Source organism: Bradyrhizobium sp. ORS 285, from assembly GCF_900176205.1.
Classification (GTDB): domain Bacteria; phylum Pseudomonadota; class Alphaproteobacteria; order Rhizobiales; family Xanthobacteraceae; genus Bradyrhizobium.
Genome location: NZ_LT859959.1, coordinates 4,817,765 through 4,875,435 on the forward strand (window position 1 = coordinate 4,817,765; position 57,671 = coordinate 4,875,435).

Sequence of the window (57,671 nt, forward strand, 5' to 3'; positions counted from 1 at the left end):
TTTCTATCCTGATCCGGCGATCCAGGCGCTGGATCCGCGCTTCGAGAAATACTGGCTCAAGCTGTCCGCCGTGGAACGCCTGGCGACGGGCCTGCGCTGGGCCGAGGGGCCGGTGTGGTTCGGCGACGGGCGCTATCTGCTCTGCAGCGACATTCCCAACCAGCGCATCCTGAAATGGGAAGAGGAAACCGGCGCGGTGTCGGTGTTCCGCAAGCCCTCCAATTTCGCCAATGGCAACACCAGGGATCGGCAGGGCCGGCTCGTCAGCTGCGAGCATGGCGGCCGCCGCGTCACCCGCACCGAATATGACGGCTCCATCACGGTGCTGATGGACGCGTTCGACGGCAAGCGGCTGAATTCGCCGAACGACGTCGTCGTCAAATCCGACGGTTCGATCTGGTTCACCGATCCAACCTTCGGCCTGCTCGGCAATTACGAGGGCTACAAGGCCGAGCCGGAGATCGACACCCACGTGTACCGGATCGACGGCGCCAGCGGCCAGGCGAGCATCGTCGCGGACGGCGTGCTGGGGCCGAACGGGCTGTGCTTCTCGCCCGATGAATCCATCCTCTACATCGTCGAATCTCGCGGCGTGCCGACGCGCAAGATCCTCGCTTATGACGTCTCTGCCGATGGGACCAAGCTCACCAACAAGCGCGTCCACATCGATGCCGGTCCGGGCACGCCGGACGGCATGCGCTGCGACGTCGACGGCAATCTCTGGTGCGGCTGGGGCATGGGCTCGCCCGAGCTCGACGGCGTCATGGTGTTCGCACCCGACGGCGCGCCGATCGGACGTATCGCCCTGCCCGAGCGCTGCGCCAATGTCTGTTTCGGCGGCCTCAAGCGCAACCGCCTGTTCATGGCCGCCAGCCAGTCGATCTACGCGCTCTACGTGAATACGCAGGGCGCGCTGGGCGGTTGACATCCCGCTTTGTAGGGTGGGCAAAGGCGCGGAGCGCCGTGCCCACCGTTCTTGTTCGTGGCGTAGATCGTGGGCACGCTTCGCTTTGCCCACCCTACGCATCCTCACCGATCAAGCCGCGTTGTAGCCCGCGACGGCCTTGACCTCGAGGTATTCCTCGAGACCGAACCGGCCCCATTCGCGGCCGTTGCCGGACTGCTTGTAGCCGCCGAACGGCGCGGTGCGGTCGTTCGGGACGCCCTGCAGATTGACGTTGCCGGCGCGGATCTTGCGGCCGATTTCGCGGGCCTTCTCGATCGTCGGCGCGGTGACGTAGCCGGCCAGACCATAGGGCGTGTCGTTGGCGATCTTGACCGCCTCGTCCTCGTCCTTGGCGCCGATGATCACCAGCACCGGCCCGAAAATCTCCTCGCGCGAGATCGTCATCTCGGGCTTGACGTCGGCGAAGATCGTCGGACGCACATAGAAGCCCTTGTTGACGCCCTCGGGCAGGCCCGGACCGCCGGCGACGAGGGTGGCGCCCTCCTCGATGCCCTTGTTGATGAGCGCCTGGATCTTGTCCCACTGGCCGCGATTGACCACCGGACCGATCGTGGTGCCCTCGCCGCGGGGATCGCCCGCCCTAGTCTTGTCGGCGACGCCCTTGGCGATCGCAGCCACTTCCTTCATCCGTGCGGCCGGCACGATCATGCGCGACGGCGCGTTGCAGGACTGGCCGGAATTGTTGAACATGTGCATGACGCCGCCGGTCACCGCCTTGGTCAGGTCGGAGCCTTCCAGGATCACGTTCGGCGACTTGCCGCCGAGTTCCTGGCTGACGCGCTTCACGGTCGGCGCGGCGCGCTTGGCGACGTCGATGCCGGCGCGGGTCGAGCCGGTGAACGAGATCATGTCGATGTCGGGGTGCTCGCTCATGGCGGCGCCGACCTCCGGCCCCAAGCCGTTGATCAGGTTGAACACGCCCTTCGGCACGCCGGCTTCATGCAGAATCTCGGCGAAGATCAGCGCCGAGGTCGGGGTGAACTCCGACGGCTTGAGGATCATAGTGCAGCCCGCGGCCAGCGCCGGCGCGACCTTGCAGGCGATCTGGTTGAGCGGCCAATTCCACGGCGTGATCATGCCGACGACGCCGACCGGCTCGCGCACCACCACCGACGACGGCAAGGTCTCCTCGAACTCGTACTTCTTCAGCACGTCGAGCGTCGACATCAGATGGCCGAGGCCGGCGCCGGCCTGCAGCTTTTCCGCCATCGGCAGCGGCGCGCCCATCTCGTCGGAGACGGCGGCGCCGATCTCCTTCATGCGGCCCTTGTAGATCGCAATGATCTTCTCGAGCAGCGCAACGCGCTCCTCGCGCGAGGTCTGCGAGAAGGTCTCGAAGGCGCGCTTGGCGGCGGCGACGGCCTTGTCGACATCCGCCTTGGAGCCCAGCGCAACCTCATACATCGCCTCTTCGGTCGCAGGATTGACGACCGGGGTGGACTTCTTGACGACCGGATCGACCCAGGCGCCGTCGATGTAGAATTGCAGGCGATTGACCATCGGAAAACCTCTTCAGGTGGAAGCATATGGGGGAGCGGCTGCGCGCGGACCGGCATCCTGGCACGCGCGATCCGCGGGATGAACCCGCCACATGCGGGGACCGGGGTTGCGTCCCGCGGATATAGGAGCAACGCCGCGACCGGCGCAAGCCGACGGGCCTGCGTTTCGTCGCCGCTCCATTTTGCGCCGCAGCAAGCGCGGCTCCCCTCTTTTTCCGTCCACCGGCCATCATTCCGGATGGCAGAATTCCCGTCGCCGAAGATTCATTTCCAAGATGTGAACTGCTTCACATCGCGGCGCGATCGCCCTGGCTAATCTCCTCGTCATAGACATGACGGCATCTCGAAAGGACGCCGGAGACGATTTCAGAACCGATACTTTCGTCCGTTCTTATTGCGTGACCTTTCAGCACGTAGACATTTGATCCAAGTTGCGACGCCGTCTCCTTCACCCCAGGTGAGGGAGGCGGCGTCCTCGTTTTCGGCCTGCCCTTACACCGCCATCTTGCGATGCCGCACCGGCGCGCCGGTGAGGCTTTCGGCGGCGTCGATGATCGCGTTCGCGTCCATGCCGTTGTGGCGATAGAGATCGTCGATCGTGCCGGTCTGGCCGAACTTCTCCACGCCCAGCGCCTCGACGCGATGGCCGCGCACGGAGCCGAGCCAGCCGAGTGTCGCCGGATGACCGTCGATGACGGTGACGATGCCGCAATCGCGCGGCAGCGGCGCCAGCAACTGCTCGATATGGCTGAGATGCTGCACGCCGCGGCGATGCCGCCGCAGGCTGCGCGCGGCGGTCCAGCCGGCATGCAGGCGGTCCGCCGAGGTGATCGCGAGCAGGCCGACGTCGCGGCGGGACTCGCCGATCAGGCCGGTCGCCTCGATCGCTTCCGGCGCGACCGTCCCGGTATAGGCGATGATCACCTCCGCGTTCGGTCCCGGCTTGCGCAGCCAATAGGCGCCGGCGGCGATGTCGGCTTCCATCTCCGGCGTCATGATGCGCTGCGGCTGGTCGACCGGACGCGTCGACAGTCGCAAGTAGACCGAGCCGCCCTCGCCCGGCGCGGCCTGCATGTGGGCAAAGCCCCATTTCATGATCGCGGCGAGCTCGTCGACGAAGGCCGGCTCGAACGAGGAGAGCCCGTCCTGCGCCATGCCGATCAGCGGCGTCGCGATCGACTGATGCGCGCCGCCCTCCGGCGCGAGCGTGACGCCCGACGGCGTCGCGACCACCATGAAGCGCGCATCCTGATAGCAGGCGTAGTTCAGCGCATCGAGGCCGCGCTCGATGAAGGGATCGTACAAGGTCACGATCGGCAGCAGCCGCGCGCCGTTGATCGAATGCGACAGGCCGAGCGCGGAGGCCATGATGAACAGGTTCATCTCGGCGATGCCCAGCTCGATGTGCTGGCCCTTCGGCGACGCCGCCCAATTGAAGGTCGAGGGGATCTTCTCGCTGCGGAACAAATCCGCCTTCTCGGCATGCGCGAACAGCCCGCGGCGGTTGACCCAGGCGCCGAGATTGGTCGAGACGGTGACGTCGGGTGACGAGGTCACGATGCGCGAGGCCATCGCGGTGTCGCTGCGCGCGAGATCGTTGAGGATCAGGCCAAAGCCCTGCTGTGTCGACATCTGCGCCGCCGCGGTGAAGGTCAGCCTGGGCACGTCGAACACGGCGTCATCGAGCCGGCGGCCGTCGCGGTTGAACGGCACGGACTTGAGGAACGACTCCAGCGTTGCCGCGTCCTGCGTCAGGCCCTCGAACTTGTCCCACTCATGACCTGGGCGGATGTTCTGCTGCGCGCGCCAGGTCTCCATCTGCGCGACCGTCATCAGGCCGGCGTGATTGTCCTTGTGGCCCTGGAACGGCAGGCCGACGCCCTTGATGGTGTAGGCGATGAAGCAGACCGGACGATCGTGATCGATGGACTCGAACGCCTCCAGCATGCTCGCCATGTCGTGGCCGCCGAGATTGGACATCAGCGCCAGCAGTTCGTCGTCGCTGCGCTTGTCGAGCAGCCGCGTCACGTCGCCCTGGTCGCCGATCTCGTCCTGGATGTGCTTGCGGAAGGCCGCGCCGCCCTGGAAGCACAGCGCCGCGTAGAGCGCGTTGGGGCAGTTGTCGATCCAGCGGCGCAGCGCCTCGCCGCCGGGCTCCGCGAACGCCTCGCGCATCAGTCGGCCGTATTTGACGATCACCACGTCCCAGCCGAAATTGCGGAACATGGTCTCGAACTTCTCCCAGAGTCCTTCGCGCACCACGGCATCCAGACTCTGGCGGTTGTAGTCGACGATCCACCAGGTGTTGCGCAGGCCGTGCTTCCAGCCTTCTGCCAAGGCCTCGAAGATGTTGCCCTCGTCCATCTCGGCGTCGCCGACCAGCGCGATCATGCGGCCCTCGCGGCGGTCCTTCATCCAGCCATGCGCCTTGACGTAGTCCTGCACCAGCGAGGAGAACAGCGTCTGGGCGACACCGAGGCCGACCGAGCCTGTCGAGAAGTCGACGTCGTCGACATCCTTGGTGCGCGACGGATAGGACTGCGCGCCCTTGAAGCCGCGAAAATTCTCCAGCTTCTCCTTCGTCTGCCGGCCGAACAGATACTGGATCGCGTGAAACACCGGGCTTGCATGCGGCTTCACCGCGACGCGATCCTCCGGGCGCAGAACCGAGAAGTACAGCGCCGACATGATGGTCGCGAGCGAGGCGGAGGAGGCCTGGTGGCCGCCGACCTTGAGGCCGTCGGTGTTCGGCCGGATGTGGTTGGCGTGGTGGATGGTCCAGGACGACAGCCACAGCGCCTTGCGGGTCAGCGCGTTCAGGATGTCGAGACGGTCTGACGATGCGGAAGGCGTCGATGCGGAAAGCCTGGCCATGGCGCGCTGCTCCCAGGGGCGTTCGGTGGATTCGTTGACTCTAGTCCCGCCGAGGTGACCATAATTCTCAAATTTTCGCGCATGGACGGCTGATATTAGGATAATTTCCCACCGTATCGCCCATTTCCGGGACCCTATCCCAATGCCAGACCTCGACGCCATCGACCGCAAGATCCTCGGCCACCTTCAGGCCGACGGCCGGATCACCATGCAGGAGCTCGCCGACAAGGTCGGCCTGTCGGTGTCGCCCTGCCACCGCCGCGTCAAGCTGCTGGAGGAGCGCGGCGTCATCACCCGCTATCTCGCGACGGTGGACCAGAAGGCGCTGGGGCTGCACGTCTCGGTGTTCATCTCGATCAAGCTGGCGCGGCAGAAGGAGGAGGATCTGAAGCGGTTCGAAAAGGCGATCTCGGCCTGGCCCGAGGTGCTGGAGTGCTATCTGATGACCGGCAATCGCGACTATCTGCTGCGGGTGGTGGCGGCAGATCTGTCGTCGTATGAGGCGTTTTTGAAGACCAAGCTGACCAGGCTGGACGGCATCGCCTCGATCGAGAGCAGCTTTGCACTGAGCCAGGTGAAGTACTCGATCGCACTGCCCGTGTGAGGCGCGCCAGCGCAACACCCACCGCCGTCGTCCCTGCGAACGCCGGGACCCATACTCCGCGGCGGGTGTAGTGGAGAATGACTGGGCCGACATCTCGCGCAACAACTTCCCCCTGGGGGTATGGGTCCCGGCGTTCGCCGGGACGACACTGGAGTGCTGGGCGAGAGCTTTCGTCACTACCGGCACAGAGGGTCCATCGTCACAGGCGTCCGCCTTCCCGCGACGCGTTGCGTCCGAGCTATGCTTTATCTCTTCACGCTCCTCAAACAAAGGGCGCAGGGAAGGCCGGGCGCTGGCCGCGCCCGTGGCCCGCCTGCGGAAAAGAATGCAGGCGGCAGGTACCACAGGTCTGGCCGAGAACGCCCGGCCTTCCCCGCGCGATGGTTTTAACGGCTGCTTCGCAGTCTCCCCGGTGCGCCGGGCTTTCTGGCCACCGTTGCCCGCGCGGCGCTGGAAGCGCCGGCGCAAGCGTGACACCAGCGTCGGGGTGTCAGGACCGTGCGACTTGACCGTGCGTGCATCATTGTTCGTCGGCGCGAATGATCACGCTGCAACGACACACGCCCACCGCATTCCGCTGCCGACGTCCGTGACGACCGCGATACGTCCCCTCCGACGCAACGGAACGAGCGGGAGAGTAATGCTGATTTTACGAAGTCGGCAAGCGGAATATTTTTCAGCGCAGGGCTGGACAGGATTTGCGCAGACGACCTGATTTGCCCGTCGGGCGTCGCGACCAGCGATGTGCCAGTTAGTTACTCCGTCATGCCCGGGGCTTGTCCCGGGCATCCACGTGGTTCTCAGCATGCCGACCGACGTGGATGGCCGGGACAAGCCCGGCCATGACGGCGCGGAGGGAGACGAGCGAAATTACGATCCTCAAATAGGATCGCCCGGCCGCGTGCTCTCCGTTGGGCTGGTGCGCGTGGCTGCCCCTCACCCCAACCCTCTCCCCGTGAAGAACGGGGAGAGGGAGCGCAGCGAGAGTGCCGCGGAGACACTGGCCCACTTCCACAGTGGAGGTGCGAAACGCCGTCTCGAACCATGAGGCGACGAATGGGGGCGCATGCACACCGCCTCGATCGCGCCTGCGATGCGTCACAGCCGAGGTCGTCATTGATCCAGATCAAACGGCTTCGACAAACCGCGCAAGACCCCGATCAAATCCTTGATGTTCCTCGGTTTGATCCAGATCAAACGGCCGCAGGCCGACCGCAGCATGGCCCAGGGACGTCCATATTGGCCGTCAAAAAGCGCCACATCTCGCCGTCAGATTCTGCGGTACAGCATGCGCTGATGACGCGAACTAACAGGGCCTGACGGACTGACAGGTCCGACCTGACGTCGTCACACCAGCGCGCACGTACAGAGAAACCAGCGTCCTGGAAAGCAATGCAGAACAACAGCGCTCAACGTTCGGCCCAACACGACTACACATCGCACCAACGACAGGCCCGGCCGCTCACGCATGTGGCGGTCAACGTGGCTCCCGCCCGCTATCAGCCGGCGGCGCAGCCGGGCAGCCGCAGCACCGGTCGCGCCGAACGGCGGTTCTGGCTGACGATGCAGACGGTCATGCTGGTCGTCGGCGTTCTCCTGGTGAACCTCTTGCTGTTCTTCCCGCCGCTCGGCATCGCGCTGATGTGGAATCTGCTGATCCCGATCGCGCCGGCGCTGGTGACGATCTCGCCGGGCCTCTGGCGCAACATCTGCCCGATGGCGACGTTTCATCTCTTGCCGAACAAGATGGGCATCTCGCAGAACATCCGCATGCCCGAGTGGGGCGCGGCGACGCTCGCGGTGATCGGCGTGACCCTGCTGTTCATCGTCGTGCCGATGCGGCGCATCGGGCTCAATGTCGACGGCCCGCTGACGGCGCTGATGCTGCTGTCCGCCGCGTTCATGGCGTTCGCGATGGGCTCGGTATTCGAGATGCGCTCGGGCTGGTGCACCTCGCTGTGTCCCATTCATCCCGTCGAGAGGCTCTACGGCACCAATCCCGCCCTGACTTTCAAGAACGCCCGCTGCAATATCTGCGAAGCGTGCAGCAACCCCTGCCCCGATTCGACGCCGGAGCTGACGCCGACCGCGGGCGTGCCGACGAAGGTGCAGCAATTCCTCGGCAACTTCCTGATCGGCAGCTTCCCGGGCTTCGTCTGGGGCTGGTTTCAGGTGCCGGACTATCCGCCGGAGCAGGTCGGCCAGGCCGAGATCATCACCGCCTATGCCTGGCCGTTCATCGCCGCGATCATCAGCTATGCCGTGTTCAAGGTTGGCGAGCACGTGCTGCGCTACAAGCCGGCCCAACGCACCAAGATGCACCGCATCTTCGCTGCCGCCGCGATCAGCACCTACTACTGGTACCGCCTGCCCGGCCCGGCGTCCTTGCTGCCTGACTGGTTTCCCCTGGTGTCGCATCTCGTCACGACGCCGTTCTTCTTTTGGTTCCTGGTGCTGCGCAATCCGAAGGTGAGCTGGCTGAAGCGGCCCGTCATGGCGTCGAACTACTGGTCGAGCCGGTTCGAGAGCACGGCCAACAAGAACCTGATCCGCGTCTCGCCCGGCAAGGCGTGATCGCCGCGGCACATAACGTCCCACAGTCACAGCGTATTCGATCGAGGAGCAGACCATGTCGAACTTCAGGACCGTCACCGTCAAGGGCCGCCAGTTCCGCGTCCGCGCGGGTGACGTGCTGCTCGATGGCGCGCTCGCCAACGGCGTCGAGATCCCGTTCGACTGCCGCGCCGGCACCTGCGGCACCTGCATGGTTCACGTCGCCAAGGGACAGACGGTATGCGGCGAGACGCATACGCAGGGCATGATCTATGCGTGCCAGGCGCGCGTGGTCTCCGACCTCGATGTCGACGTGGAGGACGTGCCGGAGATCGACATCAGCAAGGCGCGCCTCGTGGGCCTGCGCGAGGTCGCGCCGGACATCATGGAGCTGATGATCGCGCCCGAGAAGAGCATCAGCTACCTACCGGGCCAGTACTTCAAGTTCACCTTCGCCGGCTATCCGGCGCGCGCCTATAGCCCGACCGCCTCGTTCGATGGCCGCATCGGCGGCCGCGTCATCCATCTCAACATCAAGAAGGTGCGCGGCGGCCGCGTCACGCAGGCGCTCGGCAGCGGCATCCGCCCCGGGCACCGGCTGCGCATCCAGGGGCCGTATGGGCACGCCTTTCTACGGCCGGGTGGCACCGGCCGGCTCGTTCTCGCCGGCAGCGGCACCGGCTTCGCGCCGATCTGGGCGATCGCCGCGATGGCGCTGCGCGAGAATCGCAGCCGCCCGATGGTGATCATCGCCGGCGCCAAAAAGCTGCCGCAGCTCTACATGACGCCGATCCTCGCGCAGCTCGCGCGGCTTCCGAACGTCGCGATCGTCCCGACCGTCGAGGAAGGGCCGATCAATCACCCCTCGATCCGCACCGGCCGCATCGAGCCGCACATGCCGACGCTGACCGCCTCCGACGTCGTCTACGCCTGCGGCTCGCCGCGCATGGTCACTGCGCTGGCCGGCATGGTCGAGAAGGCCGGCGCGACGTTCTATGCCGACCCGTTCGACTCCGCGCCGCACGAGGCGCCCTCCGGCATCATCGGGCGCATCAAGACATTGGTGGCACGCCGGCCGGCGGAGCCGGAGCCGAGCCGCGACAGCGGCAAGGGCCACGACGCGTCCCTCGATCCGTTCGCGCGGGCGCTGTCGCTGGTGCCGAAGGATCCGATCGAGGACGACATGGTCCTGCCGCGCACCGCAGAGCCGCGCCGCAGCACGAGCGCCGAACGCGACCACGCGCTGTCGCTGGTCCGCGAGCGCGCGCTGGGCGAGGCCGGGCAATTGCAGGAGCGCCCCCGCCGCGCCGCGGGGCAGATGGCGTCGGGGCATGTGTGAGACGTGACTTTGTCTGCGCTGATGAGAACTCCGCGCCAGCATCGCCTACGACAAGACATTGCGTTCGAGATACGTCGAAGACGTAATAGCCGAGCTCTTGCCGAACAGCGGTGTGCTCCCTCTCCCCGTTCTTCACGGGGAGAGGGTTGGGGTGAGGGGCAGCGACACCCACCGACCGTGCGGAAAGCCCCCCTCACCCGGATTGCATCTTCGATGCAATCCGACCTCTCCCCGCCTTAGCGAAGCTTCGCTTCGCCCTGGCGGGGAGAGGTGAAGACCGAGCGCGCCGCGAGAGATGTGAATGCCATCGCCCGCGAGGAAGAAGTACTCTAGATCAGCTTCCGCCGCGCCAAGCTCCGCATCAGCGCGCCGACGCCGAACGTCCACGGCTCGCATTCGTCGCTGTTGCGCATGCGGTTGACGAGGCGGCCAAGTTGCGGAGCTGAGATGGTGACGATGTCGTCGCGCTTGTGCGTAAAACCCTGCCCCGGCGCGTCGCGGTCCTTCACGGGGGCGAACATCGTGCCGAGGAACAGTGCGAAGCCGTCGGGATATTGATGCACGGCGCCGATGGTCTGGGCGACGAGATCGGTCGGATCGCGGCTGATCTTCGAGATCGACGAATGGCCGTCGAGCGCGAAGCCATCGCTGCCGGTCACGTTCAGCGCCACGTCCATCTTGCGCACATCATCCAGCGTGAAGCTCTTGTCGAACAGGCGCAGCAAGGGGCCGATGGCGCAGGAGGCGTTGTTGTCCTTGGCCTTGGACAGGAGCAGCGCCGAGCGGCCCTCGAAATCGCGCAGATTGACGTCGTTGCCGAGCGTGGCACCGACGATGGCGCCGCGGCTCGAGACGATCAGCACGACCTCGGGCTCCGGATTGTTCCAGGTCGATTTCGGATGCAGGCCGGCATCCATGCCGGTGCCGACCGACGACAAGGTCGGCGCCTTGGTGAAGACCTCGGCGTCAGGGCCGATGCCGACCTCGAGATACTGGCTCCAGGCGTTCTGCTCGATCAGCACCTGCTTCAAGTGCATCGCCTGGTCCGAGCCCGGCTTGAGCTTGGAGAAATCGTCGCCGACCAGGCGCACCACTTCCTTCCGGATCGCCTCGGCCGAGGCCGGATTGCCGCGCGCGCGCTCCTCGATGACGCGCTCCAGCATCGAGATCGCGAAGGTGACGCCGGCGGCCTTCAGCACCTGCAGGTCGACCGGGGCCAGCAGCCAAGGCTTCGCGGGATTACGGCGGTCGGGCGGCGTGTTGGCGAGGATGGCGGCGAGGTCGCCGATGCGCTCGCCTTTCATCGCATTCAGCGCCGCGGCGGGATCGTCGTGCTCGCACAGCGCGGTGACGGTCGGGAAGGCGGAGGTGACGTCGAACACGCCGTCCTCCCGCACGGCGACCACGGCCGGGCCGTCGACCTCGGGGCGCCAGACGCGGCCGACCAGCGTTCCGTTGGTGCCGTCGTCGGGCAGGACGGATTCGGGTGTGAGGTTGATCATGGCGCGTGCTCCCTGCTGTTCTTCAGGGGCACCGGTAGCATTGGTCTGAGCCGGCTCCAAGCCGCTCAGTCTCATTCCATTACGGGACTCGTCGCGGTCACGGATTCGGCGAGCTTTCGCCGGCGACCTGCAGGAGTTGCGAGCGGCGGACGCGCTCGCGGTGGGCGGTGTAGAGGCCGCTGGAGACGATGAAGGCGGCGCCGACGATGGTCCAGACATCCGGCAATTCGCCGAACACCAGGAAGCCGAGAATGCTGACCCACAAGAGCTGCGTGTAGGAGAACGGCGCCAGCACCGAGGCATCGGCATAGCGGAACGCCAGCACGACAATCCACTGCCCCATTGTCGAGGCGACGCCGACCAGCACGCCGAAGCCGATGTCCTGCCAGGACGGCGTGACCCAGACGAACGGCACCATCGCCGAGAGCAGGCAGACGCCGGCGATCGACGAATAGGTCATGATGGTGATGGCGTGCTCGCGGCCGCTCATCATGCGCGTCATGATCAGGGTGCAGGCCCAGGCGAAGGCGGAGGCGATCGGAAACAAAGCGGCGAGATGGAAGGCGCCGGTGCCGGGGCGGAGGATGACGAGCACGCCGAACAGCCCGACGGCGGTCGCGATCCAGCGGCGCAGGCCGACCTTCTCGCTGAGGAAGATGATCGACAGCGCGGTCACGAACAGCGGCGCCACGAAGCCGGTGGCCGAGGCCTCCGCGATCGGCAGATAGCGCAGGCCGGAGATGAACATGATCGACGAGCCGAGCAGCGCGACCCCGCGCAGCAAATGGAACTTCACCCGCTCGGTGCGCATCGCAAACAGCGGCGAGCCCGGGATCATCGCCGGCACCATGATCATCGCGAACACGACGAAGCGGATCCAGGTGATCTCGATCGAGGGCAGCGTCTTCGACAGATACTTCGCCGTGACGTCCGAGGTGCCGAGGAACACGGTCGAGAGCAGGATCAGCGCGATGCCGCGGAATGGGCGATCGGCCCGCGCGGGGGCGCGCTTCCGCGCGGCGGTCGGCTTCTCCTGCACGTGTGTCGGCAAATCGTCCAGTCGCGCGGCGGCTGCCGCACTCGGAGGCGGGGTCACGGTCGAACTCGAAAGGTTGAGAAGCGGAACGATTCGGTGAGAGGCGACAAAACGCCAATCACGCCGCCGCGACAACCCGTCGAAAGCGGGCAGCATCTATGCGCTGGCCACGCGCCGGAGTAGCAAAAATCCGTAATACTCCGTGATGCTGCGCTACAGCATCGGCAAGCCGCGCGGCTTCGGCCCGCGCGGAAAGGCGCGATCGATCGCCGCGATGTCGGCCGCGGTCAGCTCGATGTCGCCGGCGGCGGCGTTCTCCTCGGCGTGCTCCGGCCGCGAGGCCTTGGGGATGGCGAGCAGCGACGAGGCGCGGGTGAGGTAAGCGAGCGCGATCTGGCGCGGCGTGGCGTTGTGCTGCTCGGCGATGCGCTGCAGCACCTCGCCACCGGGACTGCGGCGCTCGGGGAAATCATCGTGACCGAACGGCGAATAGGCAACCACGGCGACGCCGTGCTGGCCGCACCACGGGATGACCGCATGCTCGATGGCCCGCTCTTGCAGGTGATAGAGCACCTGGTTGCAGGCGATCTTGCCGGGGCCTGCGACATCGAGCAGTTCGTCGAGATCGTCGACGTCGAAATTGCTGACGCCCCAGGACGCGATCTTGCCCGCGGCTTTCAGCTCCTCGAATGCAGCCACGGTTTCTTCGAGCGGATACGAGCCGGGCCAATGCAGCAGGTAACAATCGAGGCGGTCGGTCTTCAGCCGCTTCAGCGAGCGCTCGCAGGCGGTGATGGTGCCGCGGCGGGAGGCGTTGCTGGGCAGCACTTTTGAGACCAGGAACACCTCGTCGCGCCGGCCGGCGATGGCTTCGGCGATCACGAGCTCCGCCTCGCCATACATCTCGGCGGTGTCGATATGCGTCATGCCGCGGTCGAGCCCGCGCTGCAACGTGGCGATGGCGCGCTTGCGATCGGCGTGGTCGAGATACCAGGTGCCCTGCCCGATGACGGACACGCCGGCGCCGCCAGTTCCGAATGTCTTGTGCTTCATGGGGCGAGCATAGAGGATGGCGGCGGTGGCGTCGATTGGCCACCGCCGTCATTGCGAGCGCAGCGAAGCAATCCAGGATGGTGGGCGGGACTCTGGATTGCTTCGCTGCGCTCGCAATGACGACGTTGAGCTAGCTCGCCACTTTCACCGACACGTCGGCCTGCGCCGGCATCTGTGCGATCAAGCGCTTCATCTCGGGGATGCAGGAGCCGCAATTGGTGCCGGCCTTGAGCTCGGCGCCGATGGCGGCGGGCGTGCGGGCTCCCGCGGCGATGGCGTCGCAGATGGTGTCGCGGCCGACGCCGAAGCAGGCGCAGACGATCGGGCCGCCACTGGCGCCATCCGGCGCACGTCCCGACAGCAGCACGCGGCGCTGCTCGTCGTCGAGGCGGTCGGCGGCGAACATCGTCTTCACGACGTTCCAGTCGCCAGCGTCATGGCCGGGGCCGACGAACACGGAGGTCGCGATGCGATCGCCGTCGAAGCATGCGGCGCGATAGACGCCGCCGCCGACATCCATGTAGTCGGCGACATCGTCAGTGGCGAGGGCCTTGAACCAGCCGGGCCAGCGCATGAGGTCGCCATTGTCGGCGAACAGATAGCCGAAGCCGCCGGGCACCGTCGCGCGCACCCACCACAGGTTCGACGGCAGCGTCAGTTCGGTGCGCGACAGGATGAAGCCGCGGAACACATACTCGTAAGGCGAGATCGCGGCCGGTGTCGCCTTGGCCTCCGGCTGGCCGGAGAACGGATCGGTGTGCGAGGCGACCAGCGCACCGACGCGGCCATGCGAGGAGTTGGTCGCATTCCAGTGGATCGGCGCGAACAGCATGCCGCGCTGCTGGCGCTCGCTGACGACGACCTTGAGAATGCACTGGCCGTGCTCGGTGGTGACCTTGGCGAAGCCGTCATGCATCAGGCCGTAGCGCAGCGCGTCGTCCGGATGCACCTCGACGAACGGCTCCGGCAGATGCGATCCGAGACGCGGGCTGAGGCCGGTGCGGGTCATCGTGTGCCACTGGTCGCGGATGCGGCCGGTATTGAGACGTAGCGGACGCGCGGCCGTGGTCTCGCTGCGCAGCGCCGGCACCTCCGGCGCGACGAAGCGGGCCTTGCGGTCGTTGGTGTAGAAGGCGCCGTCGGCGAAGAAGCGCGGCTCGGGCGGCCTGCCGGCGCGCACCGGCCACTGCACCGGGGCCATCGTGTCGTATTCATCATCCGACAGCGTGGCCAAGCCGCCAATGTCGAAGTCGCGCGTGCCGTCGTTCTCGAATGCCGACAGCGCGGCATGTTCGCGGAACACGTCGGCGGCGGAGGTGTAGTTGAACGCGGCGGCGTGGCCGAGCCGCTTGCCGACCTCGCTCAGGATCCACCAGTCTGGCTTGGCCTCGCCGGCCGGCGGCATGAAGGCGCGCTGGCGCGAGATGCGCCGCTCGGAATTGGTCACGGTGCCCGACTTCTCGCCCCAGGCCTGCGCCGGCAACAGAACATGCGCGCCGACATCCACGGTGTCGTTGGAGCGGACGTTCTCGGAGACGACGAACAATTCGAGCTTCTTCAGCGCCGTGCGCACCAGATCCGCATCCGGCAGCGACACCGCCGGATTGGTGCCGATCACCCACAGCGCCTTGATCTGGCCGCGCGCGATCGCCTCGAACATCTGCACCGCCTTCAAGCCCTCGTGGGTGGCGATGTCGGACGCCTTCCAGAAGCGTCTGATACGATCGATGTCCGCCGGCGTGAAGTTCATGTGCGCGGCGAGCTGATTGGCGAGACCGCCGACCTCGCGGCCGCCCATCGCATTGGGCTGGCCGGTCAGCGAGAACGGGCCCATGCCGGGCTTGCCGATGCGCGCGGTGGCGAGATGGCAGTTGAGGATCGCATTGACCTTGTCGGTGCCCTGCGCCGACTGGTTCACCCCTTGCGAGTACAAGGTGACGACCTTGGGCGTGTCGCGGAACAGCTTGAAGAAGGCGGCGACATCGGCCTCGGACAGGCCGGTGGCAAGCGCGGTCGCAGCGGCGCTGCCGGCGAGATTGCGGGCCCGCGCCAGCGTCTCGTCGAAGCCAGACGTGTGGCGCGCAATGTAGTTGCTGTCCAGCGCGCCGCTGTCGGCGAGATGCACCAGCAAGCCGGAGAACAGTGCCGAATCGGTGCCGGGCTTCAGGCCAAGGAAGAGGTCGGCCTCGCTCGAGGTATCGGTGCGGCGCGGGTCGATGACGACGAACTTGGCGCCACGGGTCTGCTTGTTCGCCAGCATGCGCTGGTACAGCACGGGATGGCACCAGGCGGCATTGCTGCCGACGAACACCAGCAGATCGGCCTGGTCGAGATCCTCATAGGTGCCAGGCACGGTGTCGGCGCCGAAGGCGCGGCGATGGCCGGCGACCGAGGAGGCCATGCACAGCCGCGAATTGGTGTCGACATTGGCCGAGCCGAGAAAACCCTTCATCAGCTTGTTGGCGACGTAATAGTCCTCGGTCAGCATCTGGCCGGAGAGATAGAACGCCACCGCGTCCTCGCCGTCGCGCGCGACGATGTGCTTCAGCCGGGTCGCGACATGGTCGAGCGCGTCGCTCCAGGCCACCCGCTCCATACCGTGCTTGCAGCGGACCATCGGATAGAGCAGCCGGTTCTCCAGCCCGAGCGTCTCGCCGAGCGCCGAGCCCTTCGAGCAGAGCCGGCCGAGATTGGCGGGATGGACCGGATCGCCGGAGATCGCCGCTCCGCCGCTGCCGTCAGGCGTGGCGAGCACGCCGCAGCCGACGCCGCAATAAGGACAGGCGGTTCGCACCGTACGCAGTTTCGGATCAACACTCGTCATCGTGCGAGGCCCCCTCTCACGCCGCCTTCGGCCGCGTCCCCACGCGGCCGAACATCATCTCGGTCCGGATCGATACGATCGGTTCCTGCTTGCGGATCAGGTCGCGATACCAGAGCGCATCCTGCGTATCGCCGATCAGCACCGCGCCGGTCAGCCGCCCATCAGCGATCACCAGCTTCTTGTAGATGCCGCGCCTGACATCGTTGAGCACGATCGCCTCGCTGCCCTCGGCACCGATGAAATCGCCGGCGGAGAACACCGCAACGCCGGACACTTTGAGGTTGGTCGAGACGACGCTGCCCTGATAGGCCGCCTTGCGGCCGGCGAGATGCCGCGCCAGGACCCGCGCCTGTTCATAGGCAGGCTCCACCAGGCCGTAGCAGGTGCCGCGATGCTCGGCGCATTCGCCGAGCGCGAAGATTCCCGACGCCGAGGTCTGCATGACGTCGTCGACGACGATGCCGCGATTGACGGCAAGCCCCGCCTCCTTGGCGAGCGCGATGTTAGGCTTGATGCCGGCCGCGAAGATCACGGCGTCGGCGGCGATGCGCCGCCCATCGGCGAGCTCGACGCTTTCGACACGGGCGTCACCATGGATCGCCGCCGTGCTCGCCTGCAGCAGGACTTCGATGCCCTTGCGCTCGACCAACACTTTCAGCAGCGAGGCCGCAGGCGCATCGAGCTGCCGCTCCATCAGGCGGTCCATCAGATGCAGCAGGGTCACCTGAGCGCCGGCGCGCGCCAAGCCATAGGCGGCCTCCAGGCCAAGCAGCCCGCCGCCGACCACGACGACGCGCGCCTTCTTCGCGGCCAGGCTCAGCAGCACGTCGGTATCGCGGCTGTCGCGGAACGTGTGAACGCCCGGCAGGTCGCTGCCGGGCACGGGCAACCGTAGCGGCAGCGAGCCGGTGGCGAGGACCAGGCGCGAGAAGGCGACGTTCTCATCATTCTCGATCTGCAACTCGCGCCGGCCGACGTCGATGCCGGTGACGCGCGCGCCATACTTCAACGTCACGCCGCGCTCCCGCCACCAACTGGCCGGCTTGAGCTCGATCTCGTGCGAGGCCGCCTCGCCGGCCAGCACCGACGACAGCAGCACACGGTTATAGGCGAGCCGCGGCTCCTCGCCGATCACCGCGATGGCGTAGCGGCCGAGTGCCGTCTGCGACAGCTCCTCGACCAGCTTCGCAGCGGCCATGCCGTTGCCGACGATGACGAGCGGCTCACTCAACTGACCTACTCCGCCGCCTGCGCCTTGCCATAGGCTTCCGAAATCATGAAACCCGACAACGTGCCGTAAGCCGCTGTCCAGGCGTCGGCGACGTCGGGCGTCCACGCCTCACCCAGCCCCTTCTCGAGCGTCCAAAGCAGCGCAGCGCCGACCACCGGATAGTGCTCGGGCTTGGCGCCATAATTTACATGCCGCTTGGCCAGCGCGCTCGCCGCCGGCAGGATCGCCGGCAGGTCCGACAGTCCGTTCACGACGACCGTCAGTGTCGCCATCAGCTTCTTGCGCTGCTCGGTGAGATCATCGGGGAACATCGCGCGCACCTGCGGCGCCACTTCAAACAGGCGGTCGTAGAAGATCGCCGCAGCCTGATCGGAGATCGGTGCGACCTTGGCAAAACTATCCTGAACCAGTGTGATCTGAGACGGCGTCATGGGAAATCCTTTTGATGAAACGAGAACCCGTTGGTCGCCGGAGGCGGAGAGTGGTTCGATCCACTCTCCGCCTTCGTCTCTGTCAGGCCGCCTCGACGAAGCGGTGCCGCTCATAGAGGAATTCGAGCACGCGCTGGCGGCATTTCACGTAGGTCGGGTTGGTCGCGAGCTCGAGCCGCTTGCGCGGCCGCGGCAGCGCGACCTCGAGCACCTCGCCGATATGCGCGCTCGGGCCGTTGGTCATCATCACGATGCGGTCCGACAGCAGCACGGCCTCGTCGACATCGTGGGTGATCATCAGGATGGTGTTGCCGAGCTTCTGATGCAGCGCCATCACCGAATCCTGCAGATGCGCGCGCGTCAGCGCGTCGAGGGCACCGAACGGCTCGTCGAGCAGCAGCACCTTCGGCTCCATCGCCAGCGCGCGGGCGATGCCGACGCGCTGCTTCATGCCGCCGGAGATCTCGTTCGGGCGCTTGTCCTTGGCGTGGGTCATCTGCACGAGGTTGAGATTGTGCAGTGTCCAGGCATCGCGCTCGGCGCGGGTCTTGGTCTTGGCGAACACCTTGTCGACGCCGAGGCGCACGTTCTCATAGACCGTGAGCCAGGGCAGCAGGCTGTGGTTCTGGAACACAACGGCGCGGTCCGGACCGGGCGAGTTGACCTCGCGCTCCTCCAGCAGCACGCCGCCAGTGGTCGCGGTGGTGAGGCCCGCGACGATGTTGAGCATCGTCGACTTGCCGCAGCCGGAATGGCCGATGATCGAGACGTATTCGCCCTTCTCGATCGTCAGATTGATGTCCTTCAGCACCTCGGTGGTCGCAGCGCCGCGGGTGAAGACCTTGTCGACGTGGTCGAGCTTCAGATAGGCCATGATGCTGTCCCTCTCAGTTCGTCGCGGTGCCGCGGGTGACGATCTTGCCGACAACGGCGATCAGCCGGTCGAGCACGAAGCCGATGATGCCGACATAGAACAGCGCCAGAATGATCTCGCTGATATGCGAGGAATTCCACGCGTCCCAGATGAAGAAGCCGATGCCGACGCCGCCGATCAGCATCTCCGCCGCGACGATCGCCAACCAGGACAGGCCGATGCCGATGCGCAAGCCGGTGAAGATGTAGGGCGCGGCCGCCGGGATCATGATCTTGGCGAAGAACTCCAGCGGATTGAGCTGCACGACGGCGGCGACGTTGCGGTAGTCCTGCGGGATGTTGCGGATGCCGACCGCGGTGTTGATGATGATCGGCCACACCGAGGTGATGAAGATGACGAAGATCGCCGAGGGCTGACCGTCGCGGAACGCGGCGAGCGACAGCGGCAGCCAGGCGAGCGGCGGGATCGTGCGCAGCACCTGGAAGATCGGATCGAGACCGCGCATCGCCCAGACCGACTGCCCGATCAGGGTGCCCAGCGCCACACCGACGACCGCGGCGATGGCGTAGCCGATCGCGACGCGGCGGAGACTGGCTTCGAGATGCCAGAACAGGCCCTTGTCGATGCCGCCATGATCGAAGAACGGATCGAGGATCAGCTCGCGAGTATCAGTGAACACGCGCGACGGCGGCGGCAGTGCCGAGCCGGCGCGCCGGCAGAGCAGCTCCCAGACGATCAGGAACAGCGCCAGCACGATCAGCGGCGGCACCACGCGCACCGCGGCCTCGCGGGCCATCTTCACATAACGCTCGGCCTTCGGCGGCTGCTTCGGCGTCATCGTCACCACCGACGCCGTGGTGGATGCTGACGCAGGCGAAACGACCTTGGGCACGCTGTCATTGGTCAACGCGGGCATGGACATCGGAAGCCTTTCTCCGTGCAATGAGAGGAGCCGCGCGCTGTGAGCCGCGCGCGGGCGAAGGTTCTGATCAGGCGTCGACGCGCTTGATCGACAGCGACTTCAGGTACGCGGCGGGATCCTCGGGATCGAACACCTTGCCGTCGAAGAACGTCTCCTTGCCGCGCGACTTGGAGGTCGGGATCTCCGCCACTGGGACGTTCATCTCCTTGGCCGCCTCGCGCCAGATGTCCTCGCGGTTGACCTTGGCGATCAGCGACTTCGCGTCGAAGCCCGCCTCGTATTTGCCCCAGCGGATATCCTCGGTGATGAACCAGAGGTCGTGGCTCTGGAACGGATAGGAGGCGAAGTCGCGCCAGTACTTCATGATGTGAGGCGAGTTCTCGACCACCTTGCCGGTGCCGTAGTCGAACTTGCCGGCCGTGCGTCCGGCGACATCCTCGACCGGACAGTTCATCCACTGCCGCTTCGCCATGATGGTCGCAAGCTCCTGCTTGTTCTCCATCTTGTCCGCCCACTGCTGCGCCTCCATGACCGCCATGGTCAGCGCCTTCGCGGCCTTCGGATATTTGTCGACGAAGGCGGCGCGCATTGCGAAGGACTTTTCGGGATGCTTGTTCCAGATCTCGCCTGTCGTCACCGCGGTGTAGCCGATGCCCTGGTTGACGAGCTGCGCATTCCACGGCTCGCCGACGCAGAAGCAGTCCATGGTGCCGACCTTCATGTTGGCCACCATCTGCGGCGGCGGCACCACGATGGTCTCGATGTCCTTGTCCGGATCGATACCGCCGGCGGCGAGCCAGTAGCGGATCCACAGGTCGTGGGTGCCGCCGGGGAAGGTCATCGCCGCCTTCACCGACTTGCCGGAAGCCTTCTTCTTCTCGAGCGCCGCCTTGAACGGCGCGGTGTCGAGGCTGAGCTTGAGGTCGGCATATTCCTTGGCGACCGAGATGCACTGCGCATCGAGATTGAGCCGCGCCAGGATGTACATCGGCGTCGGCTGATTGTTCTGCGTCACCTTGCCCGACGAGATCAGATACGGCATCGGGGTCAGGATATGCGCGCCGTCGATGCCGTTGCCTTCGGAGCCCAGCACGAGGTTGTCGCGCGTCGTGCCCCACGAGGCCTGCTTCTGCACGTCGACATCGGGCATGCCGTATTTGGCGAAGATGCCCTTGTCCTTGGCGACGAACAGCGGACCGGCATCGCTGAGCGCGATGAAGCCGAGCTTGGCGCTCGTCACTTCCGGCCCGGCGCCTTGCGCGAAGGCGCCACCCGGCAGGTTCAGCTTCGCGGCCGCAAGCAGCGCTGCGGTGCCGGCACCGGCCTTCAGGAGCTGACGGCGGCTGAGGCCAGAGGAGCGTGCAGGATGGGCGGTCTTCGTCATGAGTGCAGTCGTCCTTGTCTGAAAAGCGCTCGGTGGATGGAAGGCCCGTCCAGGCACCGCGTGGTCGCGCACAGGGGCGCGTTCCGAGGAGAGCCTCGGAGGGGGCAGCGTCGGATGTCGGATGGGGTTTGCGCAGACGGCATCGATGGCGTCGAAGCCATCTATTCAAGCTTCATGCCAAGGAGCGAGGAAAGCAGAAGCCTCGACTAATCAAGAGGCTAGGCAAATCGGCAGGACGCTTTGGAGGCTCGCGGCCGCTCGTAAAATTTGCGATTCGCCCACTTCCTGTGCGTTGCACAAGAAGTGGGCGGAGCGTTCAGACCCTACTCCGCTGCCTCGCTCTTGGTATCCGACAGCATCGGCTTCGGAGCGATCCCGGCGCCGGGCTTCATGCGGAATTCGTAAGTCATCAGGTGCCAGGGCGCCGCCGCAAGCTTGCCATCGGGCATCACCGGATCGGTGCGCTGTTCGACCTGCGCGATCAGTTCATCCTTCACGCCGAACACCACGTCACTGTCGAGATAGGCGTCGCCGCCGATGAAGACATGGGTGACGAGCGGCTCATGACCCTTGGCGTCGACCAGGAAGTGCACATGGGCCGGCCGCATCGGATGACGCCCGCTGCCCACGATCATCTGCCCCACAGGACCATCGGTCGGGATCGGATAGCTGCAGGGCAGGATGGTGCGGAAGAAGAAGCGTCCCTCGGCATCGGTGATGAAGCGCGCCCGCGACGACGGGCCGTCCGAGGCATAATCGGGCCGCTGCGAGTCGTAGAAGCCTTCATCGTCAGCATGCCAGACATCGACCGACGCGCCCGCCAAAGGCGCGCCGGAGAGATTGGTGACGCGGGTCTGCACGAACATCTTCTCGCCCTTCAGGTCCGCGGAAATGTCCGTGCCATGAGGCGTCACCTTGTGCTCGCCGACATAGAACGGGCCGAGCACGGTGGTCTCCGTCGCTCCTGCCCGGTCGCGGTGATTGATGGCATCGACCAGCATCGACACGCCGAGCACGTCGGACAGCAGGATGAACTCCTGCCGGCTCGCGGTGCAGGTCTGGCCGGTGCGGGTGAGGAAGTCGATCGCAGTGGCCCATTCGTCGAATGTCAAATTCGTCCGGCGCACATAGTCGTGCAGCGACCTGACGAGCTCCTGCAGCAGAACCTTCGTACGCGCGTCCGGCGTGCCGTCGAAGCTGGCGGCGACAGCGTTCGTGAGCTCGCCTTCGTTGAATTGTGTCATGGCCAATCCTCCCTGCGCAAAGGGTACACGAGGCATCCCTGGCCTGCCATTGGAAGTGGGGCGTTTTTCGGCTATCACCCGGCTCAAATGGCCGTGCGCATGATGCTCGCGCGAGTCCTCGAAAAACCAGATCACAGCGGAGACGTCCCGATGCTCGCCCCGACACCTGCCTCGCCCGAAACCGTCGGCATGTCGAAAGCCGCGCTCGCGCGCATCGATGCGCATCTGCAGCAGCGCTATGTCGACGCCGGCCGTTTTCCGGGCGCCCAGCTGATGGTCTATCGCCGCGGCAAGATCGTGCATCAGAGCTCGCTCGGCTATGCCGATGTCGAGCGCAAGGTGCCGGTGACGGACCAGACGATCTACCGCATCTATTCGATGACCAAGCCGATCACCTCCGTCGCCTTCATGATGCTGGTCGAGGAAGGCAAGGTCGCATTGGACGAGCCGGTCGCGAAATACATTCCTGAGTGGAAGAATCTCGGCGTGTTCGTCGCCGGCACGGCGCCGGCCTTCATCAGCCGGCCGCCGACGCGGCCGATGCTGATCGTCGACCTGCTGCGCCACACGTCGGGACTGACCTACGGCTTCCAGCAGCGCTCCAACGTCGATGCCGCCTATCGCGACGTCAAGATCGGCGCGGTCGAGAAGGCCGGCACGCTGCAATCGATGATCGATGACCTCGCGAAGATTCCGCTGGAGTTCTCGCCGGGCGAGGCCTGGAACTACTCGGTCTCGACCGACGTCGTCGGCTATCTCGTCGGCAAGATTGCCGACAAGCCATTCGAGCAGTTCCTGAAGGAGCGCATCTTCGAGCCGCTCGGGATGACAGATACCGATTTCCACGTCCCGGCGGCCAAGGCGCACCGGCTGGCGGCGTGCTACTCGGCCGATCCCGCCGGCATGATGTCGTTCCATGCCGCCGACCGTAAGGGCGGCCTGACCTTGCAGGACGATCCCGCCACCAGCACGTTCCTCAGCCCGCCCGACTTCATCTCCGGCGGCGGCGGCCTGTGCGCGACGACGGCAGACTATCTCACCTTCTGCCGGGCGCTGATCAATGGCGGCGAGCTCGGCGGCGTCCGGCTGCTCGGGCCGAAGACGTTGAAGCTGATGACCTCGAACCATCTGCCGGGCGGCGTCGACCTGCCGGCGCTGTCGCGCTCGATGTTTGCGGAAGCGGCGTATAACGGCATCGGCTTCGGGCTCGGCTTCTCGGTGACGATGGACCCGGCCAAGACGCTGATCGCCGGCAGCGCCGGCGAGTACGCCTGGGGCGGCGCGGCCTCGACCGCGTTCTGGATCGACCCGGCTGAAGAGCTGATCACGATCTTCATGACCCAGGTGCTGCCGTCCAGCGCCTACCCGATCCGCCGCGAGCTGCGCTCGATGGTGTATGCCGCGATCAGCGAGAGCAACGTCTAGGAGTTGCTGTGGCGCGAAAGCCGCTACAGGAACCGAGGGATCGTCACGCATTGAGCTTGGCGCGCACGTGCCGGGCTCCTATGCTGACAAGGATGTGAACGGCCGGTAACGCAAAGCAATTGCGGATGCGGCCGCCGCAGCCTGATATCCGCTCGCTGCAGACGTTCACCTCCGCGCCCTTGCATCTGTCCTTCCCCGGCGCCGGACGGCGATCGCCAACGCCACCAACGGGGCCTACGTGCCGAAGCTTTCCCTGCCTGTCCGGCTTGCGCTTCTGGTCGCAGGGACCACGCTGCCGCTCATCCTGTTCGCGGGCGGGATCGTCTTCCACAACTACATGCAGGACCGCAACGAGGCGCGGCAGCGGGTGCTCGACACCGTGCGCAGCATCCGCCTGACGCTCGATGCGGAGATGCAGCGCATGACCGGCGGCATCCAGGTCCTGGCCCTCACCGATGCGTTGAAGACCGGCGATTTCGAGCGCTTCCGTCCGATTGCGATGGGCTTTCTCGAGCAGTACGGCAAGGACGGCACGATCCTCGTTGCCGATCGCGAGGGACACCAGCTGTTCTCCTCGGCGACCACGGATACGGCTCACCTGCCGCTGCGCAGCAACCGCGAGATCACCCAGCGGGTGTTCGAGACGCGGCAGCCGCAATATTCCGACCTGTTCTACGGCATCGTGAAGAAGAGCCTGATCGTCACCGTCGAGGTGCCGGTGTTTCGCGACGGCCAGGTCATCTACGACATCTCGTTCAGCCCACCGATCGCGATGTTTCAGACCATCCTGGAAAAGCAGCTGCCGAGTGCGGACTGGACGTTGTCGCTACTGGACCGCCAGGCCACGGTGTTTGCGCGCGTCCCCAATCCGGCAGCGACGATCGGCAAGAAGGCGTCGCCGACGGTGATCGATCACATGATGAGCGAGCACGAGGCGACGCTGTCGAGCCTCTCGCTCGAAGGCGTGCCGCTGCTGTCGAGCTTCACCCATTCCACGCTGACCGGCTGGATCATCGGCGCCGGGATCAGCGAGACCTCGCTGGTGGCGCCGCTGTGGCGCAACCTCGCCATCACCAGCCTGATCGGCGGCATCATGCTGGCGATTGGCCTTGCCTTCGCGGTTCGGATGGCGACGACGATCGCGCGCGCCGAGATGTTGCATGACCTGCTGATCGAGGAGCTCAACCATCGCGTCAAGAACACGCTGGCGATCCTGCAGGCGATTGCAGTTCAGACCTTCCGCAGCGCCAGCCGGCACGAGCGCGAGAAGTTCGAGGGGCGGCTCGGCGCGCTGGCGGAAGCGCACAACCTGCTCAGCAAGGAGAAATGGCAGGGCTCTGAGCTCGAGGACGTCATCGGCCGCGTGCTCAAGCCCTACCGGCTGAACAATCCGGAGCGCATCCGTATCTCCGGTCCGAAGGCCGCGCTGTCGCCGCGGCTCGCGGTCGTGCTGTCGATGATCGTGCATGAGATCGCGACCAACGCGGCCAAGTACGGCGCACTATCCAACGACACCGGCACGGTCGATCTATCCTGGGAATTCACTCCGGCGGATGCGGTCAAGAAGCTGCCGGCGCGGCTGCGGCTGGTGTGGCAGGAGACCGGCGGCCCGGTGGTGTCGGCGCCGATCCAGCGCGGCTTCGGCTCGCGACTGATCGAGCGCAGCGCACGCGACCAGCTCGGCGGCGAAGCCACCGTCGACTTCCTGCCGCCCGGCGTCGTCTACACCATCAGCTGCAAGCTCGACGATTGAGCCGCATCTGGACGCTTAGCCGAACCTCTGCAGCGCCGGGAAGGTCTCGAGCAGCCAGATGCTGAAGGTCGACACCGCGCCGGTGAGAAAGCCGATACCCGTCACGATCATCAACACGCCCATCGCCCGCTCGACATTCACGAGATGGCCCCGCATCCGCATGAACAGCGCGGAGAACTGCTCGATCATAAAGGCGGCGACCAGGAAAGGGATGCCGAGGCCGGCGGAGTAGACCGCCAGCAGCCCGGCGCCCTTGGCGACCGTCGACTCCGCGGCGGCGATCGAGAGGATCGCTGCCAGGATCGGGCCGATGCACGGCGTCCAGCCGAACGCGAAGGCGAGCCCCATGACATAGGCGCCCCACAGACCGACCGGCTTCGGAATCGGCAGCCGCCCCTCGCGCATCAGGAAAGCGATCCGGGTCAGTCCGAGGAAGTGCAGGCCCATGACGATGATGACGATGCCGGCGAGGATCGACAATTGCTCGGACCAGGCGCGGATCAGGACGCCGATCAGCGAGGCGCTGGCGCCGAGCATCACGAACACGGTCGAGAAGCCGAGCACGAACAGCCCGGCCGAGATCATCACCGCGCGGCGCGACGCCGCGGGCGGCTCCTCGCTCTCGATATGCTCGATCGTGGCGCCGGTGAGATACACCAGATAAGGCGGAACCAGCGGCAGGACGCAGGGCGACAGGAAGCTCACCAGGCCGGCGATGAAGGCCGCCGGAATCGATACGTTCTGAATCATGCAAGTCCCGCGATACGCCCCATGAGCATCCTGACGCCGGGGGCACGACGGCTTCATGCCGCCGATGCGGGGAATACGCAACAGAGGCGCCGAAGTTACGGCGGTCGGCGGCGGGCTGTTGGCGTCAGCGAAGCGCCGGGATTGCGAGGGAGGGCCGTCAGGTTGGAGTGATCAGACCGCGCGCTCGACCCGAGTCTATAAGAATCGCCCGATACGGTCGCGGTTGCCGGGGACGATGCCGGTGGAAAAGATCGGCTCACCGTCTGACGGGCCGCCGCGTGCCCCTCACAGCGCGATCACGGCATATCACGAATGCGCCAAATGCACCTTTGTGCACATAACGAACTATGCTACTTCACCACTCGCAGCAGCGGCTGACGGCGCTGGCCCGGCTGCAGCTTCGGATCGCGCAGCTTGTCCGGGTTGTCAGATTGGACCATCTCATCGCACAGCGACTTCAGATCGTCTTCGCTCAAGCGGTTCAGCTTCATGCGCAGATCGAGGATCGCCACCGAAATCAAATGCGCCGATTCGCGGTTGCCGGTCGCGACGAGAGTCGCACGGCATTGCTCCAGGGACGCGAGCACTGCAAGCATTTGGTCATCTGAATGGGCCACGGGCGTCGTTCCGTTCTAGCGTGCGGCGAGATGGAGCCGAGCAAATCCCGACTCGCGGATGGCTTTCCAATACGTCATCTGTTGCTCCCCGTCCGCGCTCCCCATGCGGCTTTGCCGCGCGCCTCGTCCGAAGCCGTCCCACCGGCCTCTGCGCGCGTAACCACACGAGGACGCAGCGTCGATCACCGGGATTCGATGAGTCAGCGCCACCATCCGTTCATCAAGATAGCATGACGCATGGTCATCTTCGAATACCATTTCGCTGTGGTCGACGCAAAAACCATCGCTGTCCGGGACGATTCGCGCTAAGCGTGTCCCTGGCATACATGGTGTGTACCCCTGCGCATCTGCAGGTGGTACAACCATGCTGCAAATGTGAGAGGTCGAAAGACTCATCTCGCGCGTCAATGTCTCAACCAATCCATGGCGCAAACGCCGCCATGTTCCGTAGTTCATCGGTGTCACTCTAGCAGGCGGAGAGAGCTTGTATGCGCGTTGCGGCGGAACGGGGCGTTCCTCAGGAGGAACGCAAGGAGGCAGTTGCCCCCCAGGTGACCCCTCAGGTGACCCTGGCGCCGGCCGCGCATGACGATTCGTCTGCAGCACCGAGTACCCGCGGGGACCAGGGCCGCGATGATGCCGCGACCGGTCCCGCTCCGGGCAAGGCGCCCGCGCGCTCCGCTGCGACTCGCGCCGCGCCGGCCAAGGGAGCGCTCAGCAAATCGGCGCTGGCCAGTCTCACCGATTGGGATGCTGCGCGGATCTTCCTCGAGGTCGTCAGGGCCGGCAGCTTCCGCTCCGCCGCCGAACGCCTGACGCTCTCGATCAATGCGGTCCGGCGGCGCATCGATGATTTCGAGCGGCAGATCGGCGCGACGCTGTTCACGCGCGACGTTCATGGCGCGCGGCTGACCGACGAAGGCGCGCTGGTGGTCTCCGCAGTCGAACGCATGGAAGCCGCTTCCTTTGAGCTGCTGCGCGCCGGCGACGGACTTGCCGGCGCAGCCTCCGGCGAGGTCCGCGTCGCCGTCACCGAGGGCCTCGGCACGTTCTGGCTCGCGCCACGTCTGGTGGAATTCCAGCAGAGCTTTCCGAACGTGATGGTCGACCTGTACTGCGCGATGCGCTCGGCCGACGTGTCGCGTCACGAGGCCGACGTCGCCATCCATCTGTCACGGCCGGCGGCGCTCGACGTCAAGCTGGTCCGGCTCGGCCGCATGCACCTGATGTGTTTTGCCAGCGAGAAATATCTCGAAACGTATGGCACACCGAAGACGATTGACGAGCTGGTGAAACACCGGTTGGTTCTGCAAGTCGCAGATGAAGCGGCGGCCAATGCAGCTTTCGCGACCATCTTCCCCGGCTATGAGCAGCGTGACCTGATCGCGATGACCACGAATGTCTCCAGTGCCAATTATTGGGCCGTCGCCCACGGCGCCGGTATTGGAGTATTCCCAACCTACGCGAGCGCCTTGGGCGGGAAGATCGTCCCCCTGGAGGTCGACCTGAAGTGGTCCTACGACATCTGGTTGTCCTACCACGCCACCACCGGGCGCATCCCTAGGGTGCGCCACATGATCGACTGGCTTGTGGAGGCTTTTAACCCTGGCAAATACCCGTGGTTTAAAGACGAATTCATTCATCCACAGCAACTTAAAACAGTATATATGGGTGAACCCCTGACCCATCTATTCGGGGGATTTCCGACGGAAGGACGGTAAAATCAGTATGAATAAATCAGCGGCAAAGAAAATGAAGCAGCGCAGCGCCGGCAAGCCCGACATCGAGCTTGGCAAGCGCATTCGCCTGCGGCGTGTGGAGCAGAAGATCTCTCAGGCAGAGCTCGGCGAAAAGCTCGGCGTGAGCTTCCAGCAGGTCCAGAAGTACGAGAAGGGTGTCAACCGGGTCGGCGCTGCGCGTCTGCAGCAGATCGCCACCGCGCTCGACGTGCCCGTGACGTTCTTCTATGACGGCGACAACAAGGCCCGTGAGGTCGAGAGCCTCCTGTTCCTGGACTCCGCCTTCAGCCTGCGGTTGCTGCGTGCCTACAGCAAGATCAAGGACCAGACGGTGCAACGTCAGCTGGTGTCCCTGATGGAATCGATCGCTGCCAACGAAGAGTAAGCGAGGCCGTCTGACAGGCCTCCTCGTGATGGATATGGGCCATCTTCGCTCGAGGGCGCAACTTGGGGGCGCCAGGCGCTCAGCCGGCTCGGGCGAGTTCACGGCATCGGCCTGCTAGGCCGATCGACCGATGCCCCGGCCTTTCGAGTCCGCCCAGCAATGGCTGCGCGGTCCGAGGCGTCGTCACCTCTGATCAGCCCCATCTGCCGTCATAGGAAGTGGCGGCATGCCGGCGCGTCGCCTGCGCGTCTCATATGCCTTGATCTGCGTTGACGCCCCACCCGGCACGGTGAAGCATGGGCCGAGAGCCCCGTCGTCCCGGATGTCCCGCATGCCCCCATCGTCCGCCGCCTTCGCCGAGGGCAAGATCCTCGTCTCCGTCGACGACCGCGTCGGCATCGTCACTTTCAACAATCCGGACAAGCGCAATGCGATGTCGCTGGAGATGTGGGAGGGCCTGGGCCAGGCGCTCACCGCCTTCCGCGATGATCCCGAAATCCGCGTCGTGGTGCTGACCGGCGCCGGCGGCAAGGCGTTCGTGTCCGGCGCCGACATCAGCCAGTTCGAGCAGAGCCGTCACAACGCCGCAGCGTCAGAGGCCTATGCCGAGCGCAGCGCCGCCCAGCGCGCCCTGCTCGCGACCTACCCCAAGCCCACGATCGCCTGCATCCGCGGCTTCTGCCTCGGCGGCGGCTTGCAGATCGCCATGCTCACCGACATGCGCTTTGCCTCGGAGGACAGCCAGTTCGGCATTCCCGCCGCCAAGCTCGGCATCGCCTATGGCTATGACGGGCTGCGCAACCTGGTGTCGCTGGTCGGGCCCTCGCAGGCGCGCCTGCTGCTCTATACGGGGATGCGGATCGACGCCGCCGAGGCGCTGCGGATCGGACTGGTCGACCGGACCATGCCGGTGGATGAGCTGATGCCTGCCACGATCGACATCGCCCGCACCATCGCCGGCAATGCGCCCCTGGCGGTGCAGGCCGCCAAGATCACCATCGCCGAGGTCCTGAAGGACGAGAGCCGCCGCGACATGGAGGCGATCAAGCGGATCGGCGACGCCTGCATGGATTCGGAGGATTTCCGCGAAGGCCGGCGCGCCTTCATGGAGAAGCGCAAGCCGAGCTTCACGGGACGTTAATTAGAGCATGATCCGGAAAAGTGGAAACCGGTTTTCCGAAAAGATCATGCTCAAACAAATAGATAAGATCATGATGCGTTTCCGCCGAAACGCATCATGATCTAGAGCGCCTCGAGCACGGCCTTGGTCACGTCGATCGTGCCGGCCTGGCCGCCGAACTCGAACGGCTTGAGGCCGGAAGCGTAGACCTCGTCGACCGCCTGCTCGATCCGCTGTGCCGCCTCGGCGGCGCCTTCGATGCCATGGGTGTCCGCCAGCCAGTCGAGCATCATCGCCGCCGACAGGATCATCGCCGTCGGGTTGGCCTTGCCCTGCCCCATGATATCAGGCGCGGTGCCGTGGCAGGGCTGAAAGACGGCGTGACGATCGCCGATGTCGGCCGAGGGCGCCATGCCCATGCCGCCGACGAGGCCGGCGGCGAGATCCGACAGGATGTCGCCGAACATGTTCTCGGTGACCAGCACGTCGAAATCCCACGGACGCTTCACCAGCATCAGCGCGCAGGCGTCGATGTAGAGCCGCTCCGTCTTCACGTCAGGATGAAGCTCGGCGACCTCGTCGAAGATCTTGCGAAAGTAGGCGAAGGCCTTGAACACATTGGCCTTGTCGACGCAGCCTAAAGTGCCTGGGCGGCCGCGCGCGCGGCGCCGTTCGGCGAGCTTGAAGGAGAAGTTGAAGAGCCGCTCGGAGGTCCTGCGGGTGATGACGAGGGTCTCGCGCGCCTCTTCATGTGTCACCACACCTTTGCCCATCGAGGCGAACAGGCCCTCGGTCGACTCGCGGATGACGACGAAATCGATGCCGCGCTCCGTGGCGCCGACGATCGGGCTCGGCACGCCCGGGATCAGCCGCGCCGGCCGCACGCCGGCATAGAGATCGAAATGGAAGCGCAGCTCGATCTGCGGCGCGACCTCGGTGTTGTCGGGATAGCGCACCGACGGCAAGCCGCAGGCGCCGAGCAGGATGGCGTCGGCCTCCTCGCACAGCCGGATGGTGGACTCGGCGATCGAGACGCCGGTCGCGAGATAATTGTTGGCGCCGGCCTGCGCCTCGGTGAAGCGGAACGACAGGCCGGCCTTGGCCTCGACCTTACGCAACACTTCAAGAGCCGGTGCCATGACCTCCGGTCCGATGCCGTCGCCGGGAAGAACTGCGATGTGGAGTGCGTTGGTGGAGGGCATGAGGCGGCGCTTTCGAAGACGAGATCAAAGTGCCGTCATGCCCGGGCTTGACCCGGGCATCCACGACTTTCCAACGCCGCGGCGCCAAAGACGTGGATGGCCGGGTCAAGCCCGGCCATGACGAGAGGATAGAGCCGTGGCTTACGGCGTCAGCACCGCGCGGCCGACGAGCTGGCCCTTCTGCAAATCGTGCAGGGCGTCGTTGGCCTTGGCGAGCGGCATCGGGGTGACCGGGATCGGCGCGATGTTCTTGGCGCGGACGAGGTCGAGCAGCTCCTTGGTCTCGCGGAGATTGCCGACATAGCTGCCCTGGATCGTCACCGCCTTGATCGGAATGAGCGGCAGCGCCCACGGCGCGCCGCCGCCGAACAGGCCGACCATGACGAGCTTGCCGCCCTTGGTCAGGCAGTCGAAGCCGAGCTGCGCCGTGGCGGCATTGCCGACCAGGTCGATCACCGCGCGGATCGGCTCGCCGGCCGCCTTGTTCAACTGCTCCAGCGCATCCGGCGCCTTGCCGTCAACAGCTGCCAGCGCGCCCGCCTCGAGCGCCGCCTCGCGCTTGCGCGCGTCGATGTCGACCACGATCGCGCCCTTGCCGCCCATCGCCTTGAGCAGCGACAGCGCCATCAGGCCGAGACCGCCGGCGCCGAAGATCACGATCGGCGTGTCGAAATCCTTCTCGACCTTCTTCAGCGCGCTGTAGGTGGTCACACCCGAGCAGGCATAGGGCGCGGTCGTCACGGGATCGAGGCCCTTGAGGTCGATCAGGTGGCGCGGATGCGGCACCGTCATGTGGTCGGCATAGCCGCCATCGCAATAGACACCGAGCGACGCCGGCTTCAGGCACATGTTCTCATCGCCGGCGAGGCATGTCGCGCATTTGCCGCAGCCGATCCAGGGATAGACCAGCGCGACATCGCCGACCTTCAAGCCGCCCTTCTCGGCCTCGGTCACATCGGGACCGAACGCCACGATCTCGCCGGCGCTCTCATGCCCCATGGTCCGCGGCAGCGACACGCCGCGATCCTTCAAAGAGAGCGGCTTGCGGCCGTGGCCGAGATCATAGCCGCCTTCCCAGATGTGCAGGTCACTGTGGCAGACGCCGGCCGCCTTCACCTTGATCAGCACCTGTTTGCCAAACGGCTGCGGCGTCGGCTCGTCGATTTCGGTCAGCGGTGCATTGAAATCGGTGACCTTGAAGCTCTTCATGGTTTCACTCCCGTAGTCCGGTTAGCTGGCGGGACCGGACGGCGTCGTGACGGGACAAGCGGGCGACGGCTTGCGCTGGGGCAAGCTGACCTCGACGTCTCCTCCCGGCACGGACGCGTCCGGCGGATCCGGACTGTTCTTGCGATGACGGGAACATTGGCCGGAAACGCTGGGAGCAGCAAGGCCGCGCGCATGGCGCGCATTCATGGCAGCCCTGCAGCCTTTTGCCTCAGCGCGCTCAGCCCTTGTCGCGCGCGATCGCCGACGCCTCACGCAGGACATCCGCGGTGTGCTCGCCGAGACTGGCCGAGCGCGGTCCGGCCGCGACCTTCGCCCGGGACATCCGGAACGGCAGGTTGACGACCTTGAACGTGCCAGCGTCATCCTCGACCTCTGCCAGCGCGCCACGATGCGCGATCTGCGGATCGTCCAGCGCCTCGGAGACGCTGCGATAGGCCGAGCTCGGCACACCGCCCGCGTTCAAGGCCGCGACACAGTCCGCGACGCTGAGCCGGCCCGACCACGCTTCCACGCCATCCATCAGCGCGCCCCAGTTAGCCCGCCTATCGGAATATTTCGCGAAGCGGGCATCGCTCATCCATTCGGGATGCCCGATCACCACCATCAGGTTCTGGAACGTCTTCTCGCTGGCGATCGCGATCATCACATAGCCGTCGCGGCACGCCGCCGGTCCGAAGGTCGGCCGCGACGGCTGGACGACCGGAAATTGCGACCATTGGATCTCGTTCAAGGTCAGGCTCAGCATCGATTCCAGCATGGAGCAGTCGATGTGCTGGCCGGAGCCGGTGCGCTCGCGCTGATACAGCGCGGAGGCGATGGCGCCGAAGGCGTAGGTCCCGGTGACCACGTCGGCATGATAGATGCCGCAATAATCCGGCCGGTCGCGTCCCGGCTGGTAGGCGAGATGCGCCATGTCATAGCCCGAGGCGGCGTGGATGACCGGCGCATAGGCAGGAAGTTCCGCCGACGGGCCGGTCTGGCCGTAGCCCGAGATCGAGCAGTAGATCAGCCGCGGGTTGAGCGCACTCAAGGCGGCATAGTCGAGCCCGAGTCGCTGCATCACGCCGGGCCGGAAGTTCTCGACTAGAACATCAGCGGATGCGACCAGCCGACGCACCGCCTCGACGCCCTCGCCCGATTTGAGATCCAGCACCACACTCTTCTTGCCGACGTTGAGCTGACCGAAAGCAGTGGAGCAGCCATGCCGCACCGGAGGGCGGATGCGCATGGTTTCACCTTCGGCTGACTCGATCTTGATCACCTCCGCACCCATATCTGCAAGCATGCGGGCACAGTGCGGGCCGGCGATGGTGGTCGAAAAGTCCAGCACGCGCAGGCCTTCGAAGCATCCTGTCAAACGGCTCTCATGCTCTCGATCTAGACTCACGCGTGTAGCTCCCTGTTATCGGCGTTTCTTCTGTGCCGGACGTGGCCGAACGCCGCCCCGTCCGCGCATTTACGAAGCGTAAGCCATCGGACGCCATGCCCGTCTTGTCCAGATCGAACCATTCGATGTCGAACGCGTTTGGCCTTTCGCGGCGCTGCGGCATCGCTTTTTGTTGATGGCTGAATTTGGACCCTTTCTTGCATAGGACGAACATGGGGCTTGATCGAGGACATCTCTTGCGGGTTCTGTTCGTTACGACCGAAATGGACGATTTCGTCCGGGTGGGCGGACTGGCTGCGGTTTCCGCAGCACTTCCCCGGGCACTGCGCTCACACACCGACGTCAGGATCATGCTGCCCGGCTACCGGGACGTGGTCGAGCAACTCACTCACATCGAGATCGTCGGCCATTGCGCGCCGCTGGCTGAGATGCCGGGCTGCGCGCTCGGCCGGTCATCGACGCGGGACGGGCTTCCGGTCTACGTCCTGCTCTGCGACGAGCTGTATGACCGGCCGGGCAACCCTTACGGCGACGAGAGCGGCAATGACTGGCCGGACAACGACATCCGCTTCGGCCGTCTCGCCGCGGCGGCGGCCGAGCTCGCCGCGGGCACGCTGGACACGAACTGGGCAGCGGACCTCGTGCATGCCAATGACTGGCAGGCGGCGCTGGTGCCGGCCTATCTGGCGTGGCGCGGGGTCGATGTGCCGTCGATCCTCACCATTCACAATCTTGCCTATCAGGGCCTGTTCCCACGGGAGTCGCTGCGCCGGATCGGCGCGCCGGAATCCTCGTTCCACATCGACGGCCTCGAGTTCTATGACAAGCTGTCGTTCCTCAAGGGCGGCCTGGTCTATGCGTCGCATCTGACGACCGTCAGCTCGACCTATGCCAAGGAGATCACGACATCCGAGTTCGGCTGCGGTCTGGAGGGCCTGCTGCGCCAGCGCTCCAATGCGCATGAGCTGACCGGCATCCTCAACGGCATCGATGAGAGCTGGGATCCGCGCTACTGCCAGCAACTGGCGCAGCCGTTCGCCGCCGGCGACTGGACCGGCAAGAAGGCCAATGCCGACTACGTCCGCAAGCAGTTCGGGCTGGCGGTGTCGCGCGGTCCGATGTTCGGCATCGTCGCGCGGCTGGTGCATCAGAAGGGCATCGATCTGGTGCTGGAGGCGGCCGACGAGATCGTCGGCGCCGGCGGCCAGATCGTCGTCACCGGCACCGGCGAGCCGTCGATCGAGCGCGCGCTGATGGATGCGCACCGCCGCCGCCCGGACGCCATCGGCGTGGCAATCGGCTTCAACGACGCGCAGGCCCGGCGCATCTTCGCCGGAAGCGACTTCACCTTGATGCCGTCGCGGTTCGAGCCGTGCGGCCTCAGCCAGATGTACGCCCAGCGCTTCGGTTCGCTGCCGATCGGCCACCAGACCGGCGGTCTGGCGGAGACCATCACCGACGGCGAGACCGGATTCCTGTTCGAGAAGCCGTCGGCGGAGTCGTTCCTCGGTGGCGTCAAACGCGCCTTCTCCGCCTTCAAGCGCACCGAGCAGTTGAACGCCATGCGGCTGTCGGCGATGGCACGCTCGTTCAGCTGGGATCTCTCAGCCGCGTGCTACAACGCGCTGTATCGAAAAATGCTGGCGTCCTGATCAGGACGCTCCGTCATCTCAACAACAAAAAGCCCGGGCCGTTAGCCCGGGCTTTTTCGTCTGCGCCGTGCGGCCAATTACGCTGCGCGCACCGCTTCGAGGAAGTTGCCGACCTCGCGCTTGAGGCGGTTGCTATCGCCAGCGAGCGACTTGGCCGAGGACAGCACCTCCGCCGAGGCCGAGCCGGTCTGGGCCGCGCCGCGCTGCACGTCGGTGATGTTGGAGGAGACCTGCTGGGTGCCGTGCGCCGCCTGCTGCACGTTGCGGGAGATTTCCTGCGTTGCCGCGCCCTGCTCCTCGACCGCCGCCGCGATCGCAGCGCCGATCTCGGCCAGACGCTCGATGGTCGTGCTGATCGCCTGGATTGCGTTGACCGATTCCTGGGTCGCGGCCTGAACGCCGGAGATCTGCTGCGAGATCTCGTCGGTGGCCTTGGCGGTCTGCTCCGCGAGCGCCTTCACCTCGGTGGCGACCACGGCAAAACCGCGGCCGGCTTCGCCCGCACGCGCGGCCTCGATCGTGGCGTTGAGGGCCAGCAGGTTGGTCTGGCCGGCGATGGTGTTGATTAGCTCGACGACGTCGCCGATGCGCGCGGCTGCCTGCGACAACTCGGCGACCCGGCTGTTGGTCTGGCGGACCTGCTGCACGGCATCGCCCGCCATGCGGGCGGAGGTCTGGACCTGGCGGCTGATCTCGGTGACCGAGGAGGACAGCTCCTCGGTGGCCGAGGCGACCGATTGGACGTTGGCGGATGCTTCCTCGGACGCGGCCGCCACGACCGTGCTCAGCTCCTTCGAGCGGTTCGCCGTGCCGGTCAGCGTATCCGCCGAGGTCTCCAGGCCGGAGGCCGCCGACGACACGGTGTTGACGATGTCGGCGATCGTCGCCTCGAAATTGCGGGTCAGCGTATCGAGCCGGCGGGCGCGATCGATCTGCGCCTGCGCGTCGCGCTGCGCCGCCTCGTCGGACTCCTTCTTGGCGATGAGGGCATCCTTGAAGATCTTGAGCGCGCGCGCCATCGCGCCGATCTCGTCCTTGCGGGTGTCGTTCGGAATGTCAGCGCTGAGCTCGCCATTGGCGAGACGCAAGGTCACGCCGGTCAATCCGACCAGCGGGCCGATGACGCCACGGACCACGCCGATGACCACCGCGACCGATACGAGCGCAACCAGCAGCAGCACGCCGAGCGCGATGACCAGACGCAGCTGCGCCGCACCCATGGCCCGGTCGATCGACTGATGCGCCGACTTCAGCGCAGCGTCGCGGAGCAGGTTGACGTTGTTGAGCATCGGCGAGGTCCAACGGCCCCACTCGTCCACGCTGATCGGGGACGGCTGCCCGTCACGCGCAGCCGCGACGATCTGCCGGTAGCGGCGCTCGCCGTCGCCCATCAGCGTCGAGCGGACGTGCTCGAGCGCCGCCGAGACCTCCGGCGTGTCACGAATGCTGCGCGCCGCCAGCTCGATCTGCTGCCACAGCAAGGTGACCTGTCCACTGGTCTCGGTGACCTCGGAGAGCCGAACCGGCGTCCAGCCGATGTTCTGAATGAAGAAGCGCAACACCGCGGACCGGGCGCCGTTGACCGTGCGCATCGACTGCGAGAGCTGCGCCAGCTGCGCGGAGGGCAACAGGTTTTCGACATCGCCGCCCATGCGCACGAGTTCGATCGCAGCCTCATCGATGGCAGCGGTCAGCGAATCGCCGGCGCGGCCGAGGCCGTCGATCGTGGCCACCTGGATGTTGGCCGGCCGCTGCGCTCCCGGCAGCACCGCGGCCGCACGCGCTGCGGACCGAACGCTGCGCAGAGTCTGCTCGGCCGCGTCGATGTTCTTCATCGATAATCCGGCCGCCTTGGTAGAGGACTTGGCCCGGCTGAGCATCTCGTCGGTGCTCGCAACCGACTGATCCAGCTTGGCGGCATCTTCAGTCGAAAGGGGCGCCGGAGCAGCCAGCACATTCCACACATTTCGTTCGAGCGGGATCTGGGCGTTCACCTTCATCACCAACTCGAACGCGTCGAGAACCCGCGCCGCCTGCTCACGCTTGCCCAGATCTCCCCAGCTGCTCCACGCCAGCACGCAGGCAAAGGCCATGGCAAAAAAGCTAGTGAGCAGATTGCCGACCAGGATCTTCCATTTGAGACTGACCGCCCCAGCCTCCCGGTGAAGAGGATCGCTCTGCATCGTCGCAAGGTCAGACATCGGTCATTCCCAATCGATCATGTTCTGCCGCGCTGCGACTCCTGATGTGGCCGCAACTACGCACCGCGACACCGCTGCCGCGCCATAATGATTAAGAACGAATGGCGACTAATCCCTTAAACCGATCTCGTTCGATGGTACCCCGATGCGCATGAGTTCGATAAAGTTCCCGGCTGGCGTGCTGCGCTTCAACTGTCATTCGGCAGCGGCTGCGGTCACAACTTGGGCGTCGTGCAGCACCACGCCAGCCAGCGGATCGAACTCGCCCGTCCAGGGCATCCGCTCCAGCACCGATCGGGTCTGCTGATAACCGGCGCGCCAGCGCGCGGTGATGCCGCGGTCGCTGAAGTCGATATCCTTCGTGTGGTTCTCGCGCTCGAGCTGCGGCGCCTGTAGCCGGACGACATGCATCCGCGTCTGGCAGCCATAGCTCGCAAGCTCGCGCACCGCCGGATCATTGCGCACGGAGTCCGGCAGCCGCACAGCCAACTCCTTGATGATGTGGCGCAGCCGGTGGATCTGCTCCTGACGGGCGATCTGGCTGCTCATGCGGCTCGCATATTGGACGTCCTTGTGGCGGTTGAACACCTCCGCCATCGTCGCCGGCTCGGCCCCGTCGGGATTCCACAGATTAACCGCGAAGATCAGCGAATCCCGGCGCGGATTGTCGTCGAACACGACCTCGGTCGGCGTGTTCGAGAGGATGCCGCCGTCCCAGTAGAGTTCGCCGTCGATGCGAACAGCTGGAAAAGCCGGAGGCAGCGCACCCGAGGCCAGGATGTGGCGGGCATCGAGCGCACCATCGCGGCTGTCGAAATAGTGCATGCGGCTGGTGCGGACATGCGCGGCCCCAACCGTCACGCGGAGGCCCCCGCCGTTGAGGAGATCGAAATCGACCAGCTCCCGCAGCGTCTCGCGCAACGGAGCCGTCGCGTAGTAGCCGGCCTGCTCGGCGCCGAGCGGAAACCCATCGCCCGCATGAGCCAGCGCGTTGGGAGTGAAGAAGCCGCTGATGCCGTGCATCAACGTCGTCCAATAGGACAGCCGATCGTCGAGATCAGCAAAAGCGCCGCCGAGGCCCCAGATCGGACGCGCCTGCATCCGCATCCAGAACTCCCGCAGCCGCGCCGTGCGCTCCTGCACCGGGCTGCCGGCGATCAGGGCCGCATTGATCGCGCCGATCGAGGTCCCGATCACCCAGTCCGGCTCGACGCCCGCCTCGCTCAGGGCCTGGTAGACGCCAGCCTGGTACGCGCCCAGCGCGCCGCCGCCCTGCAGCACCAGGACCACCTGCCCGGGAAGCTTGCTGCGATCGATCGTCGCGCGCGTCGTGTCGGCGCCCTCGGCCATGTCTGCCTCTTCATCCGCGTGAACTCTTGGCCTGTTCGCAAGGCCTGCGTCCTTGTTACGACGCCGGCGATCGATGCGACAGGTCACCGCTCGTGCAGATGGTACAGGGATCAGGACCTCGAGGGCGCAGCCTCCGGCTGAGCCGGGCCGGCCGGCTCATCATCATCGGCGATGGCGCGCCAGGCGGCGCCTTCGAGATCCTCGTACTGGCCGCTCTTCAGCGACCAGAGGAAGCCGACCAGTCCGGCCAGACCGAGCGCCAGCGCCAACGGCACGAGGATGATCATCACTTCCATGACGCGGCCTCCTCACGGACCTTGCGAGCCCGCAGCGCGTTCAGCATCACCAGGATCGACGAACCCGACATCGCGGCTGCGGCGATCAAGGGCGTGACCACCCCGCTGATCGCAAGCGGCACGGCGAGCACGTTGTAGAGCACCGCGAGCCACAGGTTCTGCCGCATCAAATGCAGCGCCTTACGGGCGTAGTCGACCGCAGCGAGCACCGGCGCGAGGGGACGGCCGAGGAAGACGAGATCGGCAGTAGCCTGACTGAGATGCGCGGCCGAGATCGGCGACATCGAGACGTGGGCCGCGGCCAGCGACGGTGCGTCGTTCATGCCGTCGCCGACCATCATGACCTTGACGCCGGCGCGCTTGAGCTCCTCGACGCGGGCGATCTTGTCGGCCGGCGTCACGCCGGCGCGCCATTCGGTGATGCCGAGCGCCTTGGCCGCAGCGGCCACGGCGGCCTCGCGATCGCCGGAGAGGATCTCGACCTTGATGCCGCGCCGTTGCAGGCCGGCGACGATCTTCGCGGCATCGGGACGCAGGCCCTGACGCACCGAGAACAGATACCTCTGATCGCCACGGCTGAACGCGACGACGGAGGCTTCGGGATCGACGCTCGCGCTTTGCGCCACCAGCGCCTCGGCGCCGCAGAAGGCGGGACGTCCGAGCCGGATCTCGACGCCGTCAACAACGGCACGGACCCCCTGCCCCGGCTCCTCGACCGCGCCCATCAACGGCGATCGCGACTTGGCCGCCTGGGCGACCGCAGCCGCGACCGGGTGATGGCTCGACAGAGCGAGTTGACCGGCCACGGAGAAGATATCGGCTGGAATGTCGGCGGCGTTGACCACTTCGAGCTCAGGCAAGGTCAGGGTGCCGGTCTTGTCGAAGATGACGTGATCGGCTTCCGCCAGGCGCTCGATCGCGTCGCCCGCATTGAGCAGCACGCCGGACTTGAACATCGCGCCAGAGGCGACGGTCTGCACTGTCGGGATCGCAAGGCCGAGCGCGCAGGGACAGGTGATGATCAGCACGGCGATGCCGGTGACGATGGCATCGTGCCAGCTCGCGCCTGCCAGCGCCCAGCCGAGCACGGTGAGCGCGGCGGTCGCATGCACCACCGGCGCATAGAGCCGCGAGGCACGGTCGGCGAGCCGCATGTAGCGCGAGCGCGCCTGCAACGCAGTGTCGAGCAGGCGCGTGATCTCGGCGAGCAAGGTGCCCTCCGCCGCAGCGGAGACGCGGACGCGCAAGGTGCCGGAGATGTTGAGCGAGCCGGCATAGACGGCGGTGCCCTGCTCCGCCGGCACATACAGCGTCTCGCCGGTGATCAGGCTCTGGTCGATCTCGGAGCGGCCCTCCACGACGACGCCGTCGACGGCGCAACGCTCGCCGGGCCGCAGCAGCACGAGGTCGCCGGCGCGGACGGCGGCGACGGGGACTTCGGAGATTTCATCAGCGCCGATGAACTTGGTCGCGGTCTCCGCCTTCAGCGCGGCGAGATTGCCGGCCACCGCGCGCGTCCGCCGCCGCATATTCTGGTCAAGATAGCGGCCGACCAGCAGGAACGTCAGCAGCATGATCGCCGCGTCGAAATAAGCGTGCTCGGCGTGATGGAAGGTCTCGACGATCGACATGCCCAAGGCGAGGATCACGCCGATGCAGATCGGCACGTCCATGTTGACGTTGCCGGTCTTGAGAGCGCGCCACGCCGAGCGGAAGAACGGCTGGCCGGCATAGGCCGCGGCCGGCAGCGCGATGAGAGCCGACAGCCAGTGGAAGAAGTCGCGCTGCTCCGGCAGCATGTCGCTGACATTGCCCGACCACACCGGGATCGACAGCATCATCACGTTCATGGTGGCGAACGCCGCGACGCCGAGGCAGCGCAGCAGGAAGCGCGATTCCTCGGCCTCGGTGGCCTCCGCGCTCGCCTTCTCGAACGGATAGGCCTTGTAGCCGAGCTCGGCCAGGCGATCGATGAACTTGGCCGGATCGAGCGTGCCCTGCTTCCACTCCAGCGCGACGCGGCGGTCGGTGAGATTGACGCGCGCCAAGGTCACGTCGGGCAGCGCCGACAGGCCGCGCTCGATCTTGGCCATGCAGCCGGCACAACTGACGCCCTCGACCGCGAGGTCGATATGCTTCAGGCCGGCGCCGAGATCCTTGACGTAATGGGAGAAGTCACGCGTCACGTGCATGATCGAAAATCCTTCAGTTCAGCAGCACGCGGTTCTTCGACATGAACAGGCGCCGGCCGCTGGAATCGCCTTCGAGCACGAGGTCCCACTGCCCCGGCGCGATCGCTTCCGCCGTGCCGCGATAGACGCCGATGCCGACCTCGGCCAGATCGACCTGCTGATCGGCGCGCTTATCGGCGGGACGCTCGAGCCGGCCCTGGAATGTCAGGCCGGAGACCGGATTGCCGCTGGCGTCGCGCGCATTGACCTGCACCACGGCCGCGCCGCTGGCGCCGCGCTCGATATGCGCCTCCACCTTCCAGCGCCGCGCCTCCTGGTCGCGCGCCGCCGCGATCTCCTTCTCGTAGCCGAGGCTGGCGCTATAGGCGCTGTCGACGTCGGTACCGGGCAAGGTCGAGATCGCCATCTTCATCATGTAGACGTTGACGCCGATGACGAGCCCGAAGAAGCCGATGAGCATCGCGAGCACCATGCGTCCGGTCAGCTGGAAGGACGGTTGGGAACGGCTGGCCATGGACGGGCTCCTGAGCTTTAAGGGCTGACGAAATTATCGGTGGCGGAGGCGACGACGCCGAGGCCGATATCGGTGATGTGGAACTTCACCGGGATCGACTTCTCCGGGTTGCTCTCTTCGGGCGCAGTCACCAGGAGCCGCAGCTCCTCGGTCTGGTCGCGGCCGATGACGATCATCGGGCGATCGGGCGTGACGGAGTCGGCGCCCACGACATGGACGGTCGAGTTCACCGGGCCCTCGATGTCGATGGCGATGACGCGGTCGAAGCCGTGCTTGTTGAGGACGCGCACCGTGTAGGCGTTGCGGATCGAGCCGTCGGACAGCTTGATCGCGATCGGGTTGCGATCGTGCAGCACGTTGACGTCGAGCAGCGAGCGGGTCGCGAGCTTGTAGACCATCGCGCCGCCGACGACGGCGATGATCGCGGCATAGGTGACGGTGCGGGCGCGCACGAGCTTGTAGATCGGCGCCTTGCCTTCCTGGCGGCGGTGGATGTTGATGTCGTTGTCATAGCCGATCAGCCGTGTCGGGCGGCCGATCTTGGTCATGACCGTGTCGCAGGCATCGATGCACAGGCCGCACTGGATGCAGTCCATCTGCGATCCATCGCGGATGTCGATGCCGGTCGGGCAGACCGCGACGCATTGCTTGCAGTCGATGCAGTCGCCGGCCGGCTGGCCGAGCGCGCGCAGCTCGGCGGCCTTCTTGACCGACATGCGGTTCTCGCCGCGGTCGTAGCGATAGGTGACGTTCAGCGCCCATTCGTCGGTCAGCGCCGCCTGGATGCGCGGCCATGGGCACATGTAGACGCAGACCTGCTCGCGCATGAAGCCGGCGAGCGTGTAGGTCGTGGCCGTCAGGATCGCGATCCAGATATAGGCCAGCGGCGGCCCCTGGAAGGTGACGAGGTCCTTCACCAGGGTCGGCGCGTCGCTGAAATACAGCACCCAGGCGCCGCCGGTCCACCAGGCGATCATCAGCCAGATCGAATGCTTGAGGACGAGCTCCGAGATGCGCTCCAGCTTCATCGGGTCGCTGGAGGCATCCTTCTTCATCCGCTCGCGCCGGTCGCCCTCGATCAGGCGCTCCACGGCATAGAACAGGTCGGTCCATACCGTCTGCGGGCAGAGATAGCCGCACCAGATGCGGCCGCCGATCGCGTTCATCAGGAACAGGCCGATGGCGGCGATGATCAAGAGGCCGGTGAAATAATACACCTCCTGCGGCCACAGCTCGATGAAGAAGAAATAGAAGCGGTGGTTGGGGAAGTCGATCAGCACCGCCTGGTCCGGCGCGCCGAGGCCGCGATTCCAGCGCACGAACGGCAGGAAATAATAGACGCCGAGGCAGAAGCCCATAAGGCCCCATTTGATCCGGCGGAAGGTGCCCGAGACGCTCTGCGGATAGACCTTTTTGGTAGGCGCGTACAGTGGACCATAATCGTCCACCGGCTGCGCCTCTTGAGGCTTCAGGTCGTCGGGTTTTACCGTCTGGTTCATCGCTGGGGTCTTCTCGCAGTTGCGGCCGAAGGTATGCCCACCTCCGGCCGCTCAGTTGATCCAGCTCAATTGGAAGGAAAGTTCCGTTGGATTTCCGTTACTTTCCCCCGCCCAGCGAGTGGACATAGACTGCCATTGCCTTGATCGTGGTCGGGTCGAGACGGCCCTCCCAGGCCGGCATGACACCGGCGCGACCATTGGTGATGGTCTCGATCAGGGTCGCCTCGTCCGAGCCATACAGCCAGATCTTGTCCGTGAGGTTCGGCGCGCCGACCTCCGGATTGCCCTTGGCGTTGTCGCCATGGCATGCCGCGCAATTCTCGGCGAAGATCTTGGCGCCGGCCTTGGCGTCATAGCCTTGCCGCGTGGGCAGGCCGGCCAATTCCCGGACGTAGTTGGCGACCGTGATGATCTCCGCCGGCTTCAGGACGCCGTCCTTGCCGAAGGCGAGCATCTGGCCCTCACGAGTCTTCGGGTGACCCGAGCGCACGCCGTACAGCAGGGTCTGCTGGATCTGCTCCAGCGAGCCGCCCCACAGCCAGTCGTCGTCGTTCAGGTTCGGAAAGCCCTTGGCGCCAGCCGCACCCGTGCCGTGGCAGGCGGCGCAATTGTCGCCGAACACGGTCTTGCCCTTGGCACGCGCCAGGGCCAGCATCGCCGGATCCTTTTCGATGTCGGCGAGCGAGGCGGTCGCGAGCGCCGCCATCTTGGCGCCGCGGATCTTCTCGAGGTTGGCGAGCTCGACCGCCACGTCCGCACGGGACGAGTAGCCGAACAGGCCTGTCGTGTTGCTGGTGATGGTCGGCCAAGCCGGATACACAATCCAGTAGCCGATCGCCCAGACGATGGTGATGTAGAAGGTGATCACCCACCACCGCGGCAGCGGGGTGTTGAGCTCCTTGATGCCGTCCCAGGCATGACCCGTGGTGGCGGTGCCGGAGACGCTGTCGACTTCGTTGTGGTCAGCCATGTTGAATTACTCCTCCCGCAACGGCATGTTCGCCGCCTCGTCGAAAGCGGCCTTGTGGCGAGGCCAGAGGGCATAGGTCACGATCGCGATGAAGATCGCGAAGAAGATCGGGGTCCACAGCGTCGTCACGAGTGACGACGCGATGTTTTCAACTGCAAGGATGGGCTTCATGATGCTCGCCTCTCGATCTCAGCGCAGATTGGCTTTTTCGTTGTAGATCTTGAAGTCGACCAAGGTGCCGAGCATCTGCAGATACGCGACCAGCGCATCCATTTCCGTCGGCGCACCCGCCTTGCCGTCGAAGTTGCGCACCACCGCCTTCGGATAGCGCTTGGTGAGCGCCTCCGCGCCGGCATTGTCCGGATCGACCTGCGCCTTCAAATCGGCGGCGGCGTTGGCGATCTGGTCCTCGGTGTAGGGCACGCCCACGGCCCGCAACGTCTTCAGATGATCGGCGACGTTGTCGGCGTTCAGCTCGGTCTCCTTCAGGAAGGGATAGCCGGGCATGATCGACTGCGGAACGATGGCGCGCGGGTTGGTCAGATGGGTGACGTGCCAGTCGTCGGAGTACTTGTTGCCGACGCGGGCGAGGTCAGGACCCGTGCGCTTGGAGCCCCACTGGAAGGGGTGGTCGTACATGCTCTCCGCGGCGAGCGAGAAGTGGCCGTAGCGCTCCACTTCGTCACGCAGCGGACGCACCATCTGCGAGTGGCAGAGATAGCAGCCCTCGCGGACATAGATGTTGCGGCCGGCCAGCTCGAGCGGCGTGTACGGACGCACGCCGTCGACCGCCTCGATCGTGCTCTTCAGGTAGAAGAGCGGAGTGATCTCGACGAGGCCGCCGATCGCGATCACCAGCAGAATGCCGATGATCAGGATGATCGAGTTCTTCTCGAAGACTTGGTGTCGTTGCCAGAATGACATGGTTGGATACCTCACTCCGCCGGCTGAAGGGCGACGGGGGACTGAACCTCTTCCTCACCGACACGGACCGTCATCCAGAGATTGTAGGCCATGATGAGTGAGCCGATCAGGAACAGCGCGCCACCGGCGGCACGGATGATGTAGAAGGGGTGCATCGCCTCGACGGTCTCGATGAAGGAGTATTCGAGGAAGCCGAGCGCCGTGTAGGACCGCCACATCAAACCCTGCAGGATGCCCGAGACCCACATCGCGGAGATGTAGAGCACGATGCCGAGCGTGGCCGTCCAGAAGTGCCAGTTCACCAGCTTGAGGCTGTAGAGACCCTTGCGGTTCCAGATCCACGGCACGAGACAGTACAGCGCGCCGAAGGACACGAAGCCGACCCAGCCGAGCGCACCGGAGTGCACGTGGCCGATGGTCCAGTCGGTGTAGTGGCTGAGCGAGTTGACCACCTTGATCGACATCATCGGACCTTCGAAGGTCGACATGCCGTAGAAGGCGACCGAGACGACCAGCATGCGCAGCACCGGGTCAGTCCGCAGCTTGTCCCACGCACCCGACAAGGTCATCAGGCCGTTGATCATGCCGCCCCAGGAGGGCATCCACAGCATGATCGAGAAGGTCATGCCGAGCGTCTGCGTCCAGTCCGGCAGCGCCGTGTAGTGCAGGTGGTGCGGGCCGGCCCAGATGTAGAGGAAGATCAGCGCCCAGAAGTGGATGATCGACAGCCGGTAGGAATAGACCGGACGCTCCGCCCGCTTCGGGATGAAGTAGTACATGATGGCCAGGAAGCCGGCGGTCAGGAAGAAGCCGACCGCGTTGTGGCCGTACCACCACTGGAACATCGCATCCTGCACGCCGCCCCAGGCGATGTAGGACTTCGAGCCGAAGAACGACACCGGGAGAGCCGGGTTGTTGCCGAGATGCAGCACGGCGATCGTGACGATGAAGGCCAGGTAGAACCAGTTCGCCACGAAGATGTGCGGCTCCTTGCGCTTGATGATCGTCGTCAGGAAGACCAGCAGATAGACCACCCAGACGATCGTCAGCCAGAGATCCGAGTACCACTCCGGCTCTGCGTACTCCTTGCCCTCGGTGACGCCCAGCAGATAACCGGTGCCAGCGATCAGGATGAAGAAGTTGTAGCCGACCACGACGAACCACGGCGCAAGGTCACCCGCCAGACGGACCCGGCAGGTGCGCTGCACGACGTAGAACGAGGTCGCCAGCAGCACGTTGCCGCCGAACGCGAAGATCACCGCCGAGGTGTGCAGCGGCCGCAGGCGGCCGAAGCTGGTCCAGGGCAGATCGAAGTTCAGCGCCGGCCAGGCGAGCTGCGAGGCGATGATGAGGCCGACGGCGAAGCCGGCGATGCCCCAGAACATGGCCATGAACGAGGAGAACTTGATCGGCCCGAGATTGTAGTTCGGCCGGCCGTTGATCTCCTGCGGCGGCAGGTCGCCGCGCTCGAAGTAGCGGTTGAGGATGAAGAAGACGGACGCCGCGCTGGCGGCAGCCGCGAGCGAGGCGTGAAACGCGAAGGCCGTATCGAGTGCCTTCGCCGCAGCGAAGACGCACAAGAAGGCGGTGACGGCGAAAATGAGCGACAGCCCACTCTCGCCGATGGTCATGGATTTTGTTGATGAGGACGCGCTCATGCGGAATCTCGCTGAAAGAACACGAGACCAGCAACCATAATCGCCCACACGTGGAATTGATCGAAATCAACCTTGCGACCGGTTCGCCGGTAAAGAGCCGGAATGTTGCCCAACAGCGCGCGGCGCGGCGCGCACAAGCGCATCGTCCCGCAGCCGAAAGGCGTACGGGACGATCAATCTTAGACTTCCGTCTCAGGCGAGGAGCGCGGGGAACGCCGTCAAGTTCCGGCTCAATCCTTGGCCGCTGCCGCCAGCGCCCGCACGAGGTCCTCGCGGGCGATGATTCCGACCAGGCGGCTGTCGCCGTCGGTCACGGGCAGGCTACGGATGCGGTGTTCGACCATCAGCTGCAGCACGCGCGTCAGCTTGGTGTCTGGCCGGACATAGATGAACTCGGACGTCATCACGTCGCCCACGGTCCGGTTCATCAGGTCGCTGTAGCGCGGCAGCATCTGGTTGGGCGTGAACGCAAAGCATTTCAGCACGTCGAACTTGGTGACGATGCCGATGACCTCGTCGTTTTCGACGACCGGATAGGTGTTGAAGTCGTCGCGATCGAACATGTCACCCAGCTCGCGAATCGTGGTGTCGCGGGTGACGGTGGTGATGGTCCGCGTCATGTAGCTGCCGGCGGTGTCCTCGAGAAATTTGTACAAGGCGGCAATCCTGTTCTCGGATGGAGCGGTTGGAGTTTCAGTGCGACAGCAGCACGCAACGTTCGGTGCGTGTCACGAGATGCTCGGTGACCCCGCCGAGCACGAGCTCGCGGAATCGCGAATGGCCATAGGCGCCGGCCACGATGAGCCCGGCGGAGAGATCCGCGGCGATCGCGTCGAGCTTGGTCGCCACGTTGCGCCCCTGCCCCGGCTCTTCGATGCGGGCCGATGCGACGATCTTGTGCCGGCCGAGCCACCCGACGACGTCATCGAGGCGCGCTTCACACGAATCATATTCAGAAGTGCTCTCGACGATCTCGACGACGACGACGTCGGTGGCCTTGGCGAGCAGCGGCAGTGCATCGCTCAGCGCCCGGCGCGCCTCCGGCGTTTCCTTCCAGGCCACCACCACGGTGCCGAGATCGAGCCAGCTGGCCTTGTCGGGAACCACGAGCAGCGGCCGCCCGGCCTGCATCACGAGATCCTTGGGGCTGGCGATCGCGAACGCATCGGTGACGCCTGGCGGCACGCTTCCTGTGACCAGAATGTCCGCGGCACGCGCCTGCGCCAAAGTGTAGCGGAGCGGAAAATCCAGCGCGCTGCGCCAGCCGAGCGGAGCCGCGCGACCGCCGACGACGGTCCGGAATTGCTGTTCCAGCTCCACCAACCGGTTCTGCAGCGCGCCCTCGCCCTGCTCGATCAGGTCCTGGGCCTGCTCTCCGGTCGTGAAATACAGCGGCGGGGTGAACTCCGCGGCGGCCACGCCGATGACCCCAGCGTCAAATCGGGCAGCGAGATCACCCGCGACCTGAAGACGGGCTTCGTTGGGCTGGTTGAGCGCCAGGCTCACCATGACAGTCGCGAGCGTCATCCCGCCTCTCCAAACATTGCTTCCATGCAGCTCTTAAGGGTGAAACGACCCACCGTGATGAGATAGATCAATGTGCGGCGGCGGAACACGCCGGGGAGAGCCGGCGATGGAACCCGCCGAAGTGGGGAGAAAGCCTTGAATTGTCGAACCAAAGTCTAGGCCGGCCCGGATTGTCACGGCACAATCTGGTATAGAATGCCGGGACTGGCTCTCCCCCGGCCGCCCACAACAAACCGCTCCTTGCTGGAGCAGCTCTTGGCAACAACGGCGAATCGATTGAAGGCATCGACGTGCGCGGCGTGACTCAACCCTTTCCCGACGCGGCCGCCCGCCCCGAGGACGCGCAGGCGCTGGGCTTCGGCGCCTGGGATCTGGACCTCGCGACGGGCGATTTCTATTGGTCGGCCACGACGCGGAAGCTGTTCGGGGTCGAGACCGATCAGCCCGTGACCTACGGCTCCTTCCTGGCGCTGCTCGCAGCCGGAGATCGCGCGCCGGTCGAGGCCGCGATCGAGCATGCGCGCCATCAGGGCACCTGGTTCGACATGTCGTTCAAGGTGCCGAACGGCGGACACTGGATTCGGGTCCTCGCGGGCGTGGTTCCCGGCGACGACGGCCAGCCGCGGCATCTGCGCGGCATCGCGCTGGACATCGACCAGGAGAAGCGGCTCGAGGAGGCGCTGCGGCTGCGCGAGCAGCACTTCCGCTCGATCCTGGACACCGTGCCGGACGCCATGATCGTGATCGACGGCGGCGGCATCATCCAATTCTTCAGCGCCGCGGCCGAGCGGATGTTCGGCTACTCCGAGGAGGAGGCCGTCGGCCTCGACGTCAGCGAGCTGATGCCAGAGCCGGACCGCTCGCGCCATGCCGGCTATCTCACCCGCTATCACGGCACGCGCGAGCGCCACATCATCGGCATCGGGCGCATCGTCACCGGCCGCCGCCGCGACGGCACGAGCTTTCCCATGCATCTGTCGATCGGCGAGATGCAGTCCGGCGGAAAACCCTATTTCACCGGCTTCGCCCACGATCTCACCGAACACCAGCAGACCCAGGCGCGCCTGCGCGAATTGCAGTCGGAACTGGTTCACGTGTCGCGGCTCAGCGCCATGGGCGAAATGGCCTCGGCGCTGGCGCATGAGCTGAACCAGCCGCTGGCGGCGATCAGCAACTACATGAAAGGCTCGCGCCGGCTGCTTTCAGGCAGCAACGATCCGAACACGGCCAAGATCGAGAGCGCGATGGACCGCGCCGCCGAGCAGGCGATCCGCGCCGGGCAGATCATCCGTCGTCTCCGCGATTTCGTCTCCCGCGGCGAATCGGAAAAGCGCGTCGAGAGCCTGTCCAAGCTGATCGAGGAGGCCGGCGCGCTCGGCCTCGCCGGCGCCCGGGAGCAGAACGTCCAGTTGCGGTTCCAGCTCAATCCGGATGCCGATCTCGTGCTGGCCGACCGCGTTCAGATCCAGCAGGTGCTGGTCAACCTGTTCCGCAATGCGCTCGAGGCGATGTCGCATTCCAAGCGGCGCGAACTCGCCGCCACCAACCGAAAGGTCAGCGACGACTTGATCGAGGTGGCCGTGTCCGATACCGGAACGGGATTCCACGACGACGTGATGCCCAATCTGTTCAAAACCTTCTTCACGACCAAGGACACCGGAATGGGGGTCGGCCTGTCGATCAGCCGTTCCATCATCGAGGCCCATGGCGGGCGCATGTGGGCCGAAAACAACGAGGCAGGCGGCGCGACCTTCCGCTTCACCCTGCCGGCGGCCCCAACCAGGGTTGAGCATGATGGCTGAGCGGGCCAAGGTCTATGTGATCGACGACGACGAGGCGATGCGGGATTCACTCAACTTCCTGCTCGACTCCTCCGGCTTTGAGGTCACGCTGTTCGAGCATGCACAGGCCTTTCTCGACCGGATGCCGACGCTCGCCTTCGGCTGCGTCGTCTCGGATGTGCGCATGCCCGGTATCGACGGCATCGAGCTGCTCAAGCGCATGAAGGCCACCGGCAGCAGCTTCCCCATCCTGGTGATGACCGGCCATGGCGACGTGCCGCTGGCGGTCGAGGCCATGAAGCTCGGCGCCATCGACTTCCTCGAAAAGCCGTTCGAGGACGAGCGCCTGGTCGCGATGATCGAGACCGCAATCCAGCAGGCCGAGCCGGCGGCGAAGAACGAGCAGGTCACGCAGGACATTCTCGCGCGCATCGCGAGCCTCAGCCCGCGGGAGCGCCAGGTGATGGACGGTCTGATGGCCGGCCTCTCCAACAAGCTGATCGCGCGCGAATACGACATCAGCCCGCGCACCATCGAGGTCTACCGCGCGAACGTGATGACCAAGATGGGCGCGAACAGCCTGTCGGAGCTGGTGCGTCTGGCGATGCGCGCAGGCGCCTTCAAGGATTGAGCTAGATCAAGCGGCCTTGACAGATTCGGGTGTTATGTTGCGCCTTGGTTCAACATCACATCTCGCGCGGCACGTGCCATGTCGGTTCACGCCAAACCCAAGGTCTACGTCGCCGACGACGATGCCGACGTCCTCGGCTCGTTGCGTTTCCTGCTGGAGGCCGACGGCTTCGACGTCCGCACCTTCCGTAGCGGCACCGCGCTGCTGAAGGCGTCGTCTCACGCACCGGTCGACTGCTTCGTGGTCGATTACAAGATGCCGGAGCTGAACGGTGTCGAGCTCGCGGAAAAGTTGCGCAAGCAGGGCGCGACCGCGCCGGTGGTGTTGATCACGGGGCACTACGACGACCGGCTGGAGGCCCGGGCCGCGGCAGTCGGAATCCACGATTTCCTGCTCAAGCCGCTGCTCGACGACAATCTGGTCAAGCGAATCCGTAAAGCCATCGCCAACGATGATCGGGCTACCGCTCCTTGAGCCTTTTGGCCCCGGATTCCGGCCGCACCTACGTACATCTACGTAAGGGAACCCCCTTAAGATAACGGCCCAAATGTCCTTAACGGGAGCCGCAAGGTACCACATCGCCATCCGCCGCAAGGAGATGGTCATGCTCAATCAGTCGCTCACCCATTCGGTCGTCACCCCCAGCGCCACTGCCGTTCCCTCTCCTGCTGTCCCCTCTCCTGCCGCCAACCCCTTTGCCGAGATCACCGGCCATGCCGGGCTGATCGCCAGCGAGTTCTCCTACAAGAAGGACGAGGAGATCTATGGCGAGGACGAGCCGGCCGAGTACGTCTACCAGGTGATCTCCGGCGCGGTCCGCAGCTACAAGCTGCTGTCCGACGGCCGCCGCCAGATCGGCGCCTTTCATCTTCCCGGCGACGTGTTCGGCCTCGAATTCGGCTCGGTGCATCGTCTCGCCGCTGAAGCCATCATCGACACCAATGTGCGCCTGGTGAAGCGCCGCAGCCTCGAGCAGGCCGCCGGCACCGACGTCACCGTCGCCCGCAAGCTCTGGACCATGACCGCCGGCGACCTCCGCCATGCCGAAGACCACATGCTGCTGCTGGGCCGCAAGACCGCGATGGAGCGTGTCGCGACCTTCCTGCTCGAGATGGACCGCCGCCTCGCCGTTGCCGGCATGATGGCGCTGCCGATGTGCCGCCGCGACATCGGCGACTATCTCGGCCTGACGCTGGAGACCGTCTCCCGCGCGCTGTCGCAACTGCACAGCCAGGGTGTCCTCGGCTTCTCCGGTGCCCGCCAGATCGTGCTGCGCAACCGCCAGCGCCTGCGCAGCATGGACGCCTGAGCACCAGTCCCTCACGCTGTCCGCGCGCGCTGCCCCGTCTCCGGCATCAGCAGCGCGATCAACACGAGACCTGTCAGCGCCACGCCTGACAGACCCATGAAGGCGGTGACGCTGCCGTAGCGGTCGCTGGCAAAGCCGGCGACCACGGTGGATAGCGAGCCCCCGATCCCCGACGCCGTCCCCACGATTCCCTGCGCCAGATTGAAGTGGCCGCTGCCGAACGCGACATCGGCCACCGTCAGCGGGATCATCACGGCGAACACGGCAGCCGTGACACCGTCGAAGAGCTGCACCGCCACCAGCACGTAGGGATCGTGCACCAGGGCGAACAGCGCGCCGCGAATCGTGAGCGCCGCAAATCCCAGCATCAGCAGCGGCCGCCGGCCCCATTGCTGCGCCACCGCGCCGACCGAGGGCGAGGTCAACGCCACGATGGCCTGCGGCACGACGATGCAGAACGCGATCAGCATCGGCGCCCATTCGCTCGACTTCGTCGTCACCACACCGGCCATCAGCGGCAGCATCGCCGCATTGGCGAGCTGCAGCAGGAACACGCCGAGGGCAAACACCAGCAGCGCGCGCTGGCGCAGCAATCCCAGCAGATTCGACAGCCGCGCGACCTCCCTGTCCTCCTCGACCGCATGGCCGTGCGCCCGGGCGATGTCGATCTCGCGCTCGCGAATCCGCGACAGCGCGATCAGGGTTGGGAATGCGAGGATGAAGGTGACGAGAAACACCGCGCGGCTGGAGAGCAGGTAGCCGCATGTGCCCATGAGCGCGGCCGCAACACCGTTGCCGAGCGAGGCGAAGCGCGCATTGCGGCCGAGACGCTCGGCCATGCCGCGCGGCCCGACCAGGCCGAGGCTGATGGCGGCAATCGCGGGGCCCAGCACGCAGCTCGCGGCCGCATGCAGCATGGCCGCGCCGGCCACCACCGGAAAGATCGGCCAGACGGCATAAGCCAGCGCGCAGCAGCCGATGGTCGCCACGGCAAATCCGGCCACGCGCCGCTCCGACTTCGCCGCATCAATGATCGCCCCGCCGGGCATCTGTCCGATCAGGCCGACGATGCCGCCGATCGACAGCACCAGGCCGATCTGCGCCTGGGTCCATTTCTGCGTCGTCAGGTACACTGCGATGAACGGCCCGAATCCGGTCTGCACGTCGGCAAGGAAGAAGATGAACCAGTCGAGTCCGCGCAGGCTCTGCCGCGACGGCGCAGGCTTCAGCGCCTGGCCGTGATCCGGCACGGAATCGCGCCGCGGCTCCGCGTCGCGGTCCGACGCAGGCTGCTGGTCAGGTGATCTGGACGGCCGTACGTGGGCCATGGCTCTTTACATCTCAATGGACAACGATTCTTGAGACATAACGTCCCCGCCGCGTCCCGGGCACACGCGTGCCAAAGCGCGGTCTCACGCATCAACTCAATGATCGAAATCCCAGGGGGACAGCTTGCCGGCGGCGCCGAGCACGACGACGGGCTTGTCCTCCTTGTACTCGGGCGCCGCCTTCACCTGCTCCTTGGTGAGATCAAGCGTCACCTGATCGCTCTTCTCGGTGATGTGCTTGAAATCGAGCGCGGTCCAATCGACCACGATCTTGCGGCTGCCGACGCCGAGGAAGCCGCCGAAATCGATCACTGCCGCGCGCACGGTGCCGGTGAGATCGACGATGACATCGACGATGTGGCCCATGTCCTCGCCGGTCGAGCTGCGCACGTCGCGGCCGAGCACGCCATGCGCGTCCCGCGCGCCGAGGATGGTGACCGAGGGCGGCGGCGCCGGCTCCTTCGCAGGAGCCGGCGTTTCCTTGGTCACAGGGACCGGCGATGCCTGCTGCGCAGCCGCGGCATTCATCTGCAGCGTCAACAACGCGACCGCAGCGAGAGCGGACGCAGCACCGAGGCGGCAGCGATGGTTCGGCGTTCTCATTGCGCCAGCACCAGCGAGACCTGGATCTGGCCGCGGCGGCGCAGCACCTCCATCGACACGTCCTCGCCGTGGCGACGCAGGCGCAGATCGATCGCGGAGCCGCCGAGCCGGAGATCGCGCAGCACGACCCAGTCGAGGAATGCCGGCAGCCGCGGGTTGCGCAGCCTGATCTCGCCGCGTGCGGCATCGAACTCCAGCCCGAGCGCCGCTTCGAGCAACGTGAACGGCGTCGCACTGGCCCAGGCCTGCGGCGCGCAAGCCACGGGATAAAGCGTGGGGCCACGATGCTTCTCGCGCCGGAAGCCGCAGAACAGCTCCGGCAGCCGGCGCAGATCCATGTAGGACGCCGCCTCGAACAGGCCGCGAAACACCTGCTCCACCGCATGCTTCAGGCCGTAGCGCGACAGGCCGAGCGCGATCAGCGCGTTGTCATGCGGCCAGATCGAGCCGTCATGATAGGACATCGGGTTATAGCGCGCCTCTCCCAGGGCGACGGTACGGATACCCCAGCCCGAGAAGAAGTGCGGCCCTAACAGGTCGGCGGCGACCTTGCGGGCGCGATCCTCGCGCACCATGCCGCTGAACAGGAGCTGCCCGGCATTCGACGTGCGCACGCGGCACGGCTGCTTGTTGCCGTCGAGCGCGAGCGCATAGGTGTTGAGCTTCTCGCACCAGAAGGCGTCCTCGAACCGTTCGGCCAATCGCGCCGCCTCGGCGTCGAGCCTGTCCGCCATGTCAGTTTTGCCGAGCCGCCGCGCGCAGCGCGCCGCGAGCTGCTTGCCGGCAAACACGTAGCCCTGCACCTCGGCGAGCGCGATGTAGCCCTCGGCGAGACGGCCGTCGGCGTGGAACACCGCGTCGTAGGAATCCTTCCAGCCCTGGTTGGCGAGGCCCTGCTCGGATGCACGCTGATATTCGACGAAGCCGTCGCGGTCGGGATCGCCGGGTCCGTCGATCCAGGCGAGCCCCAGCTCGATGGCCGGCCATAGCTCCTTCAACGTGTCGAGATCGCCGGTGCGCTCGACATAGAGGCCCGCCAGCAGCACGAACAACGGCGTGGAGTCGACGCTGCCGTAGTAGCAGGCGAACGGCACCTCGCGCAGCGCCGCCATCTCGCCGCCTCGCATCTCGTGCAGGATCTTGCCCGGTTCGGCATCGGCAAGGGGATCGGTCTGCTTCGCCTGATATCTTGCAAGCCGGCGCAGCACGCCGCGCGCGATGCGCGGATCGACCCACAGCATTTGCATCGCCGTGATCAGTCCGTCGCGGCCGAACGTCGTCGAGTACCAGGGGATGCCGGCATAGGGGTAGCGCCCCTCCGGCGTGTCGGTCATCAGGATGTTGAGATCGGCGGCGGCCTGGCACAGCACCTCGTTCAAGATATCGTTCGAGGTCTCGATGCTGGTCGCGCCTTGCGTGCAGCGACGCATCTCCCTGCGATGCGCCAGCAGGCTGCGGAAGAAGCGGCCCGGCTGCTCGCCGGCGGCGGCATTGCAGGTCACCGCGATGAACAACGAGGCCGATTGCTGCGGCTCCAGGTCGAAATGATAGGTCGCGATATCGATCGTGAGCCTGGACGGGCGTGGATCGAAATGCAGCGCCGTGGTGCGCGTCACGCCGTCGAGGCCGCGATAGTCGAGCATCACATCGGATGGGCTCATCATCCGGCCTGAGCCCGCGCCGCGTCGCGGCCGCACGCTACCCCGGACCTCGAACAGGTCGGCGAAATCATTGTCGAAGGCGAGCTTGAGATCGAAGCTGGCGCGCCGGTCGCCATGGTTCTGCAGGCCGATGCGCTGATAGAAGGTGCCGTGCCACAGGAAGATGGTGCGGACGATGTGCAGCATGTCCTTGGGCAGCACCAGCCGGCCTTGATCGTAGATATCAGGATTGGTCAGATCGATCGTGAGCGCCGAATTGTCGTCACGCAGGCTGGATCCCAGCAGCAGCGGCTGCACCTCCTCGAGCGTCAGCTCGAGCCGCGCCAGATAGCGCGTGTCGGAATTGAACAGGCCGTCCGGGCCGCCGGCTGACGCGCCGATATCGCCATGGCCATCGAGCACGATGAAGGTGTCGTCATGCTTGAGCGAGCGCCGCGGCCGAGCCGCGGGCCCCGTCATCGGGATGTAGAAGGGCTGCTCGGCCGGCTCGTCCGCCCGGTCGATCGATCTGAGTGTGCTTGCGACTTCGGCCGACATGATGACCTCGTGCGATGTTGGAGTGGCCACGCGATCGACTTGGCACGATCGCGACGCGACGCAACGATCAGGCGGCGAATTTGGCGAGCCGGCTCATCTCCTGGGTGACGAGTTCCCGATACGGACCCTCGCTTTGCATCAGCCGGTCCGGCGCACCGTCCTCAATGATCCTGCCCGATTTCAGCACCACCACGCGGTCAAAATTCCGCAAGGTCGCAAGCCGATGCGCGATCGCGATGACGGTGCGCCCGCGCATCAGCCGGCTCAGCGCCTCGCGGATCGCCTCCTCGGATTCGCTGTCGAGCGCGGCGGTGGCCTCGTCGAGCAGCAAAATCGGCGCATCCTTGAGGAACGCGCGCGCAATGGCGATGCGCTGGCGCTGGCCGCCGGACAGCTTGACGCCGCGATCGCCGACCATCGTCTGCAGTCCCTCCGGCAGTGTCTCGACGAAATCACAGCGCGCAGCGATCGCCGCGCGCAACACCTCGTCATCGGTCGCACTCGGCCGGCCGTAGCGGATGTTCTCCAGGATCGAGCGATGGAACAGCGAGATGTCCTGCGGAACCACCGAGATCGCCTCGCGCAGGCTCTGCTGGGTGACCTTGGCGATGTCCTGGCCGTCGATCGTGATCCGTCCGACCTGCGGGTCGTAGAACCGCTGCAGCAAGGTGAACAGGCTCGACTTGCCGCCGCCGGACTGGCCGACGAGGCCGACGCGCTGGCCGGGCTGCAGGCGCAGCGAAAAGCTCTCGAACAGCTTGTGCCCACCCGGATAGTGGAAGGTGATGTTGTCGAAGGCGATCGCCGCGCCGCTCTTCACCAGCGGCTCGGCTTCGGGATGATCGCGCAACTCATGCGGCTGCAGCAGCGTCGCGATCGCCTCGCTCATCCGCGCGACGTGCTGGGTCACGTCGACCAGCGCCACCGCGAGATCGCGCGTCGCATTGAGGATGCACAGGCCGAGCGTGCAGACCAGCACGACGTCGCCGGTCGTCGCCCCGCCCCGCTGCCACAGCGAGATCGCCCAGGCCATCAAGGCCACGGTCAGCACGATCGTGACCGTGGCATGGAGAATGCGCAGCTTCTCGAGATA

General features: G+C 65.7%; 47 protein-coding genes (2 of these 47 running past the window's edge). 14 read left to right on the forward strand and 33 right to left on the reverse strand.

The window, feature by feature from the left end; translation table 11 throughout:
• A protein-coding gene (locus BRAD285_RS21720) for an SMP-30/gluconolactonase/LRE family protein (RefSeq protein ID WP_006613387.1) crosses the window boundary here: on the forward strand, window positions 1-925 show its 3' portion. Its footprint begins 44 nt before the window's first position; the window shows 925 of its 969 coding nt (coding positions 45-969); the start codon falls outside the window, past its left edge; its stop codon occupies window positions 923-925.
• A 111-nt stretch (window positions 926-1,036) separates the two neighbouring features.
• Here the strand turns inward: BRAD285_RS21720 and BRAD285_RS21725 are convergent, their stop codons facing one another.
• Together BRAD285_RS21725 and BRAD285_RS21730 are read right to left on the reverse strand one after the other, a co-directional pair.
• The gene (locus tag BRAD285_RS21725; protein ID WP_006613388.1) at window positions 1,037-2,467 is read right to left on the reverse strand and encodes an aldehyde dehydrogenase family protein; all 1,431 of its coding nucleotides are present in this window, start codon (window positions 2,465-2,467) and stop codon (window positions 1,037-1,039) included.
• 491 nt (window positions 2,468-2,958) lie between these two features.
• Complete coding sequence (locus BRAD285_RS21730; RefSeq protein WP_006613389.1) at window positions 2,959-5,340, reverse strand: transketolase; 2,382 nt, start codon at window positions 5,338-5,340, stop codon at window positions 2,959-2,961.
• Window positions 5,341-5,482: 142 nt separating this feature from the next.
• On the opposite strand from BRAD285_RS21730, the gene BRAD285_RS21735 reads away from it, so the two are divergent.
• From BRAD285_RS21735 to BRAD285_RS21755, 3 genes are all read left to right on the forward strand, one after another.
• Window positions 5,483-5,944 (forward strand): Lrp/AsnC family transcriptional regulator, encoded by a 462-nt coding sequence (locus tag BRAD285_RS21735; protein ID WP_006613390.1) that lies wholly within the window; start codon window positions 5,483-5,485, stop codon window positions 5,942-5,944.
• A 1,470-nt stretch (window positions 5,945-7,414) separates the two neighbouring features.
• A complete protein-coding gene (locus tag BRAD285_RS21750; RefSeq protein ID WP_006613392.1) occupies window positions 7,415-8,518 on the forward strand; it encodes a hypothetical protein in 1,104 nt (367 codons plus the stop codon).
• Window positions 8,519-8,573: 55 nt separating this feature from the next.
• Window positions 8,574-9,836 (forward strand): 2Fe-2S iron-sulfur cluster-binding protein, encoded by a 1,263-nt coding sequence (locus tag BRAD285_RS21755; protein ID WP_006613393.1) that lies wholly within the window; start codon window positions 8,574-8,576, stop codon window positions 9,834-9,836.
• Between the two features lie 329 nt (window positions 9,837-10,165).
• Here the strand turns inward: BRAD285_RS21755 and BRAD285_RS21760 are convergent, their stop codons facing one another.
• The 10 genes from BRAD285_RS21760 to BRAD285_RS21805 form a co-directional block, all read right to left on the reverse strand.
• Window positions 10,166-11,338, reverse strand: a complete 1,173-nt coding sequence (locus tag BRAD285_RS21760) for a fumarylacetoacetate hydrolase family protein (RefSeq protein ID WP_006611914.1) — start codon at window positions 11,336-11,338, stop codon at window positions 10,166-10,168.
• 97 nt (window positions 11,339-11,435) lie between these two features.
• Entirely contained in the window at window positions 11,436-12,389 is a 954-nt protein-coding gene (locus tag BRAD285_RS21765) for a DMT family transporter (protein ID WP_006611915.1), read from the reverse strand.
• A 198-nt stretch (window positions 12,390-12,587) separates the two neighbouring features.
• A complete protein-coding gene (locus BRAD285_RS21770; protein ID WP_006611916.1) occupies window positions 12,588-13,427 on the reverse strand; it encodes an aldo/keto reductase in 840 nt (279 codons plus the stop codon).
• A gap of 130 nt (window positions 13,428-13,557) precedes the next feature.
• The gene (locus tag BRAD285_RS21775; protein WP_006611917.1) at window positions 13,558-16,251 is read right to left on the reverse strand and encodes a nitrate reductase; all 2,694 of its coding nucleotides are present in this window, start codon (window positions 16,249-16,251) and stop codon (window positions 13,558-13,560) included.
• A 16-nt stretch (window positions 16,252-16,267) separates the two neighbouring features.
• Window positions 16,268-17,449: an NAD(P)/FAD-dependent oxidoreductase gene (locus BRAD285_RS21780; protein ID WP_006611918.1), complete on the reverse strand. Its 1,182-nt coding sequence runs from the start codon at window positions 17,447-17,449 to the stop codon at window positions 16,268-16,270.
• 38 nt (window positions 17,450-17,487) lie between these two features.
• Window positions 17,488-17,913, reverse strand: coding sequence for a globin family protein (locus BRAD285_RS21785; RefSeq protein ID WP_006611919.1), 426 nt, complete (start codon window positions 17,911-17,913; stop codon window positions 17,488-17,490).
• An 82-nt stretch (window positions 17,914-17,995) separates the two neighbouring features.
• Complete coding sequence (locus tag BRAD285_RS21790) at window positions 17,996-18,790, reverse strand: ABC transporter ATP-binding protein (protein ID WP_085962799.1); 795 nt, start codon at window positions 18,788-18,790, stop codon at window positions 17,996-17,998.
• 10 nt (window positions 18,791-18,800) lie between these two features.
• A complete protein-coding gene (ntrB, locus tag BRAD285_RS21795; protein ID WP_006611921.1) occupies window positions 18,801-19,709 on the reverse strand; it encodes a nitrate ABC transporter permease in 909 nt (302 codons plus the stop codon).
• A gap of 67 nt (window positions 19,710-19,776) precedes the next feature.
• Window positions 19,777-21,093: a CmpA/NrtA family ABC transporter substrate-binding protein gene (locus BRAD285_RS21800; protein ID WP_006611922.1), complete on the reverse strand. Its 1,317-nt coding sequence runs from the start codon at window positions 21,091-21,093 to the stop codon at window positions 19,777-19,779.
• A gap of 323 nt (window positions 21,094-21,416) precedes the next feature.
• Window positions 21,417-22,337: a dioxygenase gene (locus BRAD285_RS21805; RefSeq protein WP_006611923.1), complete on the reverse strand. Its 921-nt coding sequence runs from the start codon at window positions 22,335-22,337 to the stop codon at window positions 21,417-21,419.
• A 150-nt stretch (window positions 22,338-22,487) separates the two neighbouring features.
• Between BRAD285_RS21805 and BRAD285_RS21810 the strand changes: the two genes are divergently transcribed.
• Both BRAD285_RS21810 and BRAD285_RS21815 read left to right on the forward strand, forming a co-directional pair.
• Window positions 22,488-23,762 carry a serine hydrolase gene (locus tag BRAD285_RS21810; RefSeq protein WP_035646397.1) on the forward strand — a complete coding sequence of 425 codons (1,275 nt, stop codon included), beginning with the start codon at window positions 22,488-22,490 and terminating at the stop codon, window positions 23,760-23,762.
• Between the two features lie 238 nt (window positions 23,763-24,000).
• Entirely contained in the window at window positions 24,001-25,515 is a 1,515-nt protein-coding gene (locus BRAD285_RS21815; protein ID WP_006611925.1) for an HWE histidine kinase domain-containing protein, read from the forward strand.
• Between the two features lie 15 nt (window positions 25,516-25,530).
• Here BRAD285_RS21815 and BRAD285_RS21820 read toward each other — a convergent pair whose 3' ends face one another.
• The gene (locus BRAD285_RS21820; RefSeq protein WP_006611926.1) at window positions 25,531-26,265 is read right to left on the reverse strand and encodes a cytochrome c biogenesis CcdA family protein; all 735 of its coding nucleotides are present in this window, start codon (window positions 26,263-26,265) and stop codon (window positions 25,531-25,533) included.
• 350 nt (window positions 26,266-26,615) lie between these two features.
• Window positions 26,616-26,861 carry a hypothetical protein gene (locus tag BRAD285_RS21825; protein ID WP_035646355.1) on the reverse strand — a complete coding sequence of 82 codons (246 nt, stop codon included), beginning with the start codon at window positions 26,859-26,861 and terminating at the stop codon, window positions 26,616-26,618.
• A 509-nt stretch (window positions 26,862-27,370) separates the two neighbouring features.
• Here BRAD285_RS21825 and BRAD285_RS21835 point away from each other — a divergent pair.
• From BRAD285_RS21835 to BRAD285_RS21845, 3 genes are all read left to right on the forward strand, one after another.
• Complete coding sequence (locus BRAD285_RS21835; RefSeq protein WP_006611928.1) at window positions 27,371-28,603, forward strand: LysR family transcriptional regulator; 1,233 nt, start codon at window positions 27,371-27,373, stop codon at window positions 28,601-28,603.
• Between the two features lie 7 nt (window positions 28,604-28,610).
• Window positions 28,611-29,006 (forward strand): helix-turn-helix domain-containing protein, encoded by a 396-nt coding sequence (locus BRAD285_RS21840; RefSeq protein ID WP_006611929.1) that lies wholly within the window; start codon window positions 28,611-28,613, stop codon window positions 29,004-29,006.
• Window positions 29,007-29,337: 331 nt separating this feature from the next.
• On the forward strand, window positions 29,338-30,147 hold the full coding sequence (locus tag BRAD285_RS21845; RefSeq protein ID WP_006611930.1) for an enoyl-CoA hydratase: 810 nt from the start codon (window positions 29,338-29,340) through the stop codon (window positions 30,145-30,147).
• A 101-nt stretch (window positions 30,148-30,248) separates the two neighbouring features.
• Here the strand turns inward: BRAD285_RS21845 and BRAD285_RS21850 are convergent, their stop codons facing one another.
• From BRAD285_RS21850 to BRAD285_RS21860, 3 genes are all read right to left on the reverse strand, one after another.
• The gene (locus BRAD285_RS21850; RefSeq protein WP_006611931.1) at window positions 30,249-31,328 is read right to left on the reverse strand and encodes an isocitrate/isopropylmalate dehydrogenase family protein; all 1,080 of its coding nucleotides are present in this window, start codon (window positions 31,326-31,328) and stop codon (window positions 30,249-30,251) included.
• A gap of 141 nt (window positions 31,329-31,469) precedes the next feature.
• Window positions 31,470-32,537, reverse strand: coding sequence for an alcohol dehydrogenase (locus BRAD285_RS21855; RefSeq protein WP_006611932.1), 1,068 nt, complete (start codon window positions 32,535-32,537; stop codon window positions 31,470-31,472).
• A 238-nt stretch (window positions 32,538-32,775) separates the two neighbouring features.
• On the reverse strand, window positions 32,776-33,843 hold the full coding sequence (locus BRAD285_RS21860; protein WP_244422195.1) for a CaiB/BaiF CoA-transferase family protein: 1,068 nt from the start codon (window positions 33,841-33,843) through the stop codon (window positions 32,776-32,778).
• A gap of 365 nt (window positions 33,844-34,208) precedes the next feature.
• On the opposite strand from BRAD285_RS21860, the gene glgA reads away from it, so the two are divergent.
• Window positions 34,209-35,597, forward strand: coding sequence for a glycogen synthase GlgA (gene glgA / locus BRAD285_RS21865; protein WP_244422196.1), 1,389 nt, complete (start codon window positions 34,209-34,211; stop codon window positions 35,595-35,597).
• A gap of 77 nt (window positions 35,598-35,674) precedes the next feature.
• Here glgA and BRAD285_RS21870 read toward each other — a convergent pair whose 3' ends face one another.
• The 12 genes from BRAD285_RS21870 to BRAD285_RS21925 form a co-directional block, all read right to left on the reverse strand.
• Window positions 35,675-37,798 (reverse strand): methyl-accepting chemotaxis protein, encoded by a 2,124-nt coding sequence (locus BRAD285_RS21870; protein ID WP_006611935.1) that lies wholly within the window; start codon window positions 37,796-37,798, stop codon window positions 35,675-35,677.
• A gap of 195 nt (window positions 37,799-37,993) precedes the next feature.
• A complete protein-coding gene (locus tag BRAD285_RS21875) occupies window positions 37,994-39,148 on the reverse strand; it encodes a patatin-like phospholipase family protein (protein ID WP_006611936.1) in 1,155 nt (384 codons plus the stop codon).
• A 110-nt stretch (window positions 39,149-39,258) separates the two neighbouring features.
• Window positions 39,259-39,444 carry a cbb3-type cytochrome oxidase assembly protein CcoS gene (ccoS, locus tag BRAD285_RS21880; RefSeq protein WP_006611937.1) on the reverse strand — a complete coding sequence of 62 codons (186 nt, stop codon included), beginning with the start codon at window positions 39,442-39,444 and terminating at the stop codon, window positions 39,259-39,261.
• Complete coding sequence (locus BRAD285_RS21885; RefSeq protein WP_006611938.1) at window positions 39,435-41,636, reverse strand: cation-translocating P-type ATPase; 2,202 nt, start codon at window positions 41,634-41,636, stop codon at window positions 39,435-39,437. The genes ccoS and BRAD285_RS21885 overlap by 10 nt, the downstream gene beginning before the upstream one ends.
• Window positions 41,637-41,649: 13 nt before the next feature.
• Window positions 41,650-42,096, reverse strand: a complete 447-nt coding sequence (locus BRAD285_RS21890) for a FixH family protein (protein WP_006611939.1) — start codon at window positions 42,094-42,096, stop codon at window positions 41,650-41,652.
• 71 nt (window positions 42,097-42,167) lie between these two features.
• Window positions 42,168-43,649, reverse strand: coding sequence for a cytochrome c oxidase accessory protein CcoG (ccoG, locus tag BRAD285_RS21895; RefSeq protein WP_006611940.1), 1,482 nt, complete (start codon window positions 43,647-43,649; stop codon window positions 42,168-42,170).
• 97 nt (window positions 43,650-43,746) lie between these two features.
• Window positions 43,747-44,619, reverse strand: coding sequence for a cytochrome-c oxidase, cbb3-type subunit III (gene ccoP, locus BRAD285_RS21900; protein ID WP_006611941.1), 873 nt, complete (start codon window positions 44,617-44,619; stop codon window positions 43,747-43,749).
• A gap of 6 nt (window positions 44,620-44,625) precedes the next feature.
• Complete coding sequence (locus BRAD285_RS21905; protein WP_006611942.1) at window positions 44,626-44,790, reverse strand: CcoQ/FixQ family Cbb3-type cytochrome c oxidase assembly chaperone; 165 nt, start codon at window positions 44,788-44,790, stop codon at window positions 44,626-44,628.
• Window positions 44,791-44,808: 18 nt separating this feature from the next.
• Window positions 44,809-45,543 (reverse strand): cytochrome-c oxidase, cbb3-type subunit II, encoded by a 735-nt coding sequence (gene ccoO / locus BRAD285_RS21910; protein WP_035646365.1) that lies wholly within the window; start codon window positions 45,541-45,543, stop codon window positions 44,809-44,811.
• A gap of 11 nt (window positions 45,544-45,554) precedes the next feature.
• Window positions 45,555-47,201 (reverse strand): cytochrome-c oxidase, cbb3-type subunit I, encoded by a 1,647-nt coding sequence (gene ccoN / locus BRAD285_RS21915; RefSeq protein ID WP_035646368.1) that lies wholly within the window; start codon window positions 47,199-47,201, stop codon window positions 45,555-45,557.
• A 230-nt stretch (window positions 47,202-47,431) separates the two neighbouring features.
• A complete protein-coding gene (locus BRAD285_RS21920; protein WP_006611945.1) occupies window positions 47,432-47,857 on the reverse strand; it encodes an HPP family protein in 426 nt (141 codons plus the stop codon).
• A gap of 37 nt (window positions 47,858-47,894) precedes the next feature.
• Window positions 47,895-48,728, reverse strand: a complete 834-nt coding sequence (locus tag BRAD285_RS21925) for a universal stress protein (protein WP_006611946.1) — start codon at window positions 48,726-48,728, stop codon at window positions 47,895-47,897.
• Between the two features lie 299 nt (window positions 48,729-49,027).
• On the opposite strand from BRAD285_RS21925, the gene fixL reads away from it, so the two are divergent.
• The 4 genes from fixL to BRAD285_RS21945 all read left to right on the forward strand — a co-directional run bounded on the left by fixL (window position 49,028) and on the right by BRAD285_RS21945 (window position 52,449).
• Window positions 49,028-50,530 carry a sensor protein FixL gene (gene fixL / locus BRAD285_RS21930; RefSeq protein ID WP_085962802.1) on the forward strand — a complete coding sequence of 501 codons (1,503 nt, stop codon included), beginning with the start codon at window positions 49,028-49,030 and terminating at the stop codon, window positions 50,528-50,530.
• On the forward strand, window positions 50,523-51,140 hold the full coding sequence (fixJ, locus tag BRAD285_RS21935) for a response regulator FixJ (RefSeq protein WP_006611948.1): 618 nt from the start codon (window positions 50,523-50,525) through the stop codon (window positions 51,138-51,140). Before fixL ends, fixJ begins: the two co-directional genes overlap by 8 nt.
• 78 nt (window positions 51,141-51,218) lie before the next feature.
• Window positions 51,219-51,614: a response regulator gene (locus BRAD285_RS21940; RefSeq protein WP_006611949.1), complete on the forward strand. Its 396-nt coding sequence runs from the start codon at window positions 51,219-51,221 to the stop codon at window positions 51,612-51,614.
• A 130-nt stretch (window positions 51,615-51,744) separates the two neighbouring features.
• Window positions 51,745-52,449 carry a helix-turn-helix domain-containing protein gene (locus BRAD285_RS21945; protein ID WP_006611950.1) on the forward strand — a complete coding sequence of 235 codons (705 nt, stop codon included), beginning with the start codon at window positions 51,745-51,747 and terminating at the stop codon, window positions 52,447-52,449.
• 11 nt (window positions 52,450-52,460) lie between these two features.
• On the opposite strand, the gene BRAD285_RS21950 is transcribed toward BRAD285_RS21945, so the two are convergent.
• The 4 genes from BRAD285_RS21950 to BRAD285_RS21965 form a co-directional block, all read right to left on the reverse strand.
• Window positions 52,461-53,777 carry an MFS transporter gene (locus tag BRAD285_RS21950; protein ID WP_006611951.1) on the reverse strand — a complete coding sequence of 439 codons (1,317 nt, stop codon included), beginning with the start codon at window positions 53,775-53,777 and terminating at the stop codon, window positions 52,461-52,463.
• A 96-nt stretch (window positions 53,778-53,873) separates the two neighbouring features.
• On the reverse strand, window positions 53,874-54,380 hold the full coding sequence (locus BRAD285_RS21955) for a PRC-barrel domain-containing protein (protein ID WP_006611952.1): 507 nt from the start codon (window positions 54,378-54,380) through the stop codon (window positions 53,874-53,876).
• The gene (locus BRAD285_RS21960; RefSeq protein WP_006611953.1) at window positions 54,377-56,578 is read right to left on the reverse strand and encodes an amylo-alpha-1,6-glucosidase; all 2,202 of its coding nucleotides are present in this window, start codon (window positions 56,576-56,578) and stop codon (window positions 54,377-54,379) included. The genes BRAD285_RS21955 and BRAD285_RS21960 overlap by 4 nt, the downstream gene beginning before the upstream one ends.
• Window positions 56,579-56,645: 67 nt before the next feature.
• Window positions 56,646-57,671: the 3' portion of an ABC transporter ATP-binding protein gene (locus BRAD285_RS21965; protein ID WP_035646371.1), read on the reverse strand. The gene runs 738 nt beyond the window's last position; the window shows 1,026 of its 1,764 coding nt (coding positions 739-1,764); the start codon falls outside the window, past its right edge — the gene reads right to left on this strand; it ends in the stop codon at window positions 56,646-56,648.

What these genes read in the sequence shown, in the direction of transcription:
- BRAD285_RS21730 (WP_006613389.1), bottom strand. Translation starts at nt 5,340, where the DNA reads ATGGCCAGGCTTTCCGCATCGACGCCTTCCGCATCGTCAGACCGTCTC.
- BRAD285_RS21950 (WP_006611951.1), bottom strand. Translation starts at nt 53,777, where the DNA reads ATGGCCCACGTACGGCCGTCCAGATCACCTGACCAGCAGCCTGCGTCG.
- BRAD285_RS21770 (WP_006611916.1), bottom strand. Translation starts at nt 13,427, where the DNA reads ATGAAGCACAAGACATTCGGAACTGGCGGCGCCGGCGTGTCCGTCATC.
- ccoG (WP_006611940.1), bottom strand. Translation starts at nt 43,649, where the DNA reads ATGAACCAGACGGTAAAACCCGACGACCTGAAGCCTCAAGAGGCGCAG.
- BRAD285_RS21905 (WP_006611942.1), bottom strand. Translation starts at nt 44,790, where the DNA reads ATGAAGCCCATCCTTGCAGTTGAAAACATCGCGTCGTCACTCGTGACG.
- BRAD285_RS21835 (WP_006611928.1), top strand. Translation starts at nt 27,371, where the DNA reads ATGCGCGTTGCGGCGGAACGGGGCGTTCCTCAGGAGGAACGCAAGGAG.
- BRAD285_RS21755 (WP_006613393.1), top strand. Translation starts at nt 8,574, where the DNA reads ATGTCGAACTTCAGGACCGTCACCGTCAAGGGCCGCCAGTTCCGCGTC.
- BRAD285_RS21785 (WP_006611919.1), bottom strand. Translation starts at nt 17,913, where the DNA reads ATGACGCCGTCTCAGATCACACTGGTTCAGGATAGTTTTGCCAAGGTC.
- BRAD285_RS21945 (WP_006611950.1), top strand. Translation starts at nt 51,745, where the DNA reads ATGCTCAATCAGTCGCTCACCCATTCGGTCGTCACCCCCAGCGCCACT.
- BRAD285_RS21800 (WP_006611922.1), bottom strand. Translation starts at nt 21,093, where the DNA reads ATGACGAAGACCGCCCATCCTGCACGCTCCTCTGGCCTCAGCCGCCGT.
- BRAD285_RS21875 (WP_006611936.1), bottom strand. Translation starts at nt 39,148, where the DNA reads ATGGCCGAGGGCGCCGACACGACGCGCGCGACGATCGATCGCAGCAAG.
- BRAD285_RS21820 (WP_006611926.1), bottom strand. Translation starts at nt 26,265, where the DNA reads ATGATTCAGAACGTATCGATTCCGGCGGCCTTCATCGCCGGCCTGGTG.
- BRAD285_RS21850 (WP_006611931.1), bottom strand. Translation starts at nt 31,328, where the DNA reads ATGCCCTCCACCAACGCACTCCACATCGCAGTTCTTCCCGGCGACGGC.
- BRAD285_RS21845 (WP_006611930.1), top strand. Translation starts at nt 29,338, where the DNA reads ATGCCCCCATCGTCCGCCGCCTTCGCCGAGGGCAAGATCCTCGTCTCC.
- BRAD285_RS21855 (WP_006611932.1), bottom strand. Translation starts at nt 32,537, where the DNA reads ATGAAGAGCTTCAAGGTCACCGATTTCAATGCACCGCTGACCGAAATC.
- BRAD285_RS21870 (WP_006611935.1), bottom strand. Translation starts at nt 37,798, where the DNA reads ATGTCTGACCTTGCGACGATGCAGAGCGATCCTCTTCACCGGGAGGCT.
- BRAD285_RS21725 (WP_006613388.1), bottom strand. Translation starts at nt 2,467, where the DNA reads ATGGTCAATCGCCTGCAATTCTACATCGACGGCGCCTGGGTCGATCCG.
- BRAD285_RS21955 (WP_006611952.1), bottom strand. Translation starts at nt 54,380, where the DNA reads ATGAGAACGCCGAACCATCGCTGCCGCCTCGGTGCTGCGTCCGCTCTC.
- BRAD285_RS21780 (WP_006611918.1), bottom strand. Translation starts at nt 17,449, where the DNA reads ATGGCCGCTGCGAAGCTGGTCGAGGAGCTGTCGCAGACGGCACTCGGC.
- BRAD285_RS21840 (WP_006611929.1), top strand. Translation starts at nt 28,611, where the DNA reads ATGAATAAATCAGCGGCAAAGAAAATGAAGCAGCGCAGCGCCGGCAAG.
- BRAD285_RS21825 (WP_035646355.1), bottom strand. Translation starts at nt 26,861, where the DNA reads ATGCTTGCAGTGCTCGCGTCCCTGGAGCAATGCCGTGCGACTCTCGTC.
- ccoN (WP_035646368.1), bottom strand. Translation starts at nt 47,201, where the DNA reads ATGAGCGCGTCCTCATCAACAAAATCCATGACCATCGGCGAGAGTGGG.
- ntrB (WP_006611921.1), bottom strand. Translation starts at nt 19,709, where the DNA reads ATGTCCATGCCCGCGTTGACCAATGACAGCGTGCCCAAGGTCGTTTCG.
- glgA (WP_244422196.1), top strand. Translation starts at nt 34,209, where the DNA reads ATGGACGATTTCGTCCGGGTGGGCGGACTGGCTGCGGTTTCCGCAGCA.
- ccoS (WP_006611937.1), bottom strand. Translation starts at nt 39,444, where the DNA reads ATGGAAGTGATGATCATCCTCGTGCCGTTGGCGCTGGCGCTCGGTCTG.
- BRAD285_RS21805 (WP_006611923.1), bottom strand. Translation starts at nt 22,337, where the DNA reads ATGACACAATTCAACGAAGGCGAGCTCACGAACGCTGTCGCCGCCAGC.
- BRAD285_RS21810 (WP_035646397.1), top strand. Translation starts at nt 22,488, where the DNA reads ATGCTCGCCCCGACACCTGCCTCGCCCGAAACCGTCGGCATGTCGAAA.
- BRAD285_RS21775 (WP_006611917.1), bottom strand. Translation starts at nt 16,251, where the DNA reads ATGACGAGTGTTGATCCGAAACTGCGTACGGTGCGAACCGCCTGTCCT.
- BRAD285_RS21960 (WP_006611953.1), bottom strand. Translation starts at nt 56,578, where the DNA reads ATGTCGGCCGAAGTCGCAAGCACACTCAGATCGATCGACCGGGCGGAC.
- BRAD285_RS21925 (WP_006611946.1), bottom strand. Translation starts at nt 48,728, where the DNA reads ATGACGCTCGCGACTGTCATGGTGAGCCTGGCGCTCAACCAGCCCAAC.
- BRAD285_RS21885 (WP_006611938.1), bottom strand. Translation starts at nt 41,636, where the DNA reads ATGCACGTGACGCGTGACTTCTCCCATTACGTCAAGGATCTCGGCGCC.
- BRAD285_RS21760 (WP_006611914.1), bottom strand. Translation starts at nt 11,338, where the DNA reads ATGATCAACCTCACACCCGAATCCGTCCTGCCCGACGACGGCACCAAC.
- ccoP (WP_006611941.1), bottom strand. Translation starts at nt 44,619, where the DNA reads ATGGCTGACCACAACGAAGTCGACAGCGTCTCCGGCACCGCCACCACG.
- BRAD285_RS21860 (WP_244422195.1), bottom strand. Translation starts at nt 33,843, where the DNA reads ATGCTTGCAGATATGGGTGCGGAGGTGATCAAGATCGAGTCAGCCGAA.
- ccoO (WP_035646365.1), bottom strand. Translation starts at nt 45,543, where the DNA reads ATGTCATTCTGGCAACGACACCAAGTCTTCGAGAAGAACTCGATCATC.
- BRAD285_RS21735 (WP_006613390.1), top strand. Translation starts at nt 5,483, where the DNA reads ATGCCAGACCTCGACGCCATCGACCGCAAGATCCTCGGCCACCTTCAG.
- BRAD285_RS21890 (WP_006611939.1), bottom strand. Translation starts at nt 42,096, where the DNA reads ATGCTCATCGGCTTCTTCGGGCTCGTCATCGGCGTCAACGTCTACATG.
- fixJ (WP_006611948.1), top strand. Translation starts at nt 50,523, where the DNA reads ATGGCTGAGCGGGCCAAGGTCTATGTGATCGACGACGACGAGGCGATG.
- BRAD285_RS21940 (WP_006611949.1), top strand. Translation starts at nt 51,219, where the DNA reads ATGTCGGTTCACGCCAAACCCAAGGTCTACGTCGCCGACGACGATGCC.